Here is a 52,729-nt window from a genome sequence, read left to right on the forward strand (position 1 = left end):
TTTTTTCTGGAAATTTAGAAGTAAAAGCAGACGGCCAATTAGAAGTGTAGTATTTCACTTCTAAACCGTCTGCTGTTTATGTTTCAACGAATATTAAAATAAGATATACCTAAGACGGATCCTAACAAAAACTACGTGAAAAAATACGCTTAAATTAGGTTTAGTCAGTTAGTTCAAGCCACGCACAGCACTCCACGTGGGTCGTCTGTGGGAACATATCCACCGGCTGAATTTCTTTCGTTTTATATCCGCCATCTTCTAAAATACGCAAATCACGTGCAAGTGTCGCTGGGTTACAAGATACATAGACCACTCGTTTAGGACGTTGTTCGATGATCGTATTTAGCAATGCTTCATCGCATCCTTTTCGAGGTGGATCCACTACTAGCACATCTGCTTTCCTGCCTTCTTCATACCATTTTGGAATAACTTCCTCTGCTGGCCCTGCCTCAAAGTAAGTGTTCGTGAATCCATTTAATTTTGCATTTCGCTTTGCGTCTTCAATTGCTTGAGGTACAATTTCCACTCCAAGCACTTGCTTCGCTTTATGGGCAAGGAATAAAGAAATAGTACCAATTCCGCAATAAGCATCGATTACGGTTTCATCTCCTGAAAGCTGTGCATAATCTAGTGCTTGTTTATAAAGTACTTCCGTTTGCTCTGGATTTACTTGATAGAACGAACGAGCAGATATTTCAAAACGTACATCCCCTATTAAATCTTCAATAACCGCTTTCCCCCAAAGGACGTTTGTTTCATCTCCAAAAATAACGTTGGTATTGCGATTGTTTACGTTTTGTATAATGGAGGTTACGTTCGGTTCAATTGCTTGAATGAAGTTAATAATCTCATCCTTTTTCGAAAGCTTCGGATGCTTCGTTACAAGCACGACCATTACCTCTCCAGTTGCTCTCCCTTTTCGAACGACAAGATGACGTAATTGTCCTTTTTTCGTGTCTTCATTGTAAGGAACTAAATCTAGCTCTAATGCTTTTTCTTTTATAGCTCGTAACAAACGATCTGCCGAATCAGTTTGAATTAAACAAGTATTTGTATCTGCAATTCGATGTGTTTTTGATTGATAAAAACCTGCGATTACTTGTCCATTTTCGAGATTGAATGGAATTTGTGATTTGTTGCGATATTCCCAAGGTTTCTCCATTCCTTTTACAGGTAGAACTGGCGCATCGATTTTTCCGATGCGCTTCATTACGTTGCGAACCATATTTTCTTTCCATACAAGTTGCCCTTCGTAAGTCATATGCTGCAGTTGACAACCTCCGCATTCGCCAAATACAGGACATGGTGCTTTTACACGAAAAGGAGATGGTTCTACGATATTTATTAATTTTGCAAAGCCATAGTTTTTCAATGTTTTTAACACATGGATTTCTGCTGTTTCATTTGGCAGGCCACCCTGGACAAATAAAGGGTAGCCCTCTACTTTGGCAACCCCTGCTCCGTCATGCGTTAAATCCTCTATATGAACTGTTATATGATCGTTTTTAGTTACTGGTGTATTCACTTTATTTCTCCGTTCTAGTTTTGATGGCTCCATTATACCAAAAATAAATGCCTTATTGGAATAAAGCATCCTTTAAAAAGTGTAAAACAGACGCCATTGTAACGTCTGTTTTACACTTTATCTAGCATTTCCAATAAAGCTGTTGGAATTGTTCCATGTTGGTTTTTAATCATTAACTTAGTAAGTTCATCGACCGTTTCAAATTTATTTTCATCTTTAATTATTTTCACTTCATTGTGAAGTCTCTCCATCTTCTGGTCCAACGCAAATGCGGAATCTGCCGCTTCTTTTAGCTCTTTTAACAATCTTTCAGGAACAAACTGATCATATTTATAAAATATTTTATGTTCAAGGCTTGCCCAAAAATCCATTGCTATTGTACGAATTTGAACCTCCACAGTCACAAGTTCCTTACAATCGGTCATAAAAACAGGAATTTCTATTAATAGGTGCAAACTTTTATAACCATTGTTCTTTGGATGCTGAATATAATCTTTTACTTCTAATATTTTCAGATCACTTTGGCTTTCTAGCATTTCAAAGATTTGATAAATATCCGTGATAAATGAACAAATAACACGCATTCCCGCAATATCTCTCACATTTTCACGTATGCTTTCAACTGAAATGCCCTTACCTTTTCGATTAAGTTTACTCAATATACTTTCTGGCGCCTTTAATCTCGAGTTTATATGTTCAATTGGATTATAATCGTGAATCATTAAAAATTCTTCTTGAAGAATCTCAATCTTTGTTTCTAATTCAGCTAATGCAAATTTATACATGAGCATTAGACGTGTCATATTTTTTTTCATGTGTTGAAACTGTTCAATTTGTTCTGAAATCATAAATATGCGCTCCTTCAATATGTACATGAAGAAATCATACCAAATTTACTTTCACTAAACAAAAATTACGCAAGCTTGTAAATCGGTTATATCAAGTACTTTACGAAAGGAACCGTGATTTTCTTACACAATCACTTTGTTATTAGACTTCCGTTGGCTGTGGATCGACGATTCCCATCAATTGATTCCATGCTTGAATTTCGTAAGTTGGTTGGATTCCGGACTTATTTTCCTTTGAATGAGGATTAAACCAACAAGTGTCCAGTCCAAAATTGTTTCCACCTTGGATATCGGATGTTAGCGAATCTCCAATCATTAAAACGCGAGATGGATCTGCTATGTTCAATTTATTTAGTGCATACTCAAATATTTGTGATTGGGGCTTTTGAAATCCTGTTTCCTCTGATGTAATAATTGCCTCAAATATATCTTTCAGTGATGATCCATTTACTCTTCCATACTGTGCCTCTTTAAAGCCGTTTGTAAGTAAAGCAAACCGACAACCCGAAATACAGGCAAACATTTCGTCCACCCCGTCAATCATATGAACTTCTTTTCCTAAGTTTTCAATATACTTTTGACCAAAAGCAGCCGCATCTACATCTAGTGCATATTCTAAAAATAAACGTTTAAAGCGCTCCGCTTTAAGATCTCCTAAAGTTGTGCGTCCATGTTCTAAATCATCCCATAGCACTTTACTAATCGCTTTATAGCTTTCTAAATAATCCTTTATACCGTTAGGAAAACCATATTCACCAAATGTATGTTGAAGTGCATGTAGTTCAGTCATTCCAAAATCAAGTAATGTATCATCCAAATCAAATAATAAAACATCGTATTTCATTGTATTTTCCAACTTTCTAAACATATTTATGCCCTATTTTATCATATTAATTTAAACGCAAGCGTCCTTTAAGTGCATCTTGTCTTCACTATTTCTAGAGTGCTTTGGACGAAACATTGGCGACACTATTACCGTTGGAATTGTGTAGCTGGAAGTGACTGCATCACTTCCAGCTACACTTTTTTCGGTAATCTTGTGGCGGATGTTTGACCGTTGTACTCTTAGAATTTGTGTGGACATGTTGCGTTTGGTTTGGCTAATGAGAGAAATAATGCTCTCCTACTCATTTAAAAGATTCCGAAGATACTATTTCGGAATCTCTTTATTTCTTTACCTTATGATACAAACTATTTTTCTATAGTTCCGCTTGCAAATATGGATTTCAAATGAAAGTGCCAAACTTTGGGACGTGTCTTTCTTATTTGCATGGTACAAAAAATTGTTTTCTCTAGCAATAGTATCTCTCACTTAGGTACTACTCGCTTTATGGATTGGAGTAAAAGGTGGCGACTCCAGCCGGAGGCCAACAGGATGTTGGTCACGAAGGCGTTGCCACACGATGTGGCGTTCTTAGCCTTTGTTCCCCTGTGAGACAGATGAACCATCACAAACGAACGCGTTAGCGGGCGGTGATGGTTCATCGCTCACCCCGCGGAACGCGTCCACCTGAAACGGAAATCCACTATTTTTGAAAAAATACCTACACTTTATACATTCAAGTGTAGGAGGTATTGTTGGTTCTCAACTTCTTGAATCGTAGTGAATTGTCAGAATTGTTTCTGACACAGGGACGCTTCTAGTCAGAATTGTCTCGAACACAGGGACGTTCAACTCTCTGAAACTGATTTGTCCTTCGGTGCTACCCAGAAGGCAGCCGCAATCGAAGCGATTAATACAATAAATGGTGCGTAAAAAATAAGAAAGTTAGTCATGTTGCTCCTCCTTATGCGTGATTGTCTTTTTTCCCACGAACATAGTCTTTATTGAACAAAAACAATTTAAGTAGTAAAAATAACGACGGAATTAATAGTCCAAGCCCCGCTATAAAGGCAATAATTAAAGAAATTGCCATCGTTGGGTTCGTAAAACCGTCATAAAGTGTTAAGTGTGGGTACAGTAAATACGGATAATGTGAAATACCATAAGCAAAAAAGGCAAGAGCAAATTGCCCAATTAGTAAGCTCAGAGCAAATCCATATTTCTCTCGTTTCCAAATGAGCCGCACAGTTCCTACGAACATAATAGCCGAGATTCCAAATAACCACCAAAAGTCAATCATGCGATTATAATGTTCCGCATTGTGATCTCGTAATTCTACAATAATTCCTGTAGCTGTTATCATGAGTGGTAATGCCCAAATGAGAGCGTATTTTCTCATAAGGCTTGTCGCTTTTAAATCTCCTGCTTTATCTGCGTACCAAGTCAAAAATACAGCTGAGATGTAAAGAACAGCAGCAATACTAAGTACAACAATACTCCATGTTAGAGGATTAGTGAAAAGTCCCCAGTAATCCAGTACAGGCTGACCATCCACCATCGATACAAAGCCGCCTTCTGAAATGGTTAATACGATAGAAAGGGATGCTGGTATAAACAAACCCGCGACACCATACATAAACGAATATCCTTTATGCCCACGAGAACCATATGTTTCAAAAGCATAATACGACCCACGAATAGCCAATAAAATTATTGCTATACTTGCCGGTACGAGTAATGTTGTACCGTAAAAAAAAGCGGTTTTTGGAAAAAATCCAATTGTCCCTACGAAGAAAAATACTAAAAAGACATTCGTTACTTCCCATACAGGCGATAGGTACCGTTGAATAATGTTCGTCAAAATATGTTGCCTTCCAGTTAACAAACTATAGGCATTAAAAAAGCCTGCTCCAAAATCCACGGAGGCAATTATTAAGTAACCGAATAAAAAAATCCATAATACGGAAATCCCAACAATCTCAAGTGTCATGAGAAATCACCGCCTTTTTCAGCATGTCGATCTTCCAGTTCTTGTTCAACTGGATTATTTTTGAACATACGGCGCAACACTACGATACTTCCTATTCCCAATACAAGATATAATCCAGCAAAAAGAACTAGCATTATATCAACATGATTACTTGTAGTGGCTCCCTCTGCAGTCCGCATAAATCCTCTTAAAATCCATGGTTGACGACCTACTTCTGCAAGCCACCACCCGAGCTCAATAGCGAGCACCGCAAGTGGTCCTCCCATAACAACTATCCAACGAAACCATCTAGCCGAGATAAACTTCCATTTTTTCACTTTACCAAACACATAAACAATCGATAAGAACAATAAAAACATACCAATCATGACCATTCCATCAAACATATAGTGAATATAAAGTGGTGGAACCTCGTCTTCTGGGAAATCATTCAGTCCAATTACTTCTGAAAATGGATTATCATGCGCTAGAATACTTAGCGCGTAAGGAACTTTAAAAGCATATTTTATTTCTTTCCCATCTAAAATTCCTAATAAAACAAGAGGCGCTCCTTCTTTCGTTTCAAAATGCCACTCTGCTGCTGCTAATTTTTCTGGTTGATATTCAGCTAAATACTTACCTGAAAAGTCTCCAATAAGTGCTGCTGCAATTGCAAAAACAAGTCCTAATTTCATCATTAAGAATAGAGATTTCTTATGATAAATATGGTTGGAACCTTTAATTAATCGAAATGCTGCAATAGATGCTAGAACAAATGCACTTGTCATATAAGCAGTTACTAGGACATGTGCAACCTTGGTTGGCATTGCTGGATTCATCATAGCAACTAAAGGTTGGATATTAATAAGTTCCCCATCTAATATGTCAAATCCTTGTGGGGCATTCATAAAAGCATTCACAATTGTAATGAATACCGCGGATGCAGATGCACCAATAGCAACTGGGATAAGTAATAATAAATGTTTCTTTTGATTTTCGAAACGATCCCAAGTATATAAATAAATGCCTAAGAAAATAGCTTCAAAGAAAAATGCAAACGTCTCCATAAACAATGGAAGTGCTATTACATTTCCCGCTAATTGCATGAAGTTTGGCCATAAAAGAGAAAGTTGCAAACCAATTGCCGTTCCAGTAACAACGCCAACAGCTACGGTAATAACAAAGCCTCGAGCTAATCGCCTTGCAAGTAATATATAATGCTCATCATTCTTTTTTATTCCTACCCATTGGGCAATCATTATCATAAGTGGTACACCTACGCCAATGGTTGCGTAAATAATATGAAAAGATAAGGTCAACTCAGTTAATACACGACTAAAAAACACTGCTTCTGTGCTTCCCACGCTTCATTCCTCCTTAGCTTCCAAATATTCTTCCTATAATCGATAGCATCATTATTCCTGCAACAATAAAAGCAAGCCACATTAAATACTTTTCTTGTTTTTTATACATGCGCTCCACTCCTCATGCCTCTATAATACCCTAAAAAAGAATCTTTAAAATATCGATCCTTGTCTGTATTCCAACAATATTATGGAGTTAATATGACAAATATGTATGGATATTGTAATGTGCAAAGAAACCCAGCAATCACTGAGGAATGCTGGGTTAATTTTTACGGTCTGTCCTCTTCTCGAATTTCATCGATTGGTACAAAAACCTCTATGTGTCTGTATAAATTTACAAAAGTAGCTGGAATTGTTCCACCATATTCACCATCTAGATTAAGCTGTACTTTGTCTTCTGAAGTCACTCTAATATGTTTTGCTTTTTTAGAAATAACATGTGGGTCATTTAAATGTTCACCGCGTATAGCTAAGGACGCTAGTCGAATAAAATCTGCGATATTACATTTCTTCAAAATTAATAATGTAAATTTCCCATCATTAATACTCGAAGATGGTGAAAGCTTTTCAAAGCCCCCTACTGAATTGGTTAGCCCTACTAAAAACATCATCGCTTCATCTTCGAATACTTCATCGTCGTACTCAATTTTTACTTTTGTTGCATTAATAGATGGAAGCATTTCAATCCCTTTAAGGTAATATGCAAGTTGGCCTAGCATTGTTTTTAATTTACTTGGAACCTCATATGTAAGTTCCGTAATTCTTCCACCGCCAGCAATATTAATAAAGTAACGGTCATTTACAAGGCCAACATCTACCGGAATAGTATCCCCTTTTATAATGATTTCCACTGCTTTTTGAATATCTCTAGGGATATGCACTGCTCTAGCAAAATCATTTGTTGTTCCCATTGGGATCAGACCAACTTTTGGTCGTTTATCAAATCCACTTATCCCTGCTACAACCTCGTTTAATGTACCGTCTCCCCCTGCAGCAATTACAAGGTCGAAGCCATTTTGAACTGCTTTCTTTGCAGCAACTTTCGCATCACCTTCACATGTTGTCGCATGGCAAGAGGTTTCAAATCCCGCGATTTCTAGAGCCTCTAATACTTCTGGCAAATTCTTTTTAAAAAGTTCTCTACCGGAAGTAGGATTATATATGATTCGTGCTCGTTTCATACAGATTTCCCTTTCTACTTCACAATTTCTATTACTACATAGTGACTACAATTCTTTCTAAAGGTTTCATCCCACTACTAAAAGAGCCGACTGATGCCGACTCTTGTTAATTTAATTTTACATAATTTAATTTTGAAGTGCTTGTAGCCAATTGTTTCGGATATCTTCATATACAGCTAAATGAAAGTCTTTATTATCCATAAATTCTTTTGTCATTTGTTGATAGAATGCTTTTTGAACTTCTTCAAAATTAGGGTCTTCTTTGGGAGGAAATTTTTCTCGTCCTTCTGCAACGAATTGTTGTACCTTCTCTGCTCGAGGTCCCCATTTTGCTACAACTTCTCCATCACTATTTAACAATAAATAAACAGGAATAGAACGGCCGCCATTCGTTAAATATTGATCGATTAAATCCTCATTTTCGTCGCGATATACAGCACGTACTTCGATTCCCGCTGCCTCTGCGATTTTACGTAAGATTGCATTATTCATCATTGCATCGCCGCACCAATCTTCCGTTATAACAAGTATATGTGGAGCTTTTTCTTTTAATACAGCAATAAATTCATCATCTGCTGGAACTTCGAACTGATTATAAATACTAAAAGATTCCTCTTTTTTTGTCGTCATGTCATCCATATATTGTGTTAATGATTTAGCTTCTTCAAAATATTGTTGTTCAGTTGGCAATTTGAGAAACCTCCTTTTTTACTTAGTATACTGTGTTCTTATAGCTTATTCAAATTAGTTGCTGTTTACAACAACAAGCGCATGCTCGATTTTCGAACATGCGCCTGTTATATTTATAAGTTTTCAGTGAACTCTTCGATAAAACGAACAATTAATTCTACTACATTCTCTATATCCTCAATATGAACACATCCTACTCCCGAATGTATATATTTAGAAGGAATAGAGATTGCACCCGTTATGACTCCATTTCCGGAGACACTTATCGCCCTAGCATCTGTTGCACCTTTAAGAAGAACTTCTCGTTGATATGGTATATTATACTTTTTTGCTGTTTCAACAAGTTTACGAGATAACTTTTTTGGAACCGAAATACCTTCATCATAAAACTTTATAGCAGCTCCCTTACCTAGGTAAACAGGTAATTCTTGCTTTTCATGTCCCGGTAAACCACCTGCAAGCGTTACATCAATAGCAAGTGCGATTGTTGGCTGAACAGTATATCCAACCGGGGCTGCTCCACGAATTCCTGTTTCCTCTTGAACAGTTGCGGAACCATATACTGTAGGTTGAATATCAAGTTGCTCAATTCTTTTCATCACTTCAATAAGTATTGCGCAACCTGAGCGATTATCTACGGCTTTTCCCGTGAAAATTGGCCCATCATTTAAAAACTGACCTTCCCTATCAAATGTAATATAGTCACCAATTTCAACACCAAGATTCTCTGTTTCTTTTTTCGATGAAGTTCCAACATCTAAGAAAATATCTTTCATCATGATTGCTTTTTGTATATCGCTCGAAGTTAATACATGTGCAGGCTTTGTACCGGTCACACCTTTCACAATACCCTTTTGTGTTTTTATTTGAAGCACTTGGTTTATTGCCATTCTATCATCATGGTCACCAATCGGGCCAAAATAGACGAATCCATCATTATCTATATACGTTACGATAAAACCAATTTCGTCCATATGTGCAGCTAATAAAAGGCTTATTCGTGCATTTTGACCTTTTTTAATATATATGAGATTACCTAAACTATCTTCTGTTTTGAGTAAAGAAGTATTTTCAAGTTCTCTCTTTATATAGTCTGCAACTTCATCTTCTTCACCTGAAACAGCAACTAAGTCATTTAACTCTTTTAAATAACGCTTTAATGATGTCATCCTATCTCTCCTTCAATAAGATGTAAGTTCATTTGCTGTAATATCCATTTCGGAACTACAAATCGTACTGTCATTAATGGGTCTACAATTTGGCAAATTTCAATTTGACCTATAGCACTCATTAACATAGTAGTTTCCTCTATAGATAATGTAGATTTCTCTACTATCCTGTGAATCATTTCTTCTGTTGCAATTTTTGTAGCTTCATCTAATGTTGGTGCAGATACAATTTGTGTAAACACCTCATCATTTTCTAGCATTGGATGGTTTAGTGTTTCTCCTTTAATCACTTCCAATGTAACAGTAGCTGCCCCAGGTACCTCTACACCTGAAACGCTTACTTCCCCATCTCCCATAGCAGCATGAAAATCTCCTAAACTAAATAGTGCACCTTCGGTAAATACGGGAAAGTATAATGTTGAACCTTCAGTAATCATCTTATTATCCATATTGCCACCATGAGCTCCTGGTGTCCCGCAATTTACACCTTCTCCAGCAGGTGCAACTCCAATTACACCTATCATCTTATTCAAAGGAATTTTAATCTCATTAAATATGATTTTATCATCTACTATAGGAAGAATTTTTGCGGACATCTTCTCTATACGATGCCCCATCACTCCTAAATTTGGACCTACTACCATTACCCCTTGATTTCCTATTTCGATTTTTTCAATTTTTACTTTTAAAATATCTCCTGGAACCGCACCCTCCACGTAAATTGGACCAGTTGCTGGATTAATCTCATTCCAATCAATTTCTTCGATTACTGTTTCTTTCGATTGAATTTGATTTTTAAAACAATCGTAAGTTTCAATCCGAAGCGTAGATCCAGATTCTACTTTTTTCGTGTAACTATTCATTTTATTAAATTCGTAAATAATTCCAGACTCACAAGTTAACGTTTCCATATTCATTCTCCTCTTCCTGAAAGATAATAAATGCTGTTCATCAAAAGTAGAAAATTAGGGTTTTCTTCCATTGAATGATCAGTACCACATGTTCCGAACTCTGCATGTGGAGAGAATAGAACCATATGTCCTTCCCCATATTTTGCTTCAATGATTGCCGGGTAGCCTTTTAAGTGATCATCAAATCTTTCTGTGGTTAAAGGATTCGCCCATTTCATTGCGTTCTCTGCTATTTCATTGTTTTCTAAACTCCAAGAGGGGAGAGATTTTCCAGATGCAATAAAATCTTTATATCTTGCAATGACATGTATATCCGCACCTTCTAGTAATTCAAACGCAGGTCCTTCCCAATAAATCATATCAATCGTACTCGGATTCCCCATTGCGACATTTAAAGCAACTGGATGCATCACATCCTCAAATTCTACTCGTACGAATCCAGTACCTGTACGCCAATAATCAAGTCCATGTAAATCTGTTGCTGGAATCATATTTAACCAAACATCTGATGGTACTGTATTAGGTTCAGCAGTGAGTGGAAAATAACTTCCTGCACAAGAACCTAAATACTTACCACCTCTGCTCACAAACCCACGTATTTCTTCATACCCTTTTTCTCCAAGGCCTTCATAGTATGACTCCCCTGCATCTGGCCCCCCTGGGACTATTAACAATTCATATTCGTTTAATATTCCATTTCTAATATCTAAGTCAGAAATTCTATCTACTTTTAGTCCAAATGTTTGAAAGAACAAATAAAATGGATCCGAACAAAACGAACCACAATTTAGCCCATCCAAAAAGGCAATTTTCTTCATCAAATTTAGTCGTGATAAAGAGGATGAAATATCCTCACCCGTTAAATCCGTTTGGCATTTTTCTAGTAAAGTATCGCTTGATACAACTATACTCCCTGGAAAAAGCAAATGTCCTTCTGGAAATTTTTCAGTAGTACATCTAACCTTTTCTTCCACTCGATATACGTGCTGATCACTATATAACAACTCATTTACCTGTTTAATTACTTTGGACCTGTTTCGTTGAATTGTTTCTAATCCTAATCTTGTCATAGGTAAAATTTTGTACACTACTACCCCTCCTCATTCATATAGATGACAAGCGACAAAATGACCTGAATTTATTTGCTTTAGTGAAGGGTTAATTTTTTTACAAACTTCCATACAAGACACGCAACGACTTGCAAAACGACACCCTTCTGGTAAATCAATAGGACTTGGTAAGTCTCCCTCCAAAATTAAATCTTCTCTATTTGCATTTGGATCAGGAATTGGAATTGCTGCCATTAGTGCTTTTGTATAAGGATGCAGCTTATTTTTATACAACTGCTCTACATCAGCCATCTCAACAATTTCCCCTAAATACATTACAGCAACTCTATCGCTTACATGTTCCACTACACTTAAGTCATGTGCAACAAAGAGCATCGTAAGAGACAACTCTTCTTTTAACTTTACTAATAAATTCAAAATCTGTGCTTGGACTGAAACGTCTAACGCAGAAACGGGTTCATCTGCCATGATAAATTGTGGTTCTACTAAAAGTGCACGAGCAATAACAATTCTTTGCAACTGCCCTCCACTAAATTCATGAGGATGACGATCTAAAGCATTTCGTGGAAGTCCAACTTTTTCAAGAAGTTCTTCCATTCTTTCTTTTTCTTTTCCTTTTGCTAGTCCATGAACCTTTAGAATTTCTGAAAAAGTTTGTCTAATCGTCATTCTGGGATTCAGCGAGGAATGAGGGTTTTGAAAAACCATTTGCATTTGTCTTCGTAATGCCTTCAATCTAGTTGCATCAACTTCTGTAATGTTTTCTCCATCAAAAGTAATACTCCCTGCAGTTGGATCTATAATTCGAGTAATACAACGCCCTAGCGTAGACTTCCCGCATCCACTCTCTCCAACTAGTCCAAATATTTCTCCTTCTTTTATTTCAAATGAAACGTTGTCGACAGCTTTTAGAATTTGCTCCTGCTTTCCAAAGAAACTGCGCTTACCTGTTGGAAAGTACTTCTCTAGATTTTCTACTTTCAATAATGTATTTGTCATACAATAACCCTCCTTTCCTCTAGTAGCTTTTCAGCATAGTGGCAAGACACTAAATGGCCATTGACTAGTTTTCTCAATTTAGGCGCTTCCAATAAACAGAAATCTGTCTTGTTTTTACACCGTTCTGCAAATGGGCATCCTATAATGTCTTTATGTAAGTCAGGAGGTGAACCTTCTATAGGATTAAGCATCTTAGCTTTTTCTCCTAATTTAGGAATCGATTCCATTAACCCAAGTGTATACGGATGCATTGGTGATTTGAATATTGTTTCTACATCCCCGCTCTCTACAATCTCACCAGCATACATAACAGACACTTTATCGCATACTTCTGCAACAACACCTAAATCATGAGTAATCATCAGTACTCCCATGGAAAACTCTTTTTGTAGTGCTTTTATCAAACGTAAAATTTGTGCTTGGATAGTAACATCTAAAGCTGTAGTCGGTTCATCTGCAATGAGCAGCTTAGGTTTACACGCAAGAGCAATGGCTATCATAATACGTTGCAGCATTCCACCACTAAATTCGTGCGGATACTGTAAATATCTTTTTTCAGGAGAAGGAATACCTACTAGTTCAAAAAGTTTTATCGTTTCTTTTTTTGCATCATTCTTTTTCATTTTTTTATGATACCGAAACACTTCTGCTACTTGATCACCTACTGTGAATAAGGGATTAAGTGAGGTCATAGGATCTTGGAAAATCATTGATACACTATTTCCTCTAATTTTTTGCATTTCTTTTTCTTTTTTTACTAGTAAATTAGAATCTTCTAAGAGAATTTCACCAGAAATAGTACCTCTTGTAGTATCAACTAATCGAAGAATAGATTTAGCTGTAACACTTTTTCCACTACCACTTTCCCCTACTAGTCCCATGGTTTCGCCTATTTCTATCGAAAAGTTTACGTATCTAACCGCATGCGCTATCCCACGATCAGTTTTAAATTTGGTTGAAAGGTTTTTTACTTCTAATATTTTGTTCATTTTACTTCCTCCAATCTATCACTGGTTTTACACTTTTCTTTGTTTTGGATCAAAATGTTGTTGAAGTCCGTCACCGAATAGGTTAAAAGAAATTACAGTAATCATAATAGCGAAGCCAGAAGCAAGTGCTGTATTTGGTGAAATAAGTAAATATTCACGACCTTCTTCTAACATTGCACCCCAGTCTGCTGTAGGTGGCTGCACGCCAAGTCCAAGGAAGCTCATAGCTGCTAAATCTAGAATTGCATATGCAAGATCGATAGTTGCTTGCACAACAATTGGAGAAACACAGTTCGGTAATATATGTCTAAAAATGATTCGAAAATTAGAGAAACCTAAGTTTTTTGCTGCTTCTACATAGGTCTGCTCTTTCTCTACCAATGTTACAGATCTGACAAGCCGGGCAATCATTGGAATATAAACAATTCCAAGAGCAATGACCGCATTCTCTAATCCCTTTCCAAATACCGCTACAATAATAAAAGCTAATAATAAAGCTGGAAATGCAAGGATCACATCAAAGATACGAGTAATTAAATTATCAATTCTTCCTCCGTAATACCCAGCAATTAATCCAAGAGGAACACCTATTACTGATGAAATCCCTACAACTAATACTGCTCCTAATAAAGTAGTTCTTGCGCCAAATAAGACTCTACTAAAAATATCTCTTCCTTGTTTATCTGTCCCAAAAATATGTTCACTAGAAGCAGAATGTAATGACATGGATAAATCTTGAGCATTTGGCTCATAGGGTGCAAATAATGGTGCAAATACTGCAAGTAAAACAATAATGGCAAGTACAATTCCTCCTGCAACTGCGAGATAATTTTTGAAGAAGGAAGACTTAAACACACGTGACTTTTTAGATTTAATAAAAGGTTTTCTACCTATACTTCTTACTTGTGTCATCCTTTTCACCTCCGATAATCGTTTTAGTAACGTATTCTTGGATCAACGACTGCATAAAGCAAATCTACAATTAAATTAATTAATAAAAATACCGTTACCATAAACAGAGTCGTTCCTTGAACAACTGGATAATCACTCGCTTGTACTCCGTTAACAATTAAGCTACCGATTCCTCCGAGCCCAAAAGTATACTCTACTAGTACAGTTCCTACTATTAAAAAACCGAGCTGTAAACCAGTAACTGTTAAAAGAGGGATTAGTGCATTTTTAAAAGCGTGCTTTAAAATAATGACTCGTTTAGGAATTCCTTTTGCAATGGCAGTTTGAATATAATTCGTATTTAATACTTCAATCATTCCACTTCTAGTAATTCTCGAGCTCAAAGCCAACATATTCAAACCAAGTGCCATAGACGGCAATATTAAGTATTTAAAGTTCCCCATAAACGAGTCTCCCGTCCCAAATGCTGGTAAAATATCAAGCTTATATGAAAATAAGAGAACTAATAATACACCTGTAAAGAAAACAGGGGAGGAGACTCCTCCTAAAGAAATTAATGAAGTTAAATAGTCTACCCAAGTATTTTTCTTTACTGCAGCAAGAATTCCTAAAGGTATAGCTAATATGATTGTAAATAATGCACTCATTCCAACAAGTTGCAACGTCAATGGCAAACGGTTAGCAATCATTCCTGAAACCGATTGCTTCATTTTAAAACTTTCTCCTAAATCACCCTGCACCGCATTTCCTATCCAAATCATATATTGTTTCCAAACAGGATCATTTAGATGATATTTTTCTCTTATGTTCTCTAGTACCTCTGGTGAAGTTTGTTTACCTCCTACCATAACTAAAGCAGGGTCTGTGGAACTTATATGCGACATTCCAAATACCAATATAGAAACTAAGAACAATACCGGTAACAACACCAATAGTCGTCTAATAATGTATGAAAACAACGTACCCACCATCCTTTTTTTCATTTATATATCTAGTTTTTATTAATTATTATTTTACTGCTTTAATTAGAATGCTATTTTAAATTTTCAATCAATTAATCTTTAATATTTCATTAAAAAAAAGCATAAAGGATTGTCCCTATGCTTTCTTAATATACAAATTCATATTCATTAATCTCACAATGAGTATTGAACTAATTGTTCCAGCCAATATTCCAATAATAACGTCATATAACGTGAAAAAAACAATACTTAAAACTAGCCCTGCAATAAATGAAATTCTTGTTTTTACACTACTTTCACTAGGCCAAATAATGACTGAATATAATGGTCCCCAAATTAAACCGAAAAACAAAAAAATGTCCAGCAATGTTAAATCCCAAAATACAACTATTATTAGCGGAAAGAATAGATAATAAAAAAAGGAAAGTGACCGATAGTTGGATGACTCATTTTGCATTGTCTTCCATAGACGTATAACAACATAAATGGAAATAAAGATTGAAGTGCTAACAAACAACAATTGACCAAATTGACCACCAAACCTACTCATCACTTGCATACTTACTCGATCACTTAAATCTGGGAATACAGCTTGAGCTCTCCCTAAAAAAGAAATCGAACCAAATGCTATCAATACATTGGCAGAAATAAGTCCTGCAATAATGAATGATCTCGATTTATGCCCTATTTTCACCTTTTCATACACTGTATGGTAACCATATTGATGTGCGACAAGAATAATACCTAATCCTAGTATTAGAAAAATTGATTCATTTATATTTATTGTTAGCATATCCCTGGAAAGGAAATGCAAACCAGAATATACTGTTGGAATACTTACCCTTAAATAGACAAGTGTTGGTATAAGAAATGAAACTATTAACCCTAAAACAATAGTACTTGTTGATACCCATTTTTCCTCAAACTTTCTTAGAAATAATACAAAGATAGTCGCCACTAATACCAGAATGATAATGATAACCTGAAAATATTGAGTAGCAGCTTCGCTAAAAATAATCTTCCCAACTAAGAAAATACTTAATGATGTCTCGATAAAATATAAAGAGTAAACTAACTTTTTCAATAAGGGATCATGAATTCTAGATACTTTTTTGTTTTTTAATAAATATATAATATAAAATGAAATTGCCAACATGATAGAAAATCCTAGTAGACCAGCTACACCAAAATCGTATGCAACCTGTGCCGCTAAAAAAAACATAACAGGTGTTATAGATGGAATAAGTAAGTCAATTATCTTTGTACCCATACTTATCACCCAATTTCTTTTTTAAAATTGCTCGGAGAAACACCAGTAATTTTTTTGAAGCAAACAGAAAAATAAGCTGAACTATTAAATCCAACCATATCAGACACTATTTCAACATTGAAATTTTTTAATAGAAGTTCTTTTGCTTTGTTTATTCTTACGTTTAACAAAATTTCTGTAAACGTCATCCCGTACTCTTTTTTTAATAAACGATTCAAATGAGAAGAGCTCACATGAACATTTTTTGCTACTTTAGAAACTGTTAAATCTTTGTTATAGTTTTCCTGCATGTAGCTCATAAATTGAGTGAATACAGTTTTATTTTGCTCGTAGTAATCTTTTAAAGCATTACTATACGCTATTTTAATAGTATTACCGCTGCCAATACCAAAAGGTAATTGCTGCGACCTTTCTAAATTATGTTGAACTAATATTTCTTTAACTGCCTCTAAATGTTCCGTATTTGTAAGTAATACTTGAAAATCCCCAATTGGCTGTGGTGCAATTAACACATTGTATACACTCAGATTCCGTTTCAATTGTTCAGTACTTTCAAACTCACTTTTCTTTATCAAAAGGACTATCTCTGGAGAAAAGCTAAAGTGTTTAAACTTCTCATCATAAGAAACTACCTCTTCACCGAAAATATCCCGCTCAATAATCGATTGCAAAACAAAATAGTTTAAGTTTAGTTGCTTTTTATAAGCTTCTTTCATTTTCATTAATGTTTTATTAAATTCATCAACAGAAAAAGGTTTTAATAAATAACAGCTAGTCCCGAGTTCCAGTGCTTGTTTTGCATACTTAAACTCACTAAATGCAGATACAATTGAAACGATTGTTTTCGGCCACTTTACTCGAATTTCCTTGAGTACATCAAGACCATTTAATCCAGGCATTTGAATATCAAGAAAGGCTAAATCTACATCGTTCCTCTCTAATTGATTAATAGCTTCTAAACCATTTTCTGCACACACTATATCAAATTCTCCACCGTCTTCTAATAGCTTCTTCAAACTTAATAACTCCAATGGCTCGTCATCAACTAAAAGTATTTTCATGTGAAATATCCTCCTTTAATGTGATTAAGCATATTGTCCCTTCATTTGAACTTTTTATGGAAAAATCTCCTCTTTCCCCATAATAATGCTTAATACGTTGATATGTATTCTTAACCCCAATTCCAAGCAGATTAGATTCCACTTTATTTTCCTTCCATTGATTAAATTCATTTAAAGTATTTTCCGACATTCCAATGCCATTATCCTGAATCGTGATGTGGATTACTTTACCTACTTCTTCAATTTGAATGTTAATATTACCTCCATTTAATTTAGGCTCAATTCCATATTTACAAGCATTTTCTACAAGTGGCTGTATTGTAAGCATTGGGATGGTTACATTCTCTAATTTATCCGTATATGCAATACTCCAATCTAATCGATTTCCAAACCTAAGTTTTTGGATCTTCAAATACATTTGTGCACTTTCAATTTCCTCCTTTAACATGACCAACTGCTGAGAATCTCGAATTGTATATCTCAGTAGAGAAGAGATAGCAAAAATCGAATCTTCTGCATCATCATTTCGATTTAAACGAATTAATGATGTAATTGCATTCAAAGAATTAAAAAGAAAATGAGGATGAATTTGAGAAGCTAAATTACTAAGCTGTGCTTCCTTCAATAAATTTTCTAGCTCTGTTTTTTTCTTTTCCATAACTAAAAACTCATGTTCATTTTGAAAAATTAGGAGAGAAACAATAGTAGTTAAACTAATTACACCACCAACAATTCCAAAAACTATTAGAAAAGTAAACATCGGTTGAGTTAAAACCATTTTGTAATCAACACCTTTTGAATATTCAGAAAATATAGTTCATTATACCCTAGAAAACAAATAAGAACTATAAAAAAATAAAAGGGACGAGAAAAAATTCTCGTCTTCCTTTTATTTGAATTTCATATTTTTAGTAAATGAATCCCAATACCATAAACCTGTAATATTATAGCCTTCTAGATTTTTATTTGAAGCTAAAATTTGTTTAGGATGGTCAATCATTATCCAAGGAGTGTCTTCTGCTATAATAGTTTCTGCTTTTATCATTAATTCAGTCCGAATTTTATCATCTGTTAAAACGCTTTGTTTATCTAAATATTGGTCTACTTGACTATTACTATAATTAGCAAAATTTGATCCACCATCTCCTCTATTATTAGAGTGGAATACTGGTTGTAAATTCCCTACTGGGTCTGGGAAATCTGCTCCCCATGATTGCATTAATATATCATAATCACGTTCACCACTAAATGCTCTTGTGTTAACCTCTTCACTTGTAGCTTTTTCAATCTCAAGATTAATTCCTAAAGGTTTTACTGCAGCTTGTAAAGCAAGCGCTGTATTAAGTTTTAAAGTATTTCCTTCTGTTAAAATTGTTGCGCTGAAACCATTTGGAACACTAGATTTTGCCAGATACTGCTTTGCTTTGTCTATATCAAAAGAGTAGTCTGGAAGTTTGTCATAAGCTGCTTGCCAAGCATCTTTTTCAAAAACCCAAGTCGCTGGTGCAATTGGAACTGCCTTTGCAGGAGAACCTGAATCTTTTACGATTTCATCCAGAATTTTTTGTTTATCTAAAGCATAGTTCATTGCTTTGCGTACATTAATATCATCAAATGGTGGTCTGGACATATTCATTACTACAAAGTCATTTAACCAACTATCTACCATATCTATTTGTACATTTTCCATTTCTTGAACAACAGGTATTAAATCTAATGGTAATCCTATAGTTGCTGTAACTTGACCAGTTTTTAAACCTGTTACAGTAGTTGTTCCTTCCGGTAATACTTTAAAAACTACTTTATCTAAATAAGGACCACCTGAGGTATCCCAGTAGTTTTCATTTTTCTTTAATGAGATTTCAGATCCAGTTTTCCATTCAACATACTCAAAAGGTCCTGTCCCCATAACTCCGCCATCAGGCTTTCCAAAATTATCTTTATGTGATTCATAGTAATTCTTACTTACAACGTGACCACCAGTAGTAGCTAGTACGTAACGCCATAAAGTATCTGGTTGCTTTAAAGTTACTTTAATTGACCATTCATCAGTTTTTTCAATTTTATCAACGTTAGCATACATCCAGCCAACGTAAGATGCTGTAGCCGGATCTTTAATTCGTTCCATTGAAAATAATACATCCTCTACAGTCATTGGTGTTCCATCAGAAAATTTCACATCTTTTCTTATATTATAAATATAAGTTAGTGGATCAGGATTCTCCCAACTTTCAGCAAGCAAAGGTTGTATTTGTCCTTCTGCATCAAAGTATAGTAACCCCTCAGTAATCTGTGTAACTACAGGATTCGTTGTAAAATCATAAGAGAATGCAGGATCTAATGATACAATATCACCCGAAAGTGCGAAATTAAGTGTATTGTCCCCGCCTCCTGTGTTACTACTTTTAGAACTTTTAGTTTCATCGGAACATGCTGCTATGACAAAAGACAGTAATAATACGAACATAATCAGTATGGTCTTCGTTTTTCTCAAATCAATTCCTCCTTTTTTAAATTTTCTGACTAAATTTATTATGACGATTCTTATTGAATGATAGTTTAAATAATGAATCATAAAATCTTAAAAAAATAACCAATAAACATCAATATTTTTAAAAATTCCGAAAACATATTGACTTATATTTATTCATATTCTAAAGTGGTTCACAACAACTTACTTTAGGAGGTATACCATGCATTATTTAAAACGAGAACAATCCGTTTATAGTTTCAATAAAGATCATAAACCTGTTTTGCATATTCAACCTGGAGAAAATGTTCTATTTCAAATATACGATTGCTTTACAAACCAAATTCAGTCTGATGAACATCTAATTACATCTATCGACTTTTCTAAAGTAAATCCAGCTACAGGTCCGGTTTATATTGAAGGTGCATTGCCGGGGCAAACGTTAAAAGTAGAAATACATGATATAAAAGTACGTGATTGGGGTGTTATTAGTACACTTCCTGAAATTGGAGTTCTTATCCACCGTGCAGAAACAAAAACAAAAATAGTGAAGGTTGAGAATGACATCAAAATTCATTTTAATGACGATATCTCATTTGAAGCAAAACCAATGATAGGTGTAATTGGATGTGCACCAGCTGGTGAAGAAGTTCCATGTGGATTACCTGGTGATCATGGAGGTAATATCGATAATCATGTGATAACAAAAGGTTCTATAGTTTATTTACCAATAAATGTAGAAGGTGCCCTTTTTGGATTAGGAGACATTCATGCTTCCATGGGTGATGGAGAAATTTGCGGAACTGGTGTAGAAATTTCTGGTGAAGTTGAAACTACTATTTCTACTCTTCCCAATACTAAGATTAACAGACCTATAGTTGAAACCAAAGATGATTGGTATTCGATAGCTTCTCATACAGACACAAATAGAGCAATTCAAATTGCTTGTGAAGATATGCAAGATTTGTTAGTAGATAAGTGGAACTTAAGCCAAACGGATGCTTACTTATTAATGTCAGTAGCAGGTGACGTACAAATGTGTCAATGCTGCAAACCTTCTCCGGTTGATGTAATTGCAAGGTTCAGAATGCCAAAGCTTGAAAATATGCCAAGACTGATTGACTAATAGTAACTATGTTAAGATGGTAGAATTTAATACAATAGCTATTAAAATTCACATTCAACATGTCCGTACATTGATTGGTCTTGTTTTACTTGTCATCTGTCAATTTCGGACAACTATTGGTCTAGTTAAGCCATTTATTGAAAAATCTTTTGAATTTGGTATACCACGATGCCAAATAATAATTGGATTTTCCGATTTCTAACGATAGATTGTGTCTTTAGAATTGTGATTCAAAATTAAAAGATGACTTCCATTTGAAATCTGGAAGTCATCTTTTGTTGTTATCCTTTTAAGTTCTTTACCGCTTTTATAGTCGTCAATCAATTATGGATTATGCCTAGAGTTGTAATTTCAATTTCATGAACTACATTATCTTCTGAAATTTGCATTAAATCCACTGCTTTTACAACTTTTTCTTCCACTCGGTCGTTATCTGCAAGTTCTTTGAATACTTTTCTTCACGATGTAAGAGAAATCGTTCCATCTGCGATTAATTGAAACATCCCTGCAAGATTAGATAGAGTTAGCTTTATATTCTTTAATTTTTTGAATCTGCATTAATTTAGTCTACATCCCATTTAAGATAGACTTAATACCCAACCTATTTTGACGATAAAAGACTAGAGTGCAATAGAAGAATTACAATAGAAATTTAATACGGAGATATGGAAACAACAGATACATTTTAAAATGGATGGCATAGATATTAAGAATATCTAATTAGGGAGCCTGGCCAACTTAGTTTCTACCAAAAGGAGAATATATAAAGTGACTCTTTTCTTTAAAAAGCAAAATTCTAACAACAGTATTGATTTTACTAAAGATATAACCGTCGTATTAGATATACCAGATCATTCTGAAATAAAAAAGCAAATTTCAATGATTCATCTCACGAAAAATGATCTTGCAATACTTCACCATTTACAGCCATTTATTCAACAGATATTAGAAAATACGGTAACATCTTTTTACAAATCATTAGAGGCTGAATCAAAACTAATGGATATTATTACCGCTCATAGTAGTGTCGAACGACTGAAAAAAACACTATATAACCACCTTTTAGAAATGTTCAGTGGCGTTATCGATTCAAATTACCTTAACCAAAGAAAGATAATTGCCCATGTTCACGTAAAAATTGGACTTGAACCAAAGTGGTATATGGCCGCTTTTGAAACATTAAATTACGAATTCATAAAGTATATAATGACTCTATCCATTTCAGATTCAGACAAACGTGGTGCCCTTTCTGCGATAAATAAAGTATTGAATTTAGAGCAACAATTAGTATTAGAGGCCTATGAAGCTGAAAATGTGCGTCTGAGAGCGGCAGAACAATTAAAAAAGGATAAAGTAAAAATTATGGTACATGACACTACAGAGAATCTTGCAGCCGTTAGTGAAGAAACAAGTGCATCGATCAATAAATTATCTTACCAAGCAACAAATATCAAAGAATCTACTAACCAAAATCTATCTTTCGTAAAAGATACGGAGGAAAAATCACAAGCCGGTCAAGTACTTCTAACTAAACAAATGGAACAAATGCAATTAATTACTGAAAGTATCAATGCTTTACAGAAAAAAATGGTACAACTCCAAGACTCTTCTAATAGAATCCGAGATATTGTTAGTTTAGTTACATCTATAGCAAATCAAACCAATCTACTTGCTCTAAATGCTGCCATTGAAGCGGCGCGTGCAGGTGAACATGGTGTAGGGTTTGCAGTAGTAGCTTCTGAAGTAAGAAAACTCTCTGAAGACACAAAAAAAGCAATAGAAAGCGTCGAAGGATTAATCCAAGACACAGACGATGGTATTGGGGACATAACCAATTCAGTTTCTGAAATGAACCAACTAATTGCTGATGGTGCAGATAAGTATGAGCAAATGTCAGAATCCTATAAAAACATTGTTAAGGCAATGTCAGGAATTAAAATTCAAAACGAACAAACTAATACAGAAATCGCAACTATTTCTGAAATTTTGAATGAATTAAATCTTGCTGTAGATTCCATCGCTATCTCTTCAGATGGATTAATAAATACAATAAACGAATTATAAAAAATAGAATATAGTAAAATTAAAACTATTGAAAAAGTCCGTCCAATAAGTTAGAAAATCGTTGAAACTGCTCCCTTTCCGCGGGCGTTTCTTCGGTCTCCTCGCTTCGCTGAGGTCAATCGCTACTTTTTAATGGCTTCAAATAAAAAGGATGACACCAGTTTAATAACTGGTGCCATCCTTTAATTTTTATCGTTTTACAATTTCTTCTTGTAAAATTTTGTTTACAAGTGGTGGGTTTGCTTGTCCTTTTGTTGCTTTCATAATTTGTCCAACAAGGAAACCGATTGCACGGTCTTTACCGTTTTTAAAGTCTTCAATCGATTGAGGGTTTGCATCCAACGTTGTAGTAACGATTTCACGAAGTGCGCCTTCATCTGAAATTTGTACTAAGCCCTGTGCTTTTACAACTTCTTCTGCTTCTCCTCCGTTATCCGCAAGCTCCTTGAATACTTTTTTTGCAATTTTAGATGAAATAGTACCATCTGAAATTAACTTAATCATTCCAGAAAGATTAGATGGAGTAAGTTTAATATCCTTCAATTCTTTTTGATCTGCATTTAAATAAGCAGAAACTTCACCCATTAACCAGTTTGCAGAAAGTTTTACATCCGCTCCGTCAGCTATAGTTGCTTCAAAGAAGTTAGCCATATCTTTTGATAAAGTTAATACATGAGCATCATATGGGGATAAACCAAGTTCTTCGATGTAACGTTGTTTACGTGCATCTGGTAACTCTGGAATTTCTGCACGAACACGCTCTAACCATGCATCATCAATTACAAGATCAACTAAATCTGGTTCTGGGAAATAACGATAGTCGTCCGTTCCCTCTTTAACGCGCATTAGAATTGTTTTACCTGTTTTCTCATCGTAACGACGAGTTTCTTGTTCGATTATTCCACCAGAAGACAGTACTTCCGCTTGTCGTATTTCCTCATGTTCTAAACCTCTGCGTACATAGTTAAATGAGTTTAAATTTTTCAATTCTGTTTTTGTACCAAATTTTTCTTGTCCATATGGACGAATAGAAATATTAGCGTCACAACGTAAAGATCCTTCTTCCATTTTACAGTCCGAAACATCTGTATATTGAATAATGGATTTTACTTTTTCCAAGTATGCGTATGCTTCCTCTGGGGTACGAATATCTGGTTCAGAAACTATTTCTACTAATGGAGTTCCTTGACGGTTAAAGTCTACTAAAGAATAACCATCCGCATGTGATAATTTACCTGCATCTTCTTCCATATGAAGACGAGTTATACCTATACGTTTTTTCTCTCCATTAACTTCAATTTCCACCCAACCGTTTTTACCTATTGGCTTATCAAATTGTGAGATTTGATATGCTTTCGGATTGTCTGGATAGAAATAGTTTTTACGATCAAATTTTGTATTTTGCTCGATTTCCATATTTAATGCAAGTGCTGCACGCATTGCAAAATCTACTACGTTTTTATTTAGTACAGGTAGTACGCCTGGATACCCAAGGTCAATTACTGTCGTATTTGTATTTGGTTCAGCTCCAAAATGGTTCGGTGCTGCTGAGAAGATTTTAGAGTTTGTTTTTAACTCTACGTGTACTTCTAATCCAATAACTGTTTCAAAGTTCATGTTATTTTCCCTCCCAAATTTGAGGAGTTTGTTTATGGAAATCTGTCGCTTGCTCATATGCGTGGGCTACACGATAAATAGTTGACTCATCAAAATAATTTCCGATAATTTGTAAACCAAGTGGCAGGTCATTTTCAAATCCACAAGGGATTGAAATAGCTGGTACTCCCGCAAGGTTAATCGGAATAGTTAATATATCATTTGCATACATCGTTAAAGGATCTTCTACGTTCTCACCAATTTTAAATGCTGGTGTTGGTGCAGTCGGTCCAACAATTACATCATAGTCTGCTAATACTTTATCGAAATCTTCCTTGATTAGGGTACGAACTTGTTGTGCCTTTTTATAGTAAGCATCATAAGTCCCTGCACTTAAAGAATATGTTCCAAGCATAATACGGCGTTTCACTTCATCACCAAATCCTTGAGAACGAGTTTCTTTATATAGTTCCATTAAGTTTTGAACATTTTCTGCACGGAAACCATAACGAATACCATCGAAACGTGAAAGATTAGATGACGCTTCTGAAGAAGCAAGAATATAGTATGTTGCTAAAGCATATTTAGAATGTGGTAATGAAATCTCTTCCCAAGTTGCTCCAAGAGATTCTAAAACTTTCAATGCATCAAGAACTGATTGACGAACTGCTTCGCTAACACCTTCACCTAAATATTCCTTTGGAACAGCAATTCGAAGACCTTTAATGTCTCCTGTTAAAGCTGCAGCAAAGTTTGGTACTTCTACGTCTGCTGAAGTAGAGTCATGTGGATCAAGTCCAGAAATTGCTTCAAGTAATAATGCATTGTCTGTTACATTGCGAGTAATCGGTCCGATTTGGTCAAGAGAAGATGCAAATGCAACTAGACCAAAACGAGAAACACGACCGTAGGTAGGTTTCATCCCAACAACTCCACAGTATGAAGCTGGTTGACGAATAGATCCACCAGTATCAGAGCCTAATGAGAATGGAACTTCTCCTGCTGCCACTGCGGCTGCAGATGCGCCTGACGAACCACCTGGAACACGATCTAATGCCCATGGATTTTTTGTTGTTTTATATGCTGAGTTTTCATTTGAAGAACCCATCGCAAACTCATCCATATTCAGTTTCCCGATTGTAACCATTCCTGCTGCGCGTAGTTTATTTACGACAGTAGCATCATAAATCGGATTAAATCCTTCTAAAATCTTACTAGCACAAGTTGTTTCTAAACCTTCTGTTACAATGTTATCTTTTACTCCAATGGGTAAACCAAATAATGGTCCGCGCTCTTCAAAAGGTACTTGATCCAACTCTGCAGCAGTTAGAGAAGCTTTTTCTTTATTTAATGCTAAGAATGCTTCTACGTCACCGTCTAGTTTTTCTACGCGTGCAAATGCTTCTTTTGTCAAATCAGCAATTGTAATTTCCTTGTTATGTAAAAGAGCTTGTAATTCTTTTGCCGAACGTTCGAATAACGTCATTATATTCCCTCCTACAACTATTAATCCATAATAGATGGTACTTTTACTTGTCCTGCTTCTTGTTCTTTTACATTTAACATCATCGTTTCGCGTTCTAATCCTTTAATTGCTTTATCCTCACGTAAAACGTTCACTAAAGGTAAAACATGCGTTGTTGGTACTACATTTGTAGTATCTAATTCTTTAAGTTGCTCTGCAAAGTCTGTAATTGCACCAAGCTGAAGAGCAAACTTTTCTGCTTCCTCTTCAGTGATTGCAAGTCGTGCTAAATGCGCTACGTGCTTTACTTCTTCTTTTGAAATATTCGCCAATTTTCACACCTCCGAATTCAATAACCATAAGCAATATCATATCATTTTTCACTCTAATTGAATAGAGTGACTCCTTCTTAAGGCTTATGGGGAATATATATGCACATATGGGTCTTCGTCGCCTGGTTTTTTGATCAATAATGCTTCTGCTCCGTTCATGGAATTCACATTAACTTCCACATTCATCGACGTATTAAAATGGTCTTTTACTAACGCTGCAAGTTGTTGTGTAAATCCAATTATCTCAGCTGTTCCATAGAATTGAATAGGAATGGTTATGGTTAATTTTTGCAACTGTTTATCTTTAAAATATCCAGTCCCAATAACACTTGTGTAATTAGAGAAGTACGTCTCAACATCTTGTTTAAAATTACGGAATATTGTATCTAGATCTCGGTATTTTTTCTCTGAATCTGCTGACGGGAAGAGAACATATTCTTCATCAATAGCTTTCCAATCTGAAACATTTTTTCCGCTAGGGGCAACGCTATATTTGAAGTACGTTCCTGGTACGACTGCATTTCTACTATTTTGTTTAAATAAGCCAACAACGATTGGTATATCAGCTAATGCTTCATTTTTTTGACGCATTCGAGTAACTACCTCTTCTGCAATTCGCTTGCCATTGTCCTCAATTTCTTTTTGGGACAACGGTTCTTCATAGGTCGCTCCGTATGCTTCTTTTTGATAATAATAAATAGAATTCAAAGCAAGCCCTACTGAAACTCCCGCAAGTTTTACGGTATTACCTTCTTTTTTCAAATAATTTTGTTCAACAATATGTGAAATATAAATAGGAGCTTTTTTTGCTTTTTCTTCTCCAGTCAAACCTTCATCACTAGGGTTTAATCCATCACTCGTCTGATTGCTCCTTGCTAACCAAGAGACAATTGTTTTTTTGTCTAAAAACTGTCCTTCTTGAAATAAGTAAGTATCCGGTGAAAACTCTTTTTGTGAAATTCGAAGAAGACCTGTTTCTACTTCTTTCATATCATATTTTGTTGATAGATTAGATACAACTAATCCTCTACTTTTACTTGCCTCATATGGTAATAGTGTCCGGTAGTACGTATCATCTAATTGTAAACTTGGAATGATAACTTTTTTCGATGTTTTTTGCTCTGTGTCTTGGATTACTTCTGTTTCTTTTTTGATAGAAGGAGTACATCCAGAGACAATTAGCAATAAAATCATCGTTGATATTCCTATTAATTTTTTTGCCATGTTTAAACTCCTCTATTTTTCCTCTAGTTGATCTAAAAGTTTTTGTTCATCCCAGATTTCAATGCCTAAGCTTGTAGCTTTTTCAAGCTTCGAGCCTGCATCCTCTCCAGCGATAACTATATCTGTTTTTTTGCTTACACTACCAGCTACATTGCCACCTAAAGATTCAATTCTTTCTTTAGCTTCTTGACGTGTTAGCTGCGTTAGCTTTCCAGTTAATACAACTGTTTTATTTATAAATGGACTATTTTCTATCATAGAAGTATCAATTACTTTACCTGTAAAATGTAATGTTAATCCTGCTGATTTTAATCTTTCTATCAGCTGTTCTACTTCTTCTTGTTCAAAATAGGTTACTAGCGAATCGGCCATTTTGTCTCCGATTTCAAACACTGCTGTTAGCCCTTCTCTAGTTGCTTGCTTAAGAGCATCGAAGCTATGGAATGTCTCCGATAAAATTTTCGCTGCCTTTTCTCCAATATGACGTATTCCAAGTCCGAACAATACACGTTCCATTGAGTTTGATTTAGACACTTCTATTGCTTGAACCAAATTCGTTGCAGATTTCAATCCCATTCGTTCTAATTTAACTAAATCTTCTACTGTTAATTTGTAAAGATCTGAAACATCTACAATAAGTTTCTCTCTAAATAACTGCTCTACAACTTTTTCTCCTAGACCTTCAATATTCATCGCATTTCTTGATGCAAAGTGATAAATACCTTCTTGGATTTGAGCTGGACATTGGGGATTGACACAACGTAATGCAACTTCTTCTTCAATCCTTATTAATTCACTATCACAAACAGGACAGTTTGTTGGCATTTCATAAGGGATTTCCGAGCCGTCGCGTTCTTCTAAAATGACTGCAACTACCTCTGGAATAATATCTCCTGCTTTACGGATTATCACTCGATCTCCAATCCGAATATCTTTAGCACGGATTAAGTCTTCATTGTGCAATGTTGCACGTTGAACTGTAGATCCCGCTACTTGTGCTGGTTCCAATATAGCAGTTGGTGTGACAACGCCAGTTCTTCCGACCGTTAAATCGATGTCAATAATAGTTGTTACTACTTCTTCTGCTGGAAATTTAAAAGCAATTGCAAAACGGGGGCTTTTTGCAGTAAAACCTAGCTCCTCTTGTTGTGCATAATCATCTACTTTTATAACGATTCCATCTATTTCATAGGGAATATCATTTCGTTTGGCTGTCCATTCTTGAATAAATTCAAGGACTTCTTCAATTGAAGAACATTTTCTAGTCTCTTTATTGGTCGGTAAACCTTGTTCTTTCATAAATTGAAGCGCATCTGAATGCTGATCAATGTTTAGTTCTCCTCCGTTGCCCCCCATCCCATATGCAAAGAATGAAAGTTTTCGACTCGCCGCCATTTTTGGATCTAATTGACGTAATGACCCTGCAGCTGCATTACGAGGATTGGCTAATAACTCTTCTCCTCGTTCAGCTCTCTCTTCGTTTAGTTTATTAAACGAAGATTTTGGCATATAAGCTTCTCCTCTTGCTTCGATAGTTACTTTATCTTTTAAACGAAGTGGTATGGCACGGATTGTTTTAATATTACTAGTAATATCTTCTCCTGTAGTCCCATCTCCCCTAGTAGCACCACGGGAAAGTATGCCATCTTCATATAGAAGGGAAATGGCTAATCCGTCAATCTTTAGCTCACATACATAGTTCGGTGAATCATCAATTAGACTGCGAATTCTAGTGTCAAAATCACGTATATCTTCTTCATTAAACGCATTAGACAGACTAAGCATAGGACTCGCATGCGTTACTTTTTGAAAACCATCTATGATAGTAGCTCCCACTCGTTGTGTAGGGGAATCTGGTAATATTAAATTTGGATTTTGTTCTTCTAATGCAATTAATTCGTTTAAATATTGGTCATAGACTGCATCAGAAACGATAGGCTCATCCATCACATAGTACGCATATCCATAGTCATATAAAAGCTTGTGTAGCTCTTTTACTCGTTGTTCTAATTTTTCCATAGGTTTTCCTCCACCAAATGAATTATCCTTTTTCTATCGGTGCAAATTTAGCAAGCAATCGTTTAATACCTGTTGGACTTGGAAATGCAATATCGAGCTCCGTATTTTCACCTTCACCTCGAACACTAACAACCATTCCAACTCCCCATTTTTTATGAGCTGCCTTATCCCCCACTTGCCAACCCATCTTCTCTCCTCCGGACTCTTTATATGCAGGACGAGTAACTACTGCTTTTCTAGCTTGTGGAACTTCACTAGATTTAGAAATTGAACCTCTAGTACTTTCATTCATTCCTCCCACTGCTTCTAAAATTTCACCGGAAATTTCTCCAATAAAACGGGAAGGACTATTAAAACTACCACGTCCAAAAATAGTTCGAGATTGAGCACATGTGATAAACAATCTTTCTTCCGCACGTGTTATTCCTACGTATGCAAGTCGACGTTCTTCTTCCATCTCATCGTCATCCCCAATAGAACGGGAATGAGGAAAAATATTTTCTTCCATTCCTATTATAAAAACAACGGGGAATTCAAGTCCTTTTGCAGCATGCATCGTCATTAAGATGATATTCCCTTGAGACGTATCTTCCTCTTCGTCCAACTTATCAATATCAGAAATGAGCGCTAAATCTGTTAAAAATGCAATAAGCGATTTATCATCGCTTTTTTCTTCAAATGCTTTCGTTACAGACAAAAACTCTTCAATATTTTCTAGTCGACTTTCGGCTTCAATAGTTTTCTCATTTTTTAACATCATACGATAACCCGTTTTATCAAGAATTTGTTCTACTATTTCTGTTACCGACAAAAATTCTTGCATTTGAGTAAAATTTTGAATTAGCCCTTGAAATTGCACAACGGAATTTACTGCACGTGCCGGTAATCCCATAAAGTCTACTTCATTTAAAGCATCCAGAATAGAACGGTCTTGTTCTAGCGCATACATTGCTATGCGTTCGAAAGAAGTAGCTCCAATATTTCGTTTCGGTTCATTAATAATTCTTGCAAGAGATAAGTCATCATCGTTATTAGCTATTAATCGAAGATATGCTAGTAAGTCTTTAATTTCTTTACGATCATAGAACTTAGTTCCACCGACAATCGTATAGGCCATATTCGATTTAACAAGTACTTCCTCCATCACACGAGATTGAGCGTTAGTCCGATACAAAATAGCAAAATCATCTAAGGTGCGATTCTCTTGTTCTAACATCTCTTGGATAGACTGTACAACAAATTGTGCTTCCTGTTGCTCATTAAAAGCACGGAACATCCGAATTTTTTCGCCTTCTTGATTGTCCGTTCGCAGTACTTTTGGATATCTACTTGTATTATTACCAATGACGTCATTTGCAGCTTGAAGGATTCTTTGAGATGATCGGTAATTCTGCTCTAACATTATTACAGTTGCGTTCGGATAATCCTTTTCAAACGAGAGGATATTTTGAATGTCCGCACCACGCCAGCGATAAATGGATTGATCGGAGTCACCAACAACACAAATATTCTTGAATTTTTGTGCAAGCATTTGTACTAATTCGTATTGTGCCTTATTTGTATCCTGATACTCATCCACATGAATGTATTGGAATTTATTTTGATAAAACTCTAATACTTCGGGAACTCGTTTAAAAAGGGTTAAAGTTGTCATGATTAAATCATCAAAATCAAGAGATTGGTTCTTTCTTAAACGCTTTTCATAACCTTTATAAACTTCTGCAACCGTTTTTTCAAATGGATTAAACTCATTCATTTGTGCTCTAAACGTATCTGCATCTATACATATATTCTTGGCACTACTAATCGCGTTTAACATTGAGCGAGGATCATATTTTTTCGAATCAATGTTTTGTTCTTTTAAGATACTTTTAATAACCGATAACTGATCTGTCGTATCTAAAATAGAGAAGCTTTTTGAATAGCCTATTCGGTCGATATCCCTTCTTAAAATACGAACACACATCGAGTGAAAAGTGGATACCCACATATTCTCACCTGATCCAGCACCTAAAATACTATTAATTCTTTCACGCATTTCTCGTGCTGCTTTATTTGTAAACGTTATGGCAAGTATTTTAGAAGGATATACTTCTTTTTCCACTATTAAGTAAGCAATTCGGTGCGTTAATACACGTGTTTTCCCCGAACCTGCTCCAGCCATAATGAGTAAAGGGCCTTCCGTTGTTTTAACTGCTTTATCTTGTTCCTTATTCATACCATTTAAAAGGTTTTTCGCTATAAGCTCCATAATACACTTCCTTAAAAGAACATTTGTTCTCGTTATTATACTGCTTCATATCTAATTACTCAAATATTACTTAACAGCATTTACTGTTTTCAGTGCTTCTTCTAAGTTTTCATATACTTGGTTTCCTACGATAATTGTGTCTGCATAAGTAGCCATTTCTCGTGCTTGGTCTTCAGTCTGAATACCTCCCCCGTAAAACAATTTCGTATTTACGAGTTTAGATTTCACTTTTTTAACAACATCGATATCACCATACGTTCCGCTATATTCCATATAAAAAACAGGAAATTTAAACATATGCTCTACCATTTGCGCATAAGCAATTACATCGTCATTTGTTTCTGGTTGTTTAGAATTTGTAAGCTTAGCCGCCTTGCAATCGGGATTTAAGATACAATAACCTTCAGGAATAATTTCATCCCAGTTCATCACTTCACCGAATTCCCTTGTCGCGGCATGATGTAAATCTTTTACCCATTTTGTATCAATGCTATTTAAAACACTTGGTATAAAATAAAAATCAAATCCAGGCGTAATTGACTCAATTGTCGAAACTTCAAGTGCTACAGGTACAGCATAGCGCCTAATACGCATTAATAAATCAATAACGTTATCCAGTGTTACATTGTCTGATCCACCAATAATGATTGCATCAGTCCCAGATTCGCAAATCTTTTCTAAAGCATTAGCATCGATTTCCTTTGCTGGATCCAATTTAAATATATGTCGCCATTCTTTATAGTCCATTTTTTCACCTACAAATCGTTAGTTAGCATTCCTCATTATAACAAAAAAACTGAACAGAGGCTTCTGTTCAGCTAAGACTTAATAGTAAAACTTCATATTTTTAATAAACTAATTTATTCCACAAAATATAGAAAACCGCAATCGACTTTTAAGTGCATCTTGGCTTCACTTATTCCTGAGTGCTTTGGACGAAACATTTGCTCCTGCGGTTACTCGTCGCAAAAAAATTTTGGCTACACTATTACCGGTGGATTTTGAGGAGTTGGAAGTGACTACGTCACTTCCAACTCCTCATTTTCGGTCATCTTGTGGCGAATGTTTGTCCGTCGCCCTCTTGGAATAGATAAAGACATAATGCTTTAGGTTTGGATAATGAGAGAATAAATACTTTCCTATACATTAAAAAGCGGACGAAGATGCAATTTCGTCCGCTACGCGTTTCTTTATGAATAGATACAATCTTTTTTAGTTTCCACCAACACTTCCTTACTGAGCTACTACTTACTTAATAGATTGAAGTGAAAGGTGGCGACTCCAGTCGGAGGCCAACAGGATGTTGGTCACGAAGGCGTTGCCACACGATGTGGCGCTCTTAGCCTTTGTTCCTCTGTGAGAAGATGAGCCATCACAAACGAACGCTTTAGCGGGCGGTGCTGGCTCATCGCTCACCCCGTGGAACGCGTCCACCTGAAACGGAAATCCGCCTATTCATTAACGGACACTTTTTCATTCTTCTCTAGGTCCACAAACCATAATGATACCTATCCTCTAGGATTTTGGAAAGGTTGTTCATCAGGATATAGGCGACCAAGCATTTCATCATACGTATCATTTCCATAGTCATAGCAACGTCTAACTCGTGAAATAGTTGCAGTACTTGCACCAGTTTCTTTTTTGATCGTTTCATATGTTTTTTTCAATCTCAATAAATGTGCAACTTCGAAACGTTGAGCAAGTGATTGAATTTCGCTTATTGTACATAAGTCATCGAAAAACTTATAACATTCTTCCATATTTTTAAGTTCTAAAACAGCTTTAAATAATTGGTCTGTTTGATGTCCTTTTATTTTATCCACTTGCATATGCTTGTCATTCCCCTCTTTTTTGTTGTTCTTTTATGGTAAAAACTTTACCATACTTTCAATTCCAGGATGTGTGGGTACAATACTTATCCATGACTTTCCTTTTACAAGCTTTGCAGGAACCCCATTTTCCATTGGAACTAGAATACCATCAACATTTTCCCATTGAATTTCTTTCATTACTCCAGCTTGAAATAGATAGGCTTTTCCACCAGCATTTAAAGTTAGTTCTTGTCTACCAGCATTATCTATTGTTCTATGCGGTATCTCCATAAAAATAACATTTGAAAGTTTGACAAGTTCACCTGACTCTTTATCCATTGTTACGACTCCTGCTGATTTTCTTTCATATAGTCCTTCTTCTGGTAAATACGTATATTGATTTTCAAAGCTTGTACCTGATCCATAACGAATACTTATACTAGTTGCAGGATTTCCTATTTTCACGTCTTCCACAGAATCATAATAAGAAAATGCGGGCATTTTATTTATTTCCATCGAAGCTCCAATTTTTTCTGCACCTAGAAAAACGTTTTCTTTAGAAATGTAGGAATTATGCGGTGCCTTTCGCTCCTTTGACCTTTTAAATAGGGTACCATCATACTGCATCCCATTAATATTATCCACAACTCTCGCATCTAACATTTTTTTAGCATCTGGGCTATAACCATGCGCAATGTAAAATGCATCCAAACCTTTAGCAATCGTAACAAAATAGTCACGTGCGCTTCTCACTGGTCCAATCGTTTCTGGAATCTCACTTTGAAAGAGTGCAAGAAACCTAGTGACATTTCCTTCAGCCAACATTTCATACACTATATCTGCTTGTGCAATACCTGACTGAGGGCGAGCAAGCGGATGATTATTCATTGTAACAAGAATTGGTCTTTGTTTCATTTCTACTTCCGAGCCAACTCCCGTAAAAGGAGCAAAATAAGGTAACCCTTGCTCTTCCTTGGCTACTTCCTCAACCTTTTCTGGTTCAACTACTGGATCTTTTGTTTCTTCTTGTCCTTCTTCTTTATTAGTACATGCAGCTAATAATAGAACGCTTAATACAAATATAAAACCCCTTTTTTTGAACACAAAAATCCCCCTACCTCATGAGTGCTGGAATTAGTACTTGTTTTTTCATCACATCAAATATCCCTCTTTGTGTAATTCGAACATAAGGTAAATGCGTTGATTGCAAGAATAATAATGTATAAATAGCATCGCCATGCTTAAATCCTCTTGCTGCCAACTCTTTTTTTAATAATAATTCTTCTTCTATTAACTCTTCCATCGGTTTGTCGGAAAGTCCACCGCCTATAGGAAGCGGGATAGAACAAATGACTTGGTCATCCTCTACTAACACAATTCCACCATTCATCTTCTTCATCTCTTCGAAAGCTTTTAACATACTTTTTTTATTCTTCCCGATTAGTATTATATCACCAGTATTAGAGTAAGAAGATGCAAATCCTTTTAGAGATGTAGCGAAACCTTTAATAAGTGTTGTTACTTTCCACTTACCGTTTCGGTCAATTAACATAAGGAAGCTTTCGTCATGATTCGATGAAAGTTCATTGTCTGTTGTATCGACAGATATAGAATAAGGTTTTGTAATGACATCATTTACCATTGATATTCCAAATGGCATGGAGAATTGAAAGTCATCATCCGTTAGATTAAAATCTAAATCTAGTGAGGGCATATCTGACCAATCGACTAGAGCTAATGATTGCACTTTTTCACCGTTACGTTTTAACCATACGCCTTTTGATAAAACGCTTACGGGAACAGGGCTATACTCATCTTCTAAAAAGTTTAAAGTGGCAAATCTTCCAGTAGCAATTACCCCATGTAAGTTAGATAGATTATAATATTTTGCAACATTGAACGATGCCATTAAATAAGCATCGATTGGGTTTACTCCAGCATCCAATGCAACTTGAATACATTTATCCATCACGCCATCTATGTGAAACGAAGGAGTAGCTCCGTCAGTAGTCATCATCAAATGATCGAAAATATGAAGATCTTTTTCTAATATGCCTTTTAAGAGAACTGGTAAATCAGGACGAATGGACGAATGACGTAGAGTCACAGCATAACCATGAAGAATGCGTCTTTCCACTTCCTCAATTGTCATGGATTCATGATCACCGTCCGCTCCAAGTAGACGCATTCGAGCGAGCGTGCGCTCCGATGCTCCTGGAAAATGACCTTCTATTTTCATGCCATGCGATTTTGCTTGCTGCATCCAGTAAAGCATTTGATCATCACCCGATAGCAATCTCGGCCAACCCGTTAACTCTCCACCCATAATAACATCCGGTCGTTCAATCCATTCGCCAATTGTTTTAGAGGTGAATAACTCTTCCTCATTTTCTAGTTCTGTTTGAGAATCAAAACGAGCCCACCAATAAAATGCAAAAGGTAGTTTCTTTAATTGATCCATAATTGAAAACGCTTTCTTATTTTCAAGTGCTAAAAAAAACACTAAGTTATCTGCGATGAAGGTCGTAGTTCCACGTTGTGCTGCATAATCTGCAAACGATTGTGGGTGATAGAGCTGAAATGGATGCACATGAGGTTCCATATAACCAGGAACAATCTTTTGTCCGCTTGCATCATATACTTCTGTTTTTTCAGAAACAAGTGGCATTTCCACTCCTGTGTATACAATCCGATCTTTAACAATCCAAATATTACCGGTAATCCATTTTTTTAAATGACTATGTAAATAAGTTGCGTTTTTTATCAGAATATCTGGAGACTTTATTCCATTTACAACTTCTAGCTGATGTCTGATTTCTTCTATTTTCCAGATTGGATATTGCATACCATCCATTCTCCTTCCTTTAAGGTTGCTCATAAAAATAAATATAGCATATCACTTTAGTAAAGCAAAGTGTTGTTTGTTATTTTTTTGAAGATTCAGTAGCAAATAAATAAATTTATAGTAGTTTTTTGGGTTGTGCAAATTCCATTCTACACATGGACCAACTAAGTGACGTTTTCTGAATTTCTTCACAAATATCCCACAGATTATCTACGATTCTAATTTCAACATTTCTATTGAAGTGTTCATTAAATAAATCGATTATTTCAAGCCTTTCAATTGGAACTTGGGACGTTTTGCTAATGTAATATCCAGCAATTTCATCTAATAGTTCAAACTGTTTTGAATCAAATTCATATAAGTAAAGCTTCGTATTTTTCATCGTCTCAAACCATTTATTTTCAATTACTACTACATGAGTGCTGTTAGTGGAGGAAAAATACCTCTCCACATCATCTTCAGATGTATTCTTACCGATGTGATAAGTAACCCTTGGGCAATTTCTTGGTGTCAAAAAGTTTGGTAAACATTTGTCGTTAATTGCCCACACAAGCCCTGTTCTTTGGTCTAAATCTGTCCGTGTTGGGAGTCTTGGTTCAAAAAATTCGATGTTATCTTCTTCACTTACATGAAATAATCTCATTTTCGATCTCCTTTAACTCAATATTAAGTGTGTAACAAAGGAATGAGAAGCAGAACCGTTATTGGTTTTGCTTCTCATTTTATCATTAATTAAAAACGAACATAAATTATGAAAATGTTCGCCAGCCAATGTCTTTACGGAAAAACAAACCATCCCAAGTTAATTTGGCTAAACCATCGTATACTTTTAGTTGTGCTTCTTTTAATGTTGATTCACTTGCTGCTACTAAAATAACGCGACCCCCATTTGCTATAAATCCATCTGCTCCTGCTTTAGTACCTGCGTGAAAGACTTGAAGACCTGATTCTTCTAAAGCAGAAAGATCCGGGAGCTCTGCACCTTTTTGTACATCACTTGGATAACCTACAGATGCAATGACAACACCTAGCATTACTTCATCAGACCATTCCAACTCAAACGGTTTTTCATCCATTAGAGTTGTAATGAAAAGTCCAAAATCCGAAGTCATCCGCGGAAGAACAACTTGTGTTTCTGGATCTCCAAAACGAGCATTAAATTCAATAACTTTTGGTCCGTCATTAGTAATAATGAGCCCTGCATATAAAATACCAGTGAAAGGTGTACCTTCTTGCCCCATTGCTTTCACAGTTGGTACAACAACCGTTTCATACGCTAATTCCACTACTTCGTTTGAAATCTGAGGAACTGGAGAATAAGCGCCCATTCCACCAGTGTTTGGCCCCTTGTCCCCATCATATGCACGTTTATGATCTTGTGAAATCACCATTGGATAAATTTGTCCATTATGTACAAATGACATATATGAAATTTCTTCTCCAACTAAAAACTCCTCAATTACTACACTTGACGAAGATTCACCAAATAATTGATTGCCAATCATGTCTTCTACAGCAATGTTGGCTTCATCCACTGTCATGGCAACTACTACACCTTTGCCAGCAGCTAGACCGTCAGCTTTAACAACAATTGGAGCACCAAGCTTTTCAATATATGCTTTTGCTTTATCCACTTCTGTAAATGTTTCATAAGTGGCAGTTGGGATACTATACTTTTTCATAAGCTCTTTAGCGAATGTTTTACTTCCTTCCAATTGTGCTGCTGCTTTGTTAGGTCCAAAAATACGAAGATCATGCTTAGTGAAGTGATCCACTATACCAGCCACAAGTGGTTGCTCTGGCCCAACAAACGTCAAATCAATAGCATTATCTTTTGCAAACTGAGCAAGCCCTTCAAAATCCATTACATCGATTGGAATGATTTGTGCATCATTTGCCATTCCAGCATTTCCTGGTGCTACAAATACATTACTTACAGAAGCAGAATTGTTAAACTGTTTAGCAATAGCATGCTCGCGGCCGCCACTACCAATCACGAGAATATTCATATGAGATATGCCTCCCTTAATGTTTGAAATGACGAATTCCAGTGAAGACCATTGCAATTCCGTATTCATTCGCTTTATCGATAGAATCTTGGTCTTTCACAGAGCCCCCAGTTTGAATAATAGCCGTAATACCAGCTTTTGCAGCTGTTTCTACTGTGTCGTTCATTGGGAAAAATGCATCCGAGGCTAGCCCTGCTCCTTTTGCACGCTCTCCAGCTTGTTCAAGTGCAATTTTTGCTGATCCAACACGGTTCATTTGACCGGCACCAACACCAATTGTCATATCTTCTGTAGCAACAACGATTGCATTTGATTTCACATGTTTCACTACATTCCATCCAAGTTCTAATGCTTTCCACTCTTCTGGTGTTGGTTCACGATCAGTAACGACTTTCACATCTGCGTCTTTTAATCCGAATGTATCAGGAGATTGAACTAATAATCCACCTTCTACTGAAACAGTGTTCCAAGCATCTTTTTTCGTTTGCTTATAAGAAATAGTTAACAATCGGATGTTTTTCTTCGCAGTCAACATAGCAATGGCTTCTTCTGAGAACGAAGGAGCGATAACAATTTCTAAGAAAATACCTGCTAAAACCTTCGCTGTTGCAGCATCTACTTCGCGGTTTAATGCAACAATTCCACCGAAAATAGAAGTAGAATCTGCTTCATAAGCTTTATTAAAAGCAGCAGAAATTGTTTCTCCTGTTCCAACTCCACATGGATTCATATGTTTTACTGCAACGGCTGCAGGTAGTTCGAACTCTTTCACGATTTGAATAGCTGCATTTGCATCTTGAATATTATTATAAGAAAGTTCTTTACCATGCAATTGAGTTGCCGAAGCGATGGAGAAATCGGAGCCAAGTGGTCGTTTGTAAAATGCTGCTTTTTGATGTGGATTTTCACCATAACGTAATGATTGTTTACGTTCATATGTAAGAGTCATTAGCTCAGGAAATTCTTCACCAGTTAAATCTGTCATATAACTAGCGATTAATGCATCGTATGCTGCAGTGTGCCGGAAAACCTTAGCGGCTAACTTACGGCGTGTTTCAAGTGTAGTTTCGCCAGTTTCTTTTAGCTGTGCTAGTACCTCTGGATAATCTTCAGCATCTGTTACGACTGTCACGTATTGATGATTTTTTGCAGCAGATCGTAACATAGAAGGGCCGCCGATATCGATGTTTTCGATTGCATCTTCAAATTCAACATCTGGTTTTGAAATTGTTTCACGGAAAGGATATAAGTTAACACACACTACTTGGATCGGTGTAATACTATGTTCTTCTAATTGCGCTTGATGGGAAGGATCATCATGTTTTGCCAATAACCCACCATGAATCATTGGATTTAATGTTTTTACGCGACCATCCAAAATTTCCGGAAAATTTGTTACTGCGTCTACGGATGTAATTGCTACTCCATTTTGCTCTAAAAATGCTTTCGTTCCACCAGTTGATAATATTTCATACCCCAGAAGCTCTAGCTCTTTTGCAAATTCAAGAATTCCTGATTTATCTGAAACACTAATTAACGCACGTTTTGACACAATATTTCCTCCTTTTATTAAGAAAAGCGCCCTTTAAGTATACATTGTCTTCACCAATTCACGAGTACTTGGGACCAAACCTTTGCTACACTATTACCGATGACTTTTATGGAGGATCTGGAAGTGACTACGTCACTTCCAGATCCTCTTTTTCCGGTAATCTTGTCACAAAGGATTGTCCGTCGACCTCTTGGATTGCGTGGAGACAAGATGCATTTGTTTTGGATTATTAGGGATAAAATCCTTCCCTACTCTTTTAAAAGCTTCCTAAGATACAATTTCGGATGCTCTTCGCTTCTTCATTGGTAGATACTACCTATTTTTCTCTATTTCCGCTTGCCATATTGATAAACAAAGATAAGTATCAGTTTATTATTTATATCAAGCATATTATCTTTATTATTTGCTCTGTTGATTGGAGCGGAAGGCGGCGACTCCTAGGGGATTAGCAAGCAAATCAAGACCCTGGACTGAGCGAAGCGAAGGAAGCGGCTTGATGCTTGCCCCCTGGAAAGCGTCCGCCTGCAGCGGAAATCAACCTGTTCATGGCATTAATTCATATACATTCTTATCTTTTAAGAAAAGCCGGTATATTACCGGCTCCATAGATCTTGTAAAGTCTTTGTATATAATGCATGCTCTACTGCATGAATTCGTTCTTCTGTTTTCTCTCTGTCTCCATCCACAACTTCAACAGCCTGCTGGGCTAAAATAGGGCCTGTATCCATGCCAGCATCTACATAGTGGACGGTTACCCCTGTTATCTTCACGCCATGAACCATTGCTTGTCCGATTGCATCTTTTCCTGGAAATGCAGGAAGTAAAGAGGGATGGATATTAATAATGCGATTCGGATACGCTTCGAGCAGTACATCTCCGATCAAACGCATATATCCAGCAAGAATAATCCATTCGACTTCATACTCCGAAAGTTTTTGTAAAATAACTTGTTCATATGCTTCCTTTGATGGAAAATCAGATGGCTTAATCGCTAACGTTTCAATTTCTGCATGTCGAGCACGCTCAACGATATAGGCGTTAGGCTTATCCGTCACAACCAACACTGCCTGACCAGCTAACGTACCTTCACTTACTGCATCTCGAATAGCTTGAAAGTTGCTTCCACTACCCGAAGCAAATACTGCAAATTTTGGTGTCCTAGCCATACACTAAGCTCCCGTCATGCGTTCCGTTGAATAAAACACCTTCACCTTTCACAACACGACCGATTGTATATGCTTTTTCCCCATGAGCTTCCGCAATTGCAATTGCTTTGTCTGCTTCTTCCGCAGATAAAGCTAGAACGAATCCAATACCCATATTGAAAACATTATATAAATCGCGGTCAGTCAACTCGCCTTTTTCCTTCAAGAAATTGAAAACAGGGAGTACTTCCCATGAACCTAAATCGATTTCTACAGCTAAACCTTCCGGCATCATACGTGGTAGATTTTCATAAAAACCGCCACCAGTTACATGAGCCATTCCGTGTATAGCAAGTTCGTTATGCATTTCCATTACTGGTTTCGCATAAATTTTTGTTGGTGTAAGAAGTGCTTTTCCTATTGCTCCAAGCTCTTCATAACCCTCCACTACCGTTTCCGTAGAATATCGGTTCTCTTCAAATACGATTTTACGCACTAAAGAAAAACCATTCGAATGAACCCCACTAGAAGCAATTCCTACTAACACGTCGCGCTCCGCAATTTTATCACCAGTTACGATTTTCGATTTTTCACATGCACCGACTGCGAATCCTGCAAGATCATATTCGTCTTCCTCATATAAACCCGGCATTTCCGCTGTTTCCCCACCGATTAGAGCTGCTCCGGACTGAACACATCCATCAGCAACACCTTTTACGATTTGTTCAATACGTGCAGGAACTGCTTTCCCAACCGCGACGTAATCGAGGAAAAATAGTGGTTCTGCCCCTTGTGCAACAATATCGTTCACACACATTGCAACACAGTCCACACCGATTGTATCGTGTGAATCTGTCATGAATGCAAGCTTTAGCTTCGTTCCCACACCATCTGTCCCTGAAATAAGTACAGGTTCCTTATAATTCAACGATGACAAATCAAACATACCGCCAAAACCACCGAAAGTACCCATGATTCCTTTTCTAGCTGTACGTTCAACATGTGATTTCATTCTTTCAACTGCTTCATACCCAGCTTCAATATTAACGCCGGCTTTTTCATATGCTTTTGACATGTAGAATCCTCCTATCGAACAAGCTCTTTTTCATGTGGTAACTTTGTATTCGGGGAAATAGGTGTTGGATATTCACCTGTAAAACAAGCTAAACAGTGCCCACAATTTTTGCCTTCATCCGTTCGACCGATTGCTTGTACCATACCTTCAACCGATAAAAATGAAAGGGAGTCTGCTCCTATCAATTCACGCATTTCTTCCACACTATTGTTAGATGCGATCAATTCCTCATCTGTACTAATATCAATTCCATAAAAACACGGGTTTTTAAGTGGAGGTGAGCTTATGACTACATGTACTTCTTTTGCTCCTGCCTCTTTTAACATTTTCACAATACGCTTAGAAGTTGTTCCTCGTACGATTGAATCATCGACCATCACAACTCGTTTTCCATTTACAACTTGCCGAACAGGTGATAGCTTCATTTTCACACCACGTTCACGTAAATCTTGCGAAGGTTGTATAAACGTACGCCCAACATAGCGATTCTTAATAAGACCTAATTCATAGGGAATACCTGTTGCTTCCGAAAAACCGATTGCAGCGGAAATACTAGAATCTGGTACTCCCGTTACAACGTCTGCCTCCAATTGAATCTCTTGTGCAAGTTGTATTCCAAGTCGTTTTCTCGCGCTATGAATATTAATACCGTCAATATCAGAATCTGGACGGGAGAAATACACATATTCCATTGTGCAAATTGCCCGTTCTGCTGGTTCTGAAAAACGCTCCGATCTCAAACCATGATCATTAATAATAAGTAGCTCCCCTGGTTCTACCGACCGAATAACTTCCGCTCCGATTAAATCGAACGCACTTGTTTCGGATGCTACAACCCATGCATCCCCCAGTTTTCCTATAGAAAGTGGGCGCATGCCGTGCGGATCTTGCGCTACCATCATTTCGTCTTCCGTTAAAATGATAAATGCGAATGCACCATCTAATAATTTCAGCGCCTGTTTCGCACGTTCCTCTAAAGACGTATGATGACTCTTTTTCAATAAATGTGCCAAAACTTCCGTATCTGAAGTTGTTTGAAAAATACTGCCTTGCTGTTCTAAACTACGTTTCAATCTATTGGCATTTACTATATTACCGTTATGTGCAATTGCAAGACTTCCAGTAGTCGAATTAAATAGTAGTGGTTGAACATTTTCAATACCAGAACCACCTGCAGTAGCATATCGAACATGTGCGATTGCAGCTTTTCCAGTCAGCTTTTCAAGCTTCCCATTACTAAAAACATCATTAACTAGTCCTTCTCCTTTAACAGCTCGTAAAAATTCTCCGTCTGTTACAACAATTCCAGCGCCTTCTTGCCCTCTATGTTGAAGTGCATGTAAACCATAATAGCTAATTGGTGCAGGATCTGGATGACCCCAAATTCCAAATACACCACATTCCTCGTTTAAGCCTCTGAGTTCAGCAAGCATGGGATTGCTCCTTTCCAAGCGGAACGGAATTCGTCAACAGAACCGTTAATCCATTCAGTTCCGTCTTCGTTAGAGATAATTACTTTATTAGCATCTGTTACAGTACCAATTTGAACAGCGTCTTGTACAATACTTTCAAACTCATCAGCATTTTCAGGCTTTACTGTTACTAAGAAACGTGATTGTGATTCACTGAATAATGCTGTTGTCGCAGAACCAGTTATTGTCACTTCTACTCCAAGACCGTTTGCACCAAAAGCTTTCTCCGCCAAGGCTACTGCAAGTCCGCCTTCTGCAATATCATGTGCAGACGCTACAACACCCGCTTTGATGGCTGAAAGAAGTGCGGCTTGACGAGTCGCTTCTACTTCTAGATCAATGGATGGTGCTTTGCCAAAAATGCGCTTTTCCACTAATTTCTGAAGCTCTGATCCACCAAATTCCGTTTTAGTTTCACCGATCAAATAAACTATATCTCCAGCTTGTTTCACTGATTGTGTTGTTACATGTGATAAGTCTTCAACAAGACCAACCAACCCGATAGTTGGTGTCGGGTAAACTGCTGTTCCACTACGTTCGTTATACAACGAAACATTCCCACCGATTACTGGTGATTCTAATGCAATACAAGCTTCAGAAATACCATCAGCCGACTTTTCCAACTGCCAGAAGATTTCAGGATTTTCTGGATTTCCGAAGTTCAAGCAGTCAGTTATCGCAAGTGGTTTTGCACCAGAGCATACAACATTACGTGCTGCTTCAGCCACTGCAATTTTTCCGCCTACAACTGGATCTAAGTAGATATATCTGGAGTTACAATCTGTCGTCATTGCTAATCCTTTATTCGTACCACGGACACGTACTACTGCAGCATCTGAACCAGGTGTAACTACTGTACTAGTACGAACTTGATAGTCATATTGATCATAAACCCATTCTTTTGAAGCGATTGTTGGTTGTTGAAGTAGGTTTAATAAAGTTTCTTTATAATTTGAAACTACTGGCTCTAAGTTTTCCATTGCTTGGAATTCATTATAATAAGCAGGTACAGAGGATGGCTTGTTATATACTGGTGCTTCTTCTGCAAGTGCATCTGCAGGAACTTCCGCAACTATTTCACCGTTATGAATCAAACGAAGCATTTTATCGCTAGTAACTTTACCAACTGCTACACAGTCTAATCCGTATTTATCAAAAATCTTCACAATTTCATCTTCGCGACCTTTTTTCACAACGATTAACATACGTTCTTGTGATTCCGAAAGCATCATTTCATATGCAGTCATGCCAGTTTCACGTTGAGGTACAAAATCTAAGTTCATTTCTACTCCGTAACCAGCTTTTGAAGCCATTTCAGCAGATGATGAGGTTAAACCTGCAGCACCCATGTCTTGTATACCGATTAAAGCATCTGATTTGATTACTTCTAAACAAGCTTCTAACAAAAGTTTCTCCATGAATGGGTCTCCAACTTGTACAGCTGGACGCTTTTCTTCTGAAGCTTCAGTTAATTCTTCGGAAGCAAATGTTGCACCATGTATACCGTCGCGACCTGTTTTTGCCCCAGCATACATCACAGTGTTGCCTTCACCAGCAGCAATCCCTTTTTGTATATCTTCATGATTGATCAAACCAACGCACATTGCGTTAACAAGAGGGTTTCCTTCATAACAGTCATCAAACTGAATTTCTCCCCCAACAGTAGGAATACCGATACAGTTACCGTAACCTGCAATACCAGCTACAACTTCTTCAAACAAATATTTTACTCTTGGAGTTTTCAATTCACCAAAACGTAGAGAATTTAACATTGCTATTGGACGAGCACCCATAGAGAATACATCACGGATTATCCCTCCAACACCAGTAGCTGCACCTTGATAAGGCTCAATTGCAGATGGATGATTATGCGATTCCATTTTGAAAACTACTGCTTGACCATCGCCAATATCAACAATACCAGCACCTTCACCTGGTCCTTGTAATACTTGTGGACCTTTTGTTGGGAACTTACGAAGAACTGGTTTTGAATTTTTATAGGAGCAATGTTCAGACCACATTACAGAGAATAAACCCGTCTCTGTGTAGTTTGGTAGACGACCTAAAATCTTCTCAACCATTTCAAATTCTTCGTCTGACATCCCCATTTGAGCATATAGTTTTTGTTCTTTAATTTGCGTTGGATTTGGTTCAAGCATGACTGACATGAGTTTCCCTCCACTGTTTAACAATTGATTTGAATAAAGCTAGACCATCAGAACCACCCATAATTTCGTTTGCAGCTCGTTCTGGATGAGGCATCATACCAAGGACATTTCTTTTTTCATTCACAATTCCTGCAATATCTTCTAAACTACCATTCGGATTTTCTGAAGCATATGTGAAAACGATTTGATTATTTTCTTTTAATTTTGCAAGCGTCTCTTCATCGCAGTAATAATTTCCTTCACCATGAGCGATTGGAATTTGTATTACTTCATCTTTTTTATAAGCAGAAGTAAATTGCGTTTCATTATTTACCACTTTTAAATCCACTGTGCGACACATGAATTTAAGATTTTTATTACGAAGTAACGCTCCTGGAAGAAGACCTGCCTCCGTTAAAACTTGGAATCCATTACAGATACCAAGTACAGGTTTGCCAGCTTCCGCTGCTTTCACAACTTCTGACATAACATTAGAGAAGCGAGAGATTGCGCCACAGCGTAAGTAGTCACCATATGAAAAGCCACCAGGTAATAAAATTCCGTCGAATCCGCTTAAATCCTGCTCATCATGCCAAACGTATTCTACTTCTTCCCCAAGTTCGTCTTTAATCGCGTGATACATGTCTAAATCACAGTTCGATCCTGGAAAAACGATTACTGCGAACTTCATTTGCTTACAGCCTCCTCAACATCGTATCGATAGTCTTCGATTACTGTATTTGTCAAAAGCTTTTCACACATTTCTCTCACGATAGCGTCTAAATCACGATCACTCTCATCGATTTGAAGCTCTAAATACTTCCCAATACGTACATCTTTCACTTCACTGTAATTCATAGAATGAAGAGCACCCATTACTGCAGAACCCTGTGGATCTAAAACACTTTCACGTAATGTTACATACACTTTAACTTTTTTCATTTTGATAATCCTCCTAGGCGGGAAAGTATTATTTCATAAACTTCTGTTAAGCTTCCTAAATTACGTCTAAATACATCTTTATCTAGTTTATTGTTCGTTTTGTCATCCCAAAGTCTACAAGTATCGGGAGATATCTCATCTGCAAGTAAAATTTCACCTTCTGCAGTTTTACCGAATTCCAGTTTAAAATCTATTAAAGTAACGCCAATCTCTTTAAAGATTGGTTGAAGTACTTGATTAATTTCCAGTGCTTTTGTTTCGATCGTCTCTACTTCTTCAGGTGTTGCAAGTGCAAGCAGTTCAATATGTGCATCTGTCAACAAAGGATCACCTAGTGCATCGTCCTTGTAATAGAATTCTACTATCGTATGTTTTAAAGGAATTCCTTCATCCATACCTAATCTCTTTGCTAAACTTCCTGCTGCTACATTTCGAACAACTACTTCTAATGGAATGATCTCTACTTTTCTTACAAGTTGTTCATTCTCTGAAATTTGCTTTACAAAGTGAGATTCAATTCCTCGTTTTTCCAACTCTTTAAATAGAATTGTTGTGATTTTATTATTTAAAATCCCTTTGCCTTCTATTTCTTCTTTTTTCTCACCGTTAAAAGCAGTAGCACTATTTTTATAAGAAACAAACAGGATGTTTTCATCATCTGTTTCGAATAATTGTTTTGCTTTTCCTTCGTATAATAGACGACCTTTTTCCACTGTAAATCCCTCCGATGAAGTGAAGCTTTATCAGTAGGAGAATATTTCCCCTACTGATTGCTAGTTGAAAAGTTTTAATGAATTAATTAAGTCCTAAACGATTAAAAATTAAATCTACATGTTGGATATGATAGTTGTAATCAAAGCAGTCATCTAACTCTTCTTTTGTTAATAAAGAAGTAATTTTTTCATCCGCATCAACAAATGTACGGAAGGCAGTTTGAGATTCCCATGCTTGCATCGCTAGTGGTTGCACAGTATCATACGCTGTTTCACGTGCTAATCCTTTATCAATAAGTGCAAGAAGCACTCGTTGAGAATAAATTAATCCTAAAGTGGAATCCATATTACGCTTCATATTTTCAGGGAATACAGTTAAGTTTTTCACAATATTGCTGAAACGGTTCAACATATAGTTAAGTGCAATGGTTGCATCAGGTAAAATAACACGTTCTGCTGAAGAATGAGAGATATCTCTTTCATGCCATAATGCAACGTTTTCATAAGCAGTCATCATATAGCCACGGATTAATCTCGCCATACCAACCATATTTTCAGAACCGATTGGATTACGTTTATGCGGCATCGCAGAAGATCCTTTTTGACCTTTTGAGAAAAACTCTTCAACTTCGCGAGTTTCTGATTTTTGCAAGCCACGAACTTCTGTTGCAAATTTTTCAATAGAAGTTGCGACAAGTGCTAATACGCTTAAATACTGTGCGTGACGATCACGTTGCAATGTTTGAGTGGAAATTGGAGATGCTGCTAAACCTAATTTTTCACAAACATATTGCTCTACAAATGGATCGATGTTTGCATACGTTCCTACTGCTCCTGACATTTTTCCAGTTTCAATCACTTTAGCGGCAGCCTCAAAACGTTCTAAGTTACGTCTCATCTCCTCTGTCCAAAGAGCAAGTTTAAGTCCAAAAGTTGTTGGCTCTGCATGCACTCCATGTGTGCGCCCCATCATTACTGTGTATTTATGTTCTTTTGCTTTATTCTCAAGAATTTCTATAAAGTTAAGGATATCCTTACGTAAAATAACATTAGCTTGTTTAATTAAATAAGAAAGAGCTGTATCTACTACGTCAGTTGATGTTAAACCGTAGTGAACCCATTTACGTTCTTCTCCTAAAGTCTCAGAAACCGCCCGAGTAAACGCTACTACATCATGTCTCGTTTCTTGTTCAATTTCTAAAATACGGTCTACATTGAATGATGCATTTTTACGAAGTGTTACAACATCTTCTTTTGGGATATCGCCAATTTCAGCCCATGCCTCACATGCTAATATCTCTACTTCTAACCATGCTTTGTATTTGTTTTCTTCTGTCCAAATTGCTCCCATTTCAGGGCGTGTATAACGTTCAATCATGTAAGTTCCTCCTGATTATGACCAAATTTTTGTTTGTTCTATTTCTGTTAACGTCTGTTCCATGTTTTCCGAAAGAATTGTAACATGCCCCATTTTACGGTTTGTTTTTGCTTCACTCTTACCGTACAAATGTACAGACCAATTAGGATATTTACTAATTGAGTTGATCAATGGAACGACATGCTGTCCCAATATATTCACCATAACAGAGTCTGTCCAAAGCTTTGGTTCTCTAAGCGGCCAACCACAAACTGCTCTAATATGCTGTTGGAACTGTGAAATATTACAAGCTTCAATCGAATAGTGACCAGAATTATGTGGTCTAGGTGCTAATTCATTTATTAATATTTCATTATCCCCTAAAACGAATATTTCTACCGCAAGCGTACCAACAAGATTTAAGTGATTTGCAATTGTTTGGGCAGCATCAATTGCTTTAGTTTCTAGAGATGCTTCAATACGTGCAGGGACGATTGTTTCATGCAAAATATGATTAACATGAATATTTTCCGCAATTGGTAAGCAATAGGTTTGCCCATCACCATTTCGTTGAACAATAACGGATATTTCTTTCGTAAATGTAACAAATGCTTCTGCAATACATGCAGAATGTGCAAAAAGTGATTTTGCATAATGAAGTTCACTCTTTGAATGAACAATTTGTTGTCCTTTTCCGTCATAACCACCTCTTGCTGTTTTAACGACACAAGGAAAACCAACTTCATCTATACGTTGTTCAAGTTCTTCAAAAGTACTTGCTTCGACAAATTTTGCAATTGGTACACCAGAAGCTTGGATTTCTTTTTTTTCAAGTATACGATCTTGCGTAATTTTTACTAATTCTGCACCTTGGGGAACATATGCAATTTCAGATAATCTTTTCAAACCGGAATAATCAATATTTTCAAATTCATATGTAATGACGTCACTTACCTCTGCAAGTTCTTCCAATGCAGCTTCGTCATTATATGGTGCCACAATGCGAATATCCGCAACCTGGCCACAAGGAGAATCCATCGTAGGTTCTAGTACCGCTATTTTGAACCCGGCTTCTTTTGCAGCTATCGCCATCATTCGTCCAAGTTGTCCCCCACCAATAATACCGATTGTTTGCCCAGGATAAATTACTTTAGTCATTCGAGCTCACCATTACTTTCTAATACCTTGTTTTTCGTATCTTCTCGTCTTTTTTCTAGTTGCTCTACGATACTTTCATCCGTTATAGATAGAATTTGTGCTGCAAGTAATCCTGCGTTAGTTGCTCCAGCTTTCCCTATCGCAACTGTTGCAACAGGTACTCCTCCTGGCATTTGTACGATAGATAACAAAGAATCTAGTCCATTAAGTGCTTTAGACTGAACGGGAACGCCAATTACCGGTAGAGTGGTTTTTGCCGCAACCATACCTGGCAAGTGTGCAGCACCTCCAGCTCCAGCAATTATTACTTGAATTCCACGAGCCCTCGCTTGATCCGCATATTCGAACATTAAGTCCGGCGTACGATGTGCAGAAACTACTTGTTTTTCATATGGTATTTTAAGATCATCAAGAATTTCACAACTATGCTTCATCGTTTCCCAATCGCTAGAACTACCCATAATTACACCAATTTTTGCGTTCATTATACTCGTCCCTTCTATTAAATTCGTTTTTCGTTAAAATATTAATTTGATTGCACAATAAATTTCTATAAAAAGTTACTGATTTCTTTCGAAAATAAAAAAGTTCCTCAAATAAACTACTCTCTTCGCATGAAAAGCAGTTTACTCAAGGAACAAAATTGGGGAGAATTTTTGTGACTACTATCAAACGTAATCACATCCTCCTAGCAGATTCCATAAGTTGCTTTCCCGCATAGTCCTGTCATTTACGGTGACTTGGTAGAGACGCTAAAGCCAATTCTTTAGCATATATGGGGATATTATCGTTCGTTTCTATTTATATTTTAACAAGAGTAATGATTCACGTCAATGGGTAAAAACGAACGATTATTTTTAATTGAACAACAATGTTCGGTTTTTTGACGAATTCTTATTTATTATTCTCTTTTATACCTTTTAACATGATGATTTGTTTAATTGGCACGGGTTGTCCATTCACTTCCGCAAAAAGCGGCTCTTCTTTTCGACCTACTACTTGAAAACCTTGACTATCCATTCTTTTCATACATTCTGCAATCGTTTCATTTTCTTCAACCTCAAACCAAACTGTCTCTTTTTTCATGAAAATAATTTTCCTTTCTTAACACTCTTTACCCAAAAACCACCATGAATTGACTTAGGTTCATAAGCAATGATAAACACTTTTGGATCAATTTCCTTTAACTTTGTATATAATTTTAATTCATATTTCCTTGGTGTTAGTATTTGCAGCGCAGCTCTATCCCCATCTAGCCCATGAGCAATCCAATCTGTCACACCATAACCTTCATTTCTTAATACTGTAGGTAAATTGGTATCAACATTTGTTGTAATAACATTGACCATAATATAACCAAGCGCCATTTTCTCTTCAATCTTCATACCAATTATAACCCCAGTTCCATATCCCAAAGCATACGCAATTAAATTTTGAATCTCATTTAGGTTATCCAATACAAGACCAAGACCCACTATGTAAATAATAACTTCCACTACACTTATCATTGCTGCTACGTATCGAAATCCCTTTAATGTAAGTATCATACGTAATGTAAAGAAAGTAACATACACAATATTAATAGAAAAAATGATTAAAATCATCATAATTGCTGAAGAATCCAAGAAAATCCACCCCTTTTAGCAATTTGTTTGTCATTTATTATCGCATAGTGGAGAATATTATCAACCATTTGAAATAATCTTATTTAGAATATTTTAATTAAAAGTTCAAATAAGTAATCTTGTATGATGTTTTGAAAAGAAATTAAGTTGTTATAGGAATAAGTAGAGAAGTAGAGCCATATGGGGAAATTGTTCTTGAATTATTATCCATAATCAGTCATAAAACGGCTCTTCGAGACCAATTGTACTCTATCCGAGACTAGTTCTACCAAACTCGAGACTAATTTAACTGGTGCCGAGACCAATTCACTTAAAGCCGAGACCAAATCTCACAATAAGTAGTTAGCTCTATGTGAGATAGGTCAATTAACCAATCAAGTAGTCCAACTTCACAACAGAATACTTTTGTAGGTACTTGGATTAAATCTGTTAAGTTTATTTTTCACATAAAAAAAAGCCGCTACCGATTACTCGATAACGACTTTTTATGGTGCCTAGCGACGTCCTACTCTCACAGGGGGAAACCCCCAACTACCATCGGCGATGAAGAGCTTAACTTCCGTGTTCGGTATGGGAACGGGTGTG

46 protein-coding genes, 1 rRNA gene and 1 riboswitch are annotated in these 52,729 nt (G+C 36.4%); of the genes, 2 read left to right on the forward strand and 45 right to left on the reverse strand.

Features of this window, described 5'->3' with window-relative positions; all coding sequences use genetic code 11:
* Positions 1–160: 160 nt before the first annotated feature.
* From rlmD to ACFVR1_RS14810, 19 genes are all read right to left on the reverse strand, one after another.
* Positions 161–1,525 (reverse strand): 23S rRNA (uracil(1939)-C(5))-methyltransferase RlmD, encoded by a 1,365-nt coding sequence (rlmD, locus tag ACFVR1_RS14720; RefSeq protein WP_387585073.1) that lies wholly within the window; start codon positions 1,523–1,525, stop codon positions 161–163.
* Between the two features lie 110 nt (positions 1,526–1,635).
* Positions 1,636–2,373, reverse strand: coding sequence for a GTP pyrophosphokinase (locus ACFVR1_RS14725; RefSeq protein WP_387585074.1), 738 nt, complete (start codon positions 2,371–2,373; stop codon positions 1,636–1,638).
* 142 nt (positions 2,374–2,515) lie between these two features.
* Entirely contained in the window at positions 2,516–3,217 is a 702-nt protein-coding gene (locus tag ACFVR1_RS14730; RefSeq protein WP_387585137.1) for a YjjG family noncanonical pyrimidine nucleotidase, read from the reverse strand.
* A gap of 827 nt (positions 3,218–4,044) precedes the next feature.
* The gene (gene cydS / locus ACFVR1_RS14735) at positions 4,045–4,149 is read right to left on the reverse strand and encodes a cytochrome bd oxidase small subunit CydS family protein (RefSeq protein WP_387585076.1); all 105 of its coding nucleotides are present in this window, start codon (positions 4,147–4,149) and stop codon (positions 4,045–4,047) included.
* An 11-nt stretch (positions 4,150–4,160) separates the two neighbouring features.
* Positions 4,161–5,186 (reverse strand): cytochrome d ubiquinol oxidase subunit II, encoded by a 1,026-nt coding sequence (locus tag ACFVR1_RS14740; protein ID WP_387585078.1) that lies wholly within the window; start codon positions 5,184–5,186, stop codon positions 4,161–4,163.
* The gene (locus tag ACFVR1_RS14745; protein ID WP_387585080.1) at positions 5,183–6,529 is read right to left on the reverse strand and encodes a cytochrome ubiquinol oxidase subunit I; all 1,347 of its coding nucleotides are present in this window, start codon (positions 6,527–6,529) and stop codon (positions 5,183–5,185) included. Before ACFVR1_RS14745 ends, ACFVR1_RS14740 begins: the two co-directional genes overlap by 4 nt.
* A 272-nt stretch (positions 6,530–6,801) precedes the next feature.
* Positions 6,802–7,713 carry a diacylglycerol kinase gene (locus tag ACFVR1_RS14750; RefSeq protein ID WP_387585082.1) on the reverse strand — a complete coding sequence of 304 codons (912 nt, stop codon included), beginning with the start codon at positions 7,711–7,713 and terminating at the stop codon, positions 6,802–6,804.
* A 126-nt stretch (positions 7,714–7,839) separates the two neighbouring features.
* Positions 7,840–8,403 carry a thioredoxin family protein gene (locus tag ACFVR1_RS14755; RefSeq protein ID WP_387585083.1) on the reverse strand — a complete coding sequence of 188 codons (564 nt, stop codon included), beginning with the start codon at positions 8,401–8,403 and terminating at the stop codon, positions 7,840–7,842.
* Positions 8,404–8,516: 113 nt separating this feature from the next.
* Positions 8,517–9,572: a M42 family metallopeptidase gene (locus ACFVR1_RS14760; RefSeq protein ID WP_387585084.1), complete on the reverse strand. Its 1,056-nt coding sequence runs from the start codon at positions 9,570–9,572 to the stop codon at positions 8,517–8,519.
* Positions 9,569–10,483, reverse strand: coding sequence for an acetamidase/formamidase family protein (locus tag ACFVR1_RS14765; RefSeq protein WP_387585085.1), 915 nt, complete (start codon positions 10,481–10,483; stop codon positions 9,569–9,571). The genes ACFVR1_RS14760 and ACFVR1_RS14765 overlap by 4 nt, the downstream gene beginning before the upstream one ends.
* A 2-nt stretch (positions 10,484–10,485) precedes the next feature.
* A complete protein-coding gene (locus tag ACFVR1_RS14770) occupies positions 10,486–11,571 on the reverse strand; it encodes a BPL-N domain-containing protein (RefSeq protein WP_387585087.1) in 1,086 nt (361 codons plus the stop codon).
* A gap of 12 nt (positions 11,572–11,583) precedes the next feature.
* Positions 11,584–12,552, reverse strand: coding sequence for an ABC transporter ATP-binding protein (locus ACFVR1_RS14775; RefSeq protein WP_387585088.1), 969 nt, complete (start codon positions 12,550–12,552; stop codon positions 11,584–11,586).
* Positions 12,549–13,541: an ABC transporter ATP-binding protein gene (locus ACFVR1_RS14780; protein ID WP_387585089.1), complete on the reverse strand. Its 993-nt coding sequence runs from the start codon at positions 13,539–13,541 to the stop codon at positions 12,549–12,551. Before ACFVR1_RS14780 ends, ACFVR1_RS14775 begins: the two co-directional genes overlap by 4 nt.
* 27 nt (positions 13,542–13,568) lie before the next feature.
* On the reverse strand, positions 13,569–14,453 hold the full coding sequence (locus tag ACFVR1_RS14785; RefSeq protein WP_387585091.1) for an ABC transporter permease: 885 nt from the start codon (positions 14,451–14,453) through the stop codon (positions 13,569–13,571).
* 23 nt (positions 14,454–14,476) lie between these two features.
* The gene (locus ACFVR1_RS14790) at positions 14,477–15,421 is read right to left on the reverse strand and encodes an ABC transporter permease (RefSeq protein WP_387585138.1); all 945 of its coding nucleotides are present in this window, start codon (positions 15,419–15,421) and stop codon (positions 14,477–14,479) included.
* A 130-nt stretch (positions 15,422–15,551) separates the two neighbouring features.
* Positions 15,552–16,685: a hypothetical protein gene (locus tag ACFVR1_RS14795; protein ID WP_387585092.1), complete on the reverse strand. Its 1,134-nt coding sequence runs from the start codon at positions 16,683–16,685 to the stop codon at positions 15,552–15,554.
* Between the two features lie 5 nt (positions 16,686–16,690).
* Complete coding sequence (locus tag ACFVR1_RS14800; RefSeq protein WP_387585093.1) at positions 16,691–17,746, reverse strand: response regulator transcription factor; 1,056 nt, start codon at positions 17,744–17,746, stop codon at positions 16,691–16,693.
* Positions 17,727–18,524: a sensor histidine kinase gene (locus tag ACFVR1_RS14805; RefSeq protein ID WP_387585095.1), complete on the reverse strand. Its 798-nt coding sequence runs from the start codon at positions 18,522–18,524 to the stop codon at positions 17,727–17,729. Before ACFVR1_RS14805 ends, ACFVR1_RS14800 begins: the two co-directional genes overlap by 20 nt.
* Positions 18,525–18,635: 111 nt before the next feature.
* The gene (locus ACFVR1_RS14810; protein ID WP_387585096.1) at positions 18,636–20,240 is read right to left on the reverse strand and encodes an ABC transporter substrate-binding protein; all 1,605 of its coding nucleotides are present in this window, start codon (positions 20,238–20,240) and stop codon (positions 18,636–18,638) included.
* A gap of 199 nt (positions 20,241–20,439) precedes the next feature.
* Between ACFVR1_RS14810 and ACFVR1_RS14815 the strand changes: the two genes are divergently transcribed.
* Positions 20,440–21,342: an acetamidase/formamidase family protein gene (locus ACFVR1_RS14815; protein ID WP_387585097.1), complete on the forward strand. Its 903-nt coding sequence runs from the start codon at positions 20,440–20,442 to the stop codon at positions 21,340–21,342.
* 768 nt (positions 21,343–22,110) lie between these two features.
* A complete protein-coding gene (locus ACFVR1_RS14820) occupies positions 22,111–23,406 on the forward strand; it encodes a globin-coupled sensor protein (protein WP_387585099.1) in 1,296 nt (431 codons plus the stop codon).
* A gap of 189 nt (positions 23,407–23,595) precedes the next feature.
* On the opposite strand, the gene gatB is transcribed toward ACFVR1_RS14820, so the two are convergent.
* The 26 genes from gatB to rrf form a co-directional block, all read right to left on the reverse strand.
* Positions 23,596–25,023, reverse strand: a complete 1,428-nt coding sequence (gatB, locus tag ACFVR1_RS14825; RefSeq protein ID WP_387585101.1) for an Asp-tRNA(Asn)/Glu-tRNA(Gln) amidotransferase subunit GatB — start codon at positions 25,021–25,023, stop codon at positions 23,596–23,598.
* A 1-nt stretch (position 25,024) separates the two neighbouring features.
* On the reverse strand, positions 25,025–26,488 hold the full coding sequence (gatA, locus tag ACFVR1_RS14830; protein WP_387585103.1) for an Asp-tRNA(Asn)/Glu-tRNA(Gln) amidotransferase subunit GatA: 1,464 nt from the start codon (positions 26,486–26,488) through the stop codon (positions 25,025–25,027).
* A 20-nt stretch (positions 26,489–26,508) separates the two neighbouring features.
* Positions 26,509–26,799, reverse strand: a complete 291-nt coding sequence (gene gatC, locus ACFVR1_RS14835) for an Asp-tRNA(Asn)/Glu-tRNA(Gln) amidotransferase subunit GatC (RefSeq protein WP_387585105.1) — start codon at positions 26,797–26,799, stop codon at positions 26,509–26,511.
* A gap of 84 nt (positions 26,800–26,883) precedes the next feature.
* Entirely contained in the window at positions 26,884–28,023 is a 1,140-nt protein-coding gene (locus tag ACFVR1_RS14840) for a CamS family sex pheromone protein (protein ID WP_387585106.1), read from the reverse strand.
* Positions 28,024–28,035: 12 nt separating this feature from the next.
* Entirely contained in the window at positions 28,036–30,042 is a 2,007-nt protein-coding gene (gene ligA / locus ACFVR1_RS14845; protein WP_387585108.1) for an NAD-dependent DNA ligase LigA, read from the reverse strand.
* A 22-nt stretch (positions 30,043–30,064) separates the two neighbouring features.
* Entirely contained in the window at positions 30,065–32,293 is a 2,229-nt protein-coding gene (gene pcrA / locus ACFVR1_RS14850; RefSeq protein WP_387585110.1) for a DNA helicase PcrA, read from the reverse strand.
* 66 nt (positions 32,294–32,359) lie between these two features.
* A complete protein-coding gene (pcrB, locus tag ACFVR1_RS14855) occupies positions 32,360–33,040 on the reverse strand; it encodes a heptaprenylglyceryl phosphate synthase (RefSeq protein WP_387585111.1) in 681 nt (226 codons plus the stop codon).
* 761 nt (positions 33,041–33,801) lie between these two features.
* Positions 33,802–34,122: a YerC/YecD family TrpR-related protein gene (locus ACFVR1_RS14860; RefSeq protein ID WP_387585113.1), complete on the reverse strand. Its 321-nt coding sequence runs from the start codon at positions 34,120–34,122 to the stop codon at positions 33,802–33,804.
* Between the two features lie 33 nt (positions 34,123–34,155).
* Entirely contained in the window at positions 34,156–35,208 is a 1,053-nt protein-coding gene (locus ACFVR1_RS14865; RefSeq protein ID WP_387585114.1) for a DUF3048 domain-containing protein, read from the reverse strand.
* Between the two features lie 10 nt (positions 35,209–35,218).
* Entirely contained in the window at positions 35,219–36,949 is a 1,731-nt protein-coding gene (locus ACFVR1_RS14870; protein ID WP_387585116.1) for an adenine deaminase C-terminal domain-containing protein, read from the reverse strand.
* A gap of 115 nt (positions 36,950–37,064) precedes the next feature.
* Positions 37,065–37,592: a DUF6886 family protein gene (locus ACFVR1_RS14875; RefSeq protein ID WP_387585118.1), complete on the reverse strand. Its 528-nt coding sequence runs from the start codon at positions 37,590–37,592 to the stop codon at positions 37,065–37,067.
* Positions 37,593–37,698: 106 nt separating this feature from the next.
* Entirely contained in the window at positions 37,699–38,958 is a 1,260-nt protein-coding gene (gene purD / locus ACFVR1_RS14880) for a phosphoribosylamine--glycine ligase (protein WP_387585119.1), read from the reverse strand.
* A 16-nt stretch (positions 38,959–38,974) separates the two neighbouring features.
* On the reverse strand, positions 38,975–40,510 hold the full coding sequence (purH, locus tag ACFVR1_RS14885; protein ID WP_387585121.1) for a bifunctional phosphoribosylaminoimidazolecarboxamide formyltransferase/IMP cyclohydrolase: 1,536 nt from the start codon (positions 40,508–40,510) through the stop codon (positions 38,975–38,977).
* Positions 40,511–41,103: 593 nt separating this feature from the next.
* A complete protein-coding gene (gene purN, locus ACFVR1_RS14890) occupies positions 41,104–41,676 on the reverse strand; it encodes a phosphoribosylglycinamide formyltransferase (protein WP_387585122.1) in 573 nt (190 codons plus the stop codon).
* Positions 41,669–42,730, reverse strand: a complete 1,062-nt coding sequence (gene purM / locus ACFVR1_RS14895) for a phosphoribosylformylglycinamidine cyclo-ligase (RefSeq protein WP_387585123.1) — start codon at positions 42,728–42,730, stop codon at positions 41,669–41,671. Before purM ends, purN begins: the two co-directional genes overlap by 8 nt.
* Positions 42,731–42,741: 11 nt before the next feature.
* Positions 42,742–44,163, reverse strand: coding sequence for an amidophosphoribosyltransferase (gene purF / locus ACFVR1_RS14900; protein WP_387585124.1), 1,422 nt, complete (start codon positions 44,161–44,163; stop codon positions 42,742–42,744).
* Positions 44,139–46,370, reverse strand: coding sequence for a phosphoribosylformylglycinamidine synthase subunit PurL (gene purL, locus ACFVR1_RS14905; RefSeq protein WP_387585125.1), 2,232 nt, complete (start codon positions 46,368–46,370; stop codon positions 44,139–44,141). Before purL ends, purF begins: the two co-directional genes overlap by 25 nt.
* Positions 46,354–47,040 carry a phosphoribosylformylglycinamidine synthase subunit PurQ gene (purQ, locus tag ACFVR1_RS14910; protein ID WP_387585126.1) on the reverse strand — a complete coding sequence of 229 codons (687 nt, stop codon included), beginning with the start codon at positions 47,038–47,040 and terminating at the stop codon, positions 46,354–46,356. The genes purL and purQ overlap by 17 nt, the downstream gene beginning before the upstream one ends.
* On the reverse strand, positions 47,037–47,291 hold the full coding sequence (purS, locus tag ACFVR1_RS14915; RefSeq protein ID WP_387585127.1) for a phosphoribosylformylglycinamidine synthase subunit PurS: 255 nt from the start codon (positions 47,289–47,291) through the stop codon (positions 47,037–47,039). The genes purQ and purS overlap by 4 nt, the downstream gene beginning before the upstream one ends.
* Positions 47,288–48,004: a phosphoribosylaminoimidazolesuccinocarboxamide synthase gene (purC, locus tag ACFVR1_RS14920; RefSeq protein ID WP_387585128.1), complete on the reverse strand. Its 717-nt coding sequence runs from the start codon at positions 48,002–48,004 to the stop codon at positions 47,288–47,290. Before purC ends, purS begins: the two co-directional genes overlap by 4 nt.
* Before the next feature lie 82 nt (positions 48,005–48,086).
* Positions 48,087–49,382, reverse strand: coding sequence for an adenylosuccinate lyase (purB, locus tag ACFVR1_RS14925; RefSeq protein WP_387585129.1), 1,296 nt, complete (start codon positions 49,380–49,382; stop codon positions 48,087–48,089).
* Between the two features lie 15 nt (positions 49,383–49,397).
* Positions 49,398–50,519 carry a 5-(carboxyamino)imidazole ribonucleotide synthase gene (purK, locus tag ACFVR1_RS14930; RefSeq protein WP_387585131.1) on the reverse strand — a complete coding sequence of 374 codons (1,122 nt, stop codon included), beginning with the start codon at positions 50,517–50,519 and terminating at the stop codon, positions 49,398–49,400.
* Entirely contained in the window at positions 50,516–51,004 is a 489-nt protein-coding gene (purE, locus tag ACFVR1_RS14935; protein ID WP_387585132.1) for a 5-(carboxyamino)imidazole ribonucleotide mutase, read from the reverse strand. Before purE ends, purK begins: the two co-directional genes overlap by 4 nt.
* Positions 51,005–51,217: 213 nt before the next feature.
* Positions 51,218–51,318, reverse strand: a riboswitch (purine riboswitch).
* Positions 51,319–51,413: 95 nt separating this feature from the next.
* Complete coding sequence (locus ACFVR1_RS14940) at positions 51,414–51,605, reverse strand: NETI motif-containing protein (RefSeq protein ID WP_387585133.1); 192 nt, start codon at positions 51,603–51,605, stop codon at positions 51,414–51,416.
* The gene (locus tag ACFVR1_RS14945; RefSeq protein WP_387585139.1) at positions 51,602–52,126 is read right to left on the reverse strand and encodes a DUF2179 domain-containing protein; all 525 of its coding nucleotides are present in this window, start codon (positions 52,124–52,126) and stop codon (positions 51,602–51,604) included. The genes ACFVR1_RS14940 and ACFVR1_RS14945 overlap by 4 nt, the downstream gene beginning before the upstream one ends.
* 510 nt (positions 52,127–52,636) lie before the next feature.
* Positions 52,637–52,729 (reverse strand): 5S ribosomal RNA (gene rrf, locus ACFVR1_RS14950); the annotation flags it as partial.

Origin of the sequence: Psychrobacillus sp. NPDC058041 (assembly GCF_042885655.1) — a bacterium.
Taxonomy (GTDB): Bacteria; Bacillota; Bacilli; order Bacillales_A; family Planococcaceae; genus Psychrobacillus.

Coding starts and splice junctions, on each gene's coding strand:
- ligA (WP_387585108.1), bottom strand. CDS start 30,042: ATGGAAAAATTAGAACAACGAGTAAAAGAGCTACACAAGCTTTTATAT.
- ACFVR1_RS14870 (WP_387585116.1), bottom strand. CDS start 36,949: ATGCAATATCCAATCTGGAAAATAGAAGAAATCAGACATCAGCTAGAA.
- gatA (WP_387585103.1), bottom strand. CDS start 26,488: ATGACGTTATTCGAACGTTCGGCAAAAGAATTACAAGCTCTTTTACAT.
- ACFVR1_RS14940 (WP_387585133.1), bottom strand. CDS start 51,605: ATGAAAAAAGAGACAGTTTGGTTTGAGGTTGAAGAAAATGAAACGATT.
- gatB (WP_387585101.1), bottom strand. CDS start 25,023: ATGAACTTTGAAACAGTTATTGGATTAGAAGTACACGTAGAGTTAAAA.
- ACFVR1_RS14805 (WP_387585095.1), bottom strand. CDS start 18,524: ATGGTTTTAACTCAACCGATGTTTACTTTTCTAATAGTTTTTGGAATT.
- purN (WP_387585122.1), bottom strand. CDS start 41,676: ATGGCTAGGACACCAAAATTTGCAGTATTTGCTTCGGGTAGTGGAAGC.
- purM (WP_387585123.1), bottom strand. CDS start 42,730: ATGTCAAAAGCATATGAAAAAGCCGGCGTTAATATTGAAGCTGGGTAT.
- cydS (WP_387585076.1), bottom strand. CDS start 4,149: ATGACTAACTTTCTTATTTTTTACGCACCATTTATTGTATTAATCGCT.
- pcrB (WP_387585111.1), bottom strand. CDS start 33,040: ATGGACTATAAAGAATGGCGACATATATTTAAATTGGATCCAGCAAAG.
- ACFVR1_RS14730 (WP_387585137.1), bottom strand. CDS start 3,217: ATGAAATACGATGTTTTATTATTTGATTTGGATGATACATTACTTGAT.
- ACFVR1_RS14740 (WP_387585078.1), bottom strand. CDS start 5,186: ATGACACTTGAGATTGTTGGGATTTCCGTATTATGGATTTTTTTATTC.
- ACFVR1_RS14840 (WP_387585106.1), bottom strand. CDS start 28,023: ATGGCAAAAAAATTAATAGGAATATCAACGATGATTTTATTGCTAATT.
- purE (WP_387585132.1), bottom strand. CDS start 51,004: ATGAACGCAAAAATTGGTGTAATTATGGGTAGTTCTAGCGATTGGGAA.
- purB (WP_387585129.1), bottom strand. CDS start 49,382: ATGATTGAACGTTATACACGCCCTGAAATGGGAGCAATTTGGACAGAA.
- ACFVR1_RS14815 (WP_387585097.1), top strand. CDS start 20,440: ATGCATTATTTAAAACGAGAACAATCCGTTTATAGTTTCAATAAAGAT.
- purF (WP_387585124.1), bottom strand. CDS start 44,163: ATGCTTGCTGAACTCAGAGGCTTAAACGAGGAATGTGGTGTATTTGGA.
- purK (WP_387585131.1), bottom strand. CDS start 50,519: ATGACTAAAGTAATTTATCCTGGGCAAACAATCGGTATTATTGGTGGG.
- ACFVR1_RS14785 (WP_387585091.1), bottom strand. CDS start 14,453: ATGACACAAGTAAGAAGTATAGGTAGAAAACCTTTTATTAAATCTAAA.
- ACFVR1_RS14725 (WP_387585074.1), bottom strand. CDS start 2,373: ATGATTTCAGAACAAATTGAACAGTTTCAACACATGAAAAAAAATATG.
- ACFVR1_RS14945 (WP_387585139.1), bottom strand. CDS start 52,126: ATGATGATTTTAATCATTTTTTCTATTAATATTGTGTATGTTACTTTC.
- ACFVR1_RS14750 (WP_387585082.1), bottom strand. CDS start 7,713: ATGAAACGAGCACGAATCATATATAATCCTACTTCCGGTAGAGAACTT.
- ACFVR1_RS14775 (WP_387585088.1), bottom strand. CDS start 12,552: ATGACAAATACATTATTGAAAGTAGAAAATCTAGAGAAGTACTTTCCA.
- purD (WP_387585119.1), bottom strand. CDS start 38,958: ATGAATATTCTCGTGATTGGTAGTGGCGGCCGCGAGCATGCTATTGCT.
- pcrA (WP_387585110.1), bottom strand. CDS start 32,293: ATGGAGCTTATAGCGAAAAACCTTTTAAATGGTATGAATAAGGAACAA.
- purQ (WP_387585126.1), bottom strand. CDS start 47,040: ATGAAGTTCGCAGTAATCGTTTTTCCAGGATCGAACTGTGATTTAGAC.
- purS (WP_387585127.1), bottom strand. CDS start 47,291: ATGAAAAAAGTTAAAGTGTATGTAACATTACGTGAAAGTGTTTTAGAT.
- ACFVR1_RS14800 (WP_387585093.1), bottom strand. CDS start 17,746: ATGAAAATACTTTTAGTTGATGACGAGCCATTGGAGTTATTAAGTTTG.
- purL (WP_387585125.1), bottom strand. CDS start 46,370: ATGTCAGTCATGCTTGAACCAAATCCAACGCAAATTAAAGAACAAAAA.
- ACFVR1_RS14875 (WP_387585118.1), bottom strand. CDS start 37,592: ATGAGATTATTTCATGTAAGTGAAGAAGATAACATCGAATTTTTTGAA.
- ACFVR1_RS14780 (WP_387585089.1), bottom strand. CDS start 13,541: ATGAACAAAATATTAGAAGTAAAAAACCTTTCAACCAAATTTAAAACT.
- ACFVR1_RS14760 (WP_387585084.1), bottom strand. CDS start 9,572: ATGACATCATTAAAGCGTTATTTAAAAGAGTTAAATGACTTAGTTGCT.
- ACFVR1_RS14860 (WP_387585113.1), bottom strand. CDS start 34,122: ATGCAAGTGGATAAAATAAAAGGACATCAAACAGACCAATTATTTAAA.
- ACFVR1_RS14795 (WP_387585092.1), bottom strand. CDS start 16,685: ATGGGTACAAAGATAATTGACTTACTTATTCCATCTATAACACCTGTT.
- ACFVR1_RS14765 (WP_387585085.1), bottom strand. CDS start 10,483: ATGGAAACGTTAACTTGTGAGTCTGGAATTATTTACGAATTTAATAAA.